The organism is Streptomyces yunnanensis, from assembly GCF_029011865.1.
In the GTDB taxonomy this organism is placed as follows: domain Bacteria; phylum Actinomycetota; class Actinomycetes; order Streptomycetales; family Streptomycetaceae; genus Streptomyces; species Streptomyces yunnanensis.
In genome coordinates this window covers 228,220-283,764 of the sequence record NZ_CP095749.1, presented here as the reverse complement: position 1 = coordinate 283,764, position 55,545 = coordinate 228,220, and the positions used below count along the sequence as shown (strand labels likewise).

The following is a 55,545-nucleotide window of genomic DNA, read 5'->3' as shown; positions in this document are numbered from 1 at the left end:
CCACCGCGGACGGACGCACGCTCACCACGCGCGGACGGGAGGCGCTGTCAGCGGTGACAGCGCTGTTCGGCGTCGAGGTCGTCACACCGTAGAAGACGATCTGCCGTACCGGCGCGGTGCATGCCGGGCAGGTCAGGAGCCCGCACCAAGACGTGACTTAGCGCGCCGTGGAGAGCGCCGGGCGTGCGACACGGCGAGAGCTACGACCGCCCTCCGAACTCCCAGTCGTGCACTTCGATGTCGGCGTACCGGTCCGGTGTCAGGACGGCGCGTGCCGTGTCCGGGTCCGGTGCCCGGAGCAGTGCCGCCGTGCCCAGCCAGGCGGTGCCGTCGTCGGACAGCAGCGGCCCGTAAGCGATCAGTTCGTCTCGGCCGGGCGGCACCGCCAGATCGACGGGCTGCCCCGAACCCAGGCCGAGCACCAGGTACCGGTTGCCGCCGGTCCGGCCGCCGGGGAAGTCCCACATGGTGCGCCCCAGGGTGTTGCGCCACCGTCGCAGCAGTACGTCCCGGTAGACGCCGGCCTGGTAGTTCGGCTCGTCGAAGGCGAACGCACGGGCAGCAGCGGGATCGGGCAGGTCGACGATGTGCACGCTTCCGGTGGGCGCGTCGCCGTCATCGGCGAACGTCGGGCCCCGGGCAATCATCTCCTTCGCGTACTGGTCCACGTAGGACCAGTGCGCTTCCAACAGTTCGTCGCGCAGCGGCAGGGAGTCGGGCCGATCGCGGTGGTAACAGAGAAATTCCATGCTCAATGATCCCTTGAAGGCGGTGGCGGCGTCGAGCGAACCGGCGGCGCACCGGCATCGGTTGGGGCGTACGATCGGAGCGTGGCGATCAGATACGAGTGGCGAGGCGACGTCGACAACGCTTCTCTCAACGCACTGCACGCCGATGGCTTCGGCTCCCCGGTCGCACAGACGGACTGGCGAACCCGACTTGAGCGCCACAGCCTCGGCTGGGTCTGCGCTCGGGAGGACGGCTCGCTGATCGGCTTCGTCAACGTCGCCTGGGACGGCGGGGTCCATGCCTTCCTCCTGGACACGGTGGTCGCCCGGGACCGCCGGTCACATGGCATCGGTGCCGGACTCGTTGCGATCGCGGCCGAAGAAGCCCGTGCCGCGCAGTGCGCGTGGCTGCACGTCGACTTCGAGGACCACCTGCGTGCGTTCTACTTCGATGCCTGCGGCTTCACGCGGACGACGGCTGGACTGATCGCCCTGTAGCGCAGGGCCCGAGGGCGTGCTGTTGGTGGAGTTCCGGATCCTCGCAGTGGCCGTCGCAGCGGCGGCAGCGGTGCCAGTTGCGACGGTAGCTGCGATGCCGGCCGTGGGGTTCACCTGATGCTCTCCTCGTGGCCGTGATCGGTTAGCGTCTGTCACTGGACCGACGGATCCCGACACGGGGGTGTGACAGGTGAGCGAAGAGAATTTTCTGGCCGACCGTTTCGAGGCGGAGCGGTCGGGACTGCGGGCGGTGGCCTACCGGATGCTGGGGTCGCTGGCCGAGGCGGAGGACGCCGTCCAGGAGACATGGCTCAAGCTCGGTCGCACCGATGTGGGCGAGGTGAAGAACCTGGGGGCATGGCTCACCACGGTCGTCGGCCGGGTGTGCCTGGACATGCTGCGCTCGCGCACCTCCCGGCGTGAGGATCCGCTGCCCGAGCAGGACGGGCCGGTCCGGCTGCCGGACCCCGTGGTCACCCAACTCGGCCGCGTCGACCCTGAGCGGGAGGTTCTGGTCGCGGACGCGGTGGGCATCGCCCTCATGGTCGTACTGGAGACCCTGTCCCCGGCCGAGCGGCTCGCCTTCGTCCTGCACGACATGTTCGACGTGCCCTTCGACGAGATCGCCGCCATCCTCGGTCGCACCACCGTCTCCACCCGGCAACTCGCCAGCCGCGCCCGTCGCCGGGTCCAGGGCGCCACCCCGGCGGCCGACATGGACAACGCCCGTAAACGCGACGTTGTGGACGCCTTTCTGACCGCCTCCCGCGGCGGCGACTTCGAGGCGCTCCTGGCCGTCCTCGATCCCGCCGTGGTCGCGCGCTCCGACGGCGGCACGCTCGTCCCGAGCATCGTGCGGCGCGGCGCCTCCGACGTGGCGTCCCAGGCGATCACCTTCGCCCGCTTCGCGGCGAACGCGCATCTGGCGCTGGTCAACGGCACGCCCGGCGTGGTCTCGTTCGCCGAAGGCCGAGCGCTGTCCGTCATGTCGTTCACCATCCGGGACGGTCGCATCATCGGCCTCGACATCCTCACCGATCCGGACCGCCTGGCCGCGCTCGGCCTGACCGTCTGAGCAGGGCCGGTCGATGAGGACCACGGCAGTGGGAAGCGAGCGTTGCCGTGCCTGTGCCACGTGGGACTCGACGAGGCGCGGGTGCCTCCGAGTCGTTGTTGCACGGGCCGGCTGCGCAACCTCGTGAACAGCGTCGATGGACAAGCCCCCGGCCGGGACGGGAGAGCCCGGCCGGGGTATCCGTACGCATGCCCTGAATCCCGATTCCCACACGGGTCACGTGCGATACGCCGTGCGTCGGCTACTCGTCCCTCACCCCACCCACCCGGTCAACACCACTGCCGCGGGAAGGGGTTGAGGCGGTACGAAGGCGGGCCGGGCCTGTCGCAGTGGGCCGGGAGGCGGAGGCCAACGGCGGTTCTGCGGCGACGCGGACTCGGGCCATCCGCCGATGCCGCTACTCAGGCACACCCTCGACAAGCAACAGCCGCCGCTCCAGGGCCGACTTCCGGATCTCAAGCGCTTCCGCTCCCGCGGCGGCTCGCCGGGATCCGGAACCTGGGTTTGCCTTAAGGGGGCCGTGAGACCTTTATCCGGCGGCGTCGTCAGGCCGATCGTGCGTGTCGGTCCGGAGCGCGGTCGAGGAAGTGCCCGATCCGGTCCGCAACGATCGCCGGCTGTTCGGCCTGGACGAAATGGCCCGAGTCGACCGCCTCGAACCGCCCGTCCGGCAGCGTCTCGACCCAACGTCGCTGATGTTCGGCGAGAGCGGCATGCTGCTGTTCCCGGCCCCTTGCGGGGCGGGACGCCGAGAGCAGGACCGTGGGGCACTCAGGGAGCCCGGGCGGCTCGGAGCGGAACTGTGGAATGGCCGCCGCCACGGCCTTGAGCTCCTTCCGCGTCTGCGCGATGCCGTCCGGGACGAAGTCCTCGGCGAGCATGGTCGCGTAGGTGTCCGCAGGGAAGACGCGGCGGACATGTCCGCTGGCCATACGAGCCAACGGGCGGAACCGAACCAGCGCCTGCGACACCCCCATTGCGCGGTCGACCCTTCCGACGGTCTGATCGAACGTGTCGTACGCGGGCGCGGTCTCCGGCGTCGGATCGAGCAGCACCAACCCCCGCAGCCGCGGCCCCAGCCTCTCCACCGCGCGCCGGGCGACCAGCCCGCCCATGCTGTGCGCGACGAGCACACACCGGTCGGGGACGACCGCCTCGACCAGCGCGACCAGGTCCGCGGCAAGGTCGTCGATACCCAGCTGTGCCGTCGTCCGCCCGCTGCGGCCGAATCCGGCGCGGTCGTACGCCACCAGTCGTGCCCGCCCCGCGAGCAGCGGCACCACCGAATCCCAGCAGGTGCGCCCCAGGCCCTGGCCCGCTTCGAAGACCACCCAGTCCGGCCCGCTGCCCGACTCCTCGACATGGACGGACCGGCCGTTCACCTGGACCGTCCGCCCCTCTGCCTGGCGCATACGCCCCTCCCCTCAACTGTTTCCAATTTCGGTAATGGTACCGATCATGAAACAGTACAGCCATGGACGCTACCGAACTACTCCTCCACCCCGTGCGCCTGCGCGTGCTGCACGCCCTCGCCGGAGAGCGTGTGCTGACCACCTCTCAGCTGCGAGAGCGCATGCCCGAGGTGCCGAAGGTGACCATGTATCGGCATGTCGCCCTGCTCGCCGAGGCGGGCTTCCTGGAACTGGTCGAGGAGCAGCGGGTACGCGGTGCCGTCGAGCGTCACTACCGGCTCCGCCGGGACCGCCCGGTCATCGACGCCGACGCGGCGTCCGCGATGTCGCTGGACGACCATCGCCGGGGCTTCGCCGCCGCCATGGCCGTGCTGATCGCAGAGTTCAACGCCTATCTCGACCGGCCCGGCGCGGCCCCGGTCGCCGATGCGGTCGCCTATCGCCAGGGCACGCTCTGGCTCAGCCAGGACGAACTCGCCGAGATGAACCACAAGATGCTGGAAATCCTGGGGCCCCTGCTCGCCAACCAGCCAGCGCCGGGCCGCGCTCCGTACCTCCTCAGCCGGATCTTCTTCCCGGCCGAGCGCCCACGCCCGGACGCGGAGGAGTCTTGAAGGGCGACCTCAGGCAGCGACCTCGGGCAGCGGTCTGAGGGGGCAGCGGTCTGAGGGGGCGGTCTGAGGAGCGGCCCTCACGAGACGAGCATGGGGGACTCGGTGATGTCCGCGCCCGTGTCCGCTCGGGTCGCATGGGCACGGGTTTCGCCAAACCGGCCTACCTACAGGGGGCTTGAACCTGCCCGGTCGCCTCAAGGGTGTTGACGGGCGTCTCGTTCACTGATGTAGTCACCGATCACCTCAGCGAAAGAGACGCCCGATGAGAATTCCGCGCTTCCCCGAGCCCGCCGCCACCGGGTCCGTCACGATCCACGCCACCGCGGCCCAGGCGTACGCGGTCATCAGCGACCCGACGGCCATGGCGCGCTTCGCCGAGGAGACGTACCGCGCCCGCTGGCTGGACGGTGGCACCCATGCCGTGGTCGGTGCGCGCTTCCAAGGCTGGAACCGCAACGGTCTGCGCCGTTGGGCCACCCGCTGCCGTGTCACCGACGCCGCCGCCACGCAGCGCTTCGCCTACGAGGTGACCGTGACACCGCTCGATGTGCCCATCTCGCGTTGGCAATATGACATAGCGCCCGCCGAACAGGGCTGCGCCATCACCGAGACCAACTGGATACGGGTGCCCCTGTGGTTCGTCCCCGTCGCCATCCTCGTCACCGGTGTGCGCAACCGCATGGGGGCCAACGGTGCCCACATCGGCACCACGCTCGAACGCCTCAAGGCCCACCTGGAGGCGGTGCCTTCCCCGCGCCCGTGAGCTGTGGGCGACATGAGGCGGCCGGGGTGGCTTGCGGCCGGGAGTCGCGGCGGGTGAGTCAGATCCCGTTGCCGAGCGAGCGAAGCTCGTGGGTCACGTCCGCGCCGGACGGTGCGTGTTCCGGGTCCACCAGCCACTGCAGCATCAGTCCGGTCAGCAACGCGAGCGGTACCGAGCCGCCCAGTCCCTCGCGTCCCTGACGCTGCCCCTCGGCGAGGTGCGCGCGCACCTCCGGTGACCGTTGGGCCTGCACTGCGGCCTCTAGTTGGGCCACCCACAGCGCCCGGTGCGTGGTGAAGCTGTCGATCAGTGCCTGCCAGCGCTCTTCCGGCTTGTCCGCCGGGGCGCGTGAGGCCAGTTCATCGCCGAGTTCGTCCACCGCCTGCACCAGTGCCTGGGTGAGCAGCGCGTCCTTGGAGCCGAAGTGGTAGCCGATGGCGGCATGACTGACTCCGGCGGCTGAGGCGATGTCCCGGACGGTGGTGCGTGCCCAGCCGCGTTCGATCAGGCACCGCTTGGCCCCGGCCAGTAGATCTTCTCGGTTTCCCATGCCGCACAGCATAACGGACGGTTGCCCATTTGGTTTATCCAAATGGTTTGACCAAATGGGCAAGCCCCGTCTATGGTGCTGCCCATGACGACGAACGCGAACACGAAGACGAAGGCGACGAAGGCGGAGAAGGGGAAGGTCCTGATCTCGGGTGCCAGCGTGGCCGGGCCGGCCCTGGCCTACTTCCTGCGCCGCGACGGTTACGAGGTGACTGTCGTCGAGCGTGCGCCTGATCTCCGGGACACCGGGTACGCGGTCGACTTCCGCGGCGCGGCGTTCGATGTACTCCAGGAGATGGGCGTCCTCGACGAGGTCCGCGGCCAGGACACGAAGATGCGCGGCACCGCACTGTTGGACGCGACGGGGGCCGAGATCGGACAGTTGCCGGCCGAAGTGTTCGCCGGCGAGCTCGAAGTGCCCAAGCGGGAACTGACCCGGATCCTGCACCGGCTCACCGCGGCCGACGTGGAGTACGTGTTCGACGACTCGATCAATGCTCTCGCCCAGGACGACAACGGAGTCGAGGTCGGGTTCGAGCGAGCCGTGTCCCGCCGCTTCGACCTCGTCATCGGCGCGGACGGCAACTACTCGAAGGTGCGCCGACTCGCCTTCGGCCCGCACTCCGACGTCATACGGCACCTGGGCATGTCCGGGGCCGGATTCACCGCGCCCAACCACCTCGGCCTCGACCGCAGCGGAGTGCTGCAGCAGGGCAAGGGCACGGCGATCTACGCGTTCAGCGCCGCCGACCCGAAGAGCCTGATGGTCAGCCTGTCCTTCGCCACCGACTCTCCCGCACTGGACCGGCGGAGTCGGGACGAGCAGGAGCAGGCGGTGCGGGAGGCGTTCGCCGGCAACGCATGGGAGACGCCCCGCCTCCTGGAGGCGATGACGGCAGCGGATGACTTCTACTTCTCCTCCGCCAGTCAGATCCACCTGGACCGGTGGTCGCACGGCCGGATCGCGTTGATCGGCGACGCGGGGTACTGCGCTGCACCCACCAGCGGCATGGGCACCTCACAGGCGCTCATCGGCGCGCGCACGCTGGCCCGTCAGCTGGCTGAGGCGAGCGGCGACCACGTGACGGCGTTCGCCGCATACGAGGCGGAGCTGCGGCCCTATGTCGCCGAGAACCAGGCAAAGGGCCGAGAGGGCGCGGCGATGTTCGGTGGCTGAGGCGCGTCGGCTCGTTCACCCGCTGACTGTGAGGAAGTCCAGTACCGCCGCGGTGAGTTCGGCCGGGGCATCCTCCTGGACCAGGTGACCGGCGCCGGGGATGAGCCGCAAGGTGGCTCCGGGAATGGAGGAGGCGAGCTCCCGGCTCCTGGCCACGGGGATCCAGGTGTCGTCCTCGCCCCAGCACACCAGCACGGGCAGGGCGATCTCCCCGTACCGATCCTGGATCTCGTCGGTGAAGCGCTGGTCGGCCTGGGCGATCTGCCGGTAGAAGGCGGGTTGGCCTTGTTCGCCCAGCCACGGCGCGACAAGCCTGTCACTCGTCGCCGGGTGCAGGCCCGGGTGGCTCGCGGAGGCGATGTACTCCTGCACCAGGGCCCTGTGCAGGGCCGGCGGCAACTGTGCGAACACCTCGCTGTGGTCGCCGACGAGTCGGAAGAACGGTGAACCCCATGGAGCCAGCGCGACAGGATCCACGAGGACCAGTCGACGGTACCGCGCGTCGTGCAGCAGGTGGGCGCGCAGCGCGACAGCTCCGCCGAAGTCATGCGCGACGACGAGAGGTTCCGCCAGATCCCAGTGGTCCAGCAGGTCCCGGAAGATCCGGCCCTGGGCGCCCAACGACACGTCCTGCCCTTCGTGCTTCTCCGACGATCCATAGCCGGGCATGTCCCACACGAACACGCGAAACCGCTGGGCCAGCGACCGCGCGACTGCACGCCAGACATACGAGGAGAAGGGCGTGCCGTGCAGGAGCACCACCGGTGGGGCCGACGGATCGCCGAGCGCCTCCCAGCTCACCTTGCCCGAACGACTTGCGAAGGTCCGGCTCAACTGCCAATCCCGCACGGGTTACCCCTCTCCTGTCATCACCGAATCGGCACTTTGCACCTTACTGGCGAGGGGGGGTGCCGGTCCAGGAGCGGATCGCCGACGAGACGTTCGTCTCGGGGCCGAGAGCCGTGGAATTCCGGAGGACTCGGCCCATGCCCGGGAACGGCCCGGCCTCCGTTCGGGCGAGGCGCGGGGGCCGTCGCGCTCCTCCAACTCCCGTGCCACGGAGACCATTTCACCGGATATGTCGATTCCGAGCACCTCCGTGGCGCCACGCCGCTTGAACTCCCGGCTGTAGAAGCCGGTGCCGGAGGCCAGGTCGAGGACCGACTTGCCGCGCACGTCCCCGACCATGGCCAGGAAGCCGGGCACCTCCGCGTAGTGCGCCAGCGGCAGGGACTTGAAGCCCTCGAACGCCTCACCGATCTCGTCGTACTGCTGCACGCCCATCGTGCGGTCCTCCCGTTTGCCTCGTCATGTCTCTGGCCCCGGCTTCCCGATCCCCGGGACCCGCCGCGGCCTCTGGCGGGCAGTCTTCCCGCACCCCGACAGAGCCTCGTACTGGCAGAAACAACAAAGATGCGGATGCCGTCCCGGCCTCGTGTACGAGGGGGTGTTCGGGCTCGACCGGATGAGGGACGACCGCCCATTGGGACATTCGTCGACCTGTTGGGCTCCTAGCGTCGAGGTGTCTGGCGGGGCCGCGTCCGCCGAGCGGAGCGGGGCGGCGCTGTCCGTCGCACAGCGCGATCGGTGGCGGGCGCGTGGCCCTGCGCGACGTCCGTTTCACCTCGACCCCGCCGGACAGCGGACCGTCTTCGCCAAGCTCGTCGAGGGATCGCCCCCTGCCTGGCCGTCAAGGACCCGCTCGCCATCGCGGCCTTCTACCAGAAGCTCGGTTTCGGCGTCCTGGACACCGGCCCGCTCAACCCCGAACACCCACTGCTGATCATCACCCACGACGGCAAGCCCGCCCTGATGATCCAGACCGACAGCAGCCTACGAGCGCTGCTGCCCGCCATGCAGCGAGCCAACGGCTGCTCGGGCATCCGCTACTTCACCGCCGCCGACTTCGACGCCACCGTCGAACGCATCCGCCCCCACGTCGACGTCGTCAAGGACACCGTCCCCAACTACGACCGCACCGGACGCGTTCTTCTTCCGCGACCCCGACGGCTACATCCTCGGCATCTTCGGCCCCGACGAGATCGACGCCTTCCGGCAACAGACCGGCACCGGCACCGGCACCGGCACCGAAATCGAAAGCGGCACCGGCAGCGAAACTGATGCTGCCTGAGAGGTGTTCTGTGGCGGTGGGGGCTGCAACCTCCCATTGGGAGGAGGCCGTGCGACCATTCATGACCTGCTGCACCGGTGCACAAGAGGCTGCCAGTACACGACCTCAGCGACCGGATGCCGGCAGCCTTCCCATCCTGTGCAGCAGACGCGTCTGGGGCGAGGCGTCGTGAGTGAGCGCACCCTCGGGGGCGGCGAAGAACCGATGGGTCGTTTCAGCAGCGGTGGGCGTTTCCGCCAGGCCGGCATAGATGCCCTCCAGATGCTCATCGATCCAGATGACGAGGCCGGCGTCGAGAGCGTCGTCCAGGCCGACGGCCCGTGCGAGATCCCAAGTGTGGACCGTGGTGTCGGTGGTCCTCACAGCAAGTGCCTGCTGCCCGGTCACCGGGCCCAATGGATAGTCCAGAACCTGCTGCAGGGCGCCTGCCTGGCCAAACGCCCGGGCCAACTCCTGGACGGACCGGATGTAGGCGTCCAGCGGATCCGAACCCAGCGCGTCAACGTCCCGTAGCCGCAGGAACTCCGCGCTGTCGCCACCGTGCAGCAGGCGCAGGTAATTGCGGTTCCCCCGCGCCACATGGTTGGTCAACTGCCGCACATTCCACTCCGTGCAGGGGGTCGGCCAGGTCCACTGTTCGGCTCGTACGGATCGGAGCTTCCGCTCGAACTCGCGGCTGGACAGGAGGAAGCGATCGACGAGCCCGTCAAAAGCATTGGTCATGCGATCCAGCATGCTGACCGTAGGCGGTCGAGGCTGGCGGGTAGCGGACGACGAGGTGAAGCGCTTGCCATGTCGGCACCGCCGTGTCGGCGCCGATCGGGCCGACTGGCTCATCGGGAGGGGCGATCGTAGGTGTGTTGATCGGTGGGTGGTGCTCCCGCCGCGCGTCCAGGGCTCGCCCTCACAGCCCGCCATCGGCGCAGTGCCCGACCGTCGGCCAACTCAAGCGTCGTGTCATCGCAGCCAGAGCGCCGTCTCGCAGCCAGGCGTGCCAGGATGCGATGGACACGACCGCCAGCACGTCGACGGGCAGGAGCCAGCCATGATCAGCGGTGCGCATGTCATCCTCCACAGCCAGGATGCCGAGGCAGACCGTGCCTTCATCCGTGACGTTCTCGGCTTTCGCGGCGTCGACGCAGGCGGTGGCTGGCTCATCTTCAAGCTGCCCCCGGCAGAGGTGGCCGTGCACCCGACCGAGGGACCGCCCCAGCACGAGTTCTACCTGATGTGCGATGACCTCGATTCCCAGCTCCGCGAGTTCCGCGAGCGGGGCGTTGAGATCGCCCGCCCGGTCAGCGAACAGCGCTGGGGCAGACTGACGGCGATCCGGCTCCCCAGCGGGGCCGAACTCCCACTGTACGAGCCGCTCCACCCCGTCGCTCATAGCCTGTGACCGCACCGCACCGCACCGCACGCACCGCACCGCACGCACCGCACCGCATCCGGGCTCCGGCAGCGGTGGTGGGTTTCGGTAATGGGTTTACCTCGGAGGTAATCGCCGCGAGTTGGAGCGCGCGGCTACCTTCGAGTCGGTCATCCCCCACGGGGTCGCAGACAACCGGCAAAGGAACCCGCCATGCCCGCATATGGCTTCGCGCATCTGCGCAGCCGTCGTCATCACCCCGACATCTTGGAATACTTGGAGCGTATCCAGGCCACGCTCGACCCCTTCCACGGGCGCTTCGTCATCCACGGTCCCCCGGCCGAGGTGGTGGAGGGTGCCTGGCCCGGCAGCATGGTGCTGATCGAGTTTCCGGACCTGGCCACGGCGCATGCCTGGTATGCGTCCCCCGCCTACCAGGAAATCCTGAGCCTTCGGACCGATCACATCGAGGGGGACGTGCTGCTGATCGAGGGCGTTGGGCCCGGGTACGACCCGCGCGAGCGCGCGGCGAAGCTTCGGGCGGGGGAGGCGCGGCCGGGCGGTGACGACACGGAGGCGTGAGGTGAACGGAACGCCGCCGGAGGTGCGCCGTGCACCTCAATTCCGCCCGGACGGAACCGCCGCCGCCTGTGCTGCGTGATCATGAAACATGGTCAAAAAAACCGAAGCGTGGCGAATCGCCGTCCATCTTGCCGCGGTGGGAGCCGTGGGCTGCGCCTTGACCGCTGCCCAGTTCCAGGTCGTCCTGGTCGCGTTCTTCGGCGACAGCATGCTCGTGGCGATCGCCGTCTTCATCGTCGTGGCAGCTCTCGTCGTCAGCCTCCTCGCGGGCTTCGCCGTTGCCGCCGCCCCGTTCGCACCGCTCGCCCGCCGGAAGCGCGGTCGCTGGGTCTGGGCAGCGGGCGTCTACGCCTTCGGGACCGTCGCCACCATGGGAGCCGCGGCGCTGGAACCGTCATCGGGTGGGCTCAGTCACAGTCTTCTGCTCTTCCCTTGGGGCGGAGCGTGCTACGCGCTCGCCGCGGCGTTCTTCCTCCCGAGCACCCGCACGCGGCTGGCAACCCTGGGCGTCACCGTCGCCCTGGCCGCCGGCATCGGCTACGACGCCTGGGCCGCCGCGCAACCCCCCACGCTCGACGCCTGGCTCACCGCCAACCGCGTGGACCGGGCACTCCTGCGCGTCGGCGAACCGCCCACCGGTTACACCCTGCGCATCAACGGAGCCGCTGAGCACACCTTCGGCGCCGGGTACGAACGACCAGGCGCCCCTGGCCTCCACCTGGCCGTGGAACACCCGGGTCAGGACACCCGTCGCACCGACGCCAACGGCTGCCCCGTACCGATCGGCGAAACGATCCAGTGCACCGACGACGGCAACGGCCGCCAACTCATCACTCACAAAGGCCCCTATGAACGGCAGGAACTCCGTCTGCGTCAGGCCGGCCTGATCCACACCGTCACCCTCGCAGGCCACCCCGCCGACCTGCCTGCTGCCCGCCAGATCCTCGCGACGCTCCGACCGGCAACCGACGCGGAACTCACCCCGCTTCTCACCCTGCCCATGAGACGGTGACCACTCCGTCCGACCGCCCGACCGCCCGACCGCCCGAGCCCCGTGCCCGCCAGCCGGCCGCCGGGCATCCATCAGGATGGGTGCGGCGGCCTGCCAAGGGCCCGGGCCAGGAGGGAGAGGAAGGGGAAGTCGATGGGCGCCTTCGAGGTGGGACAGACAGTGGTACGGCGCGACGTGCACCGCAGCGGGCTCGTGTGGAACGAGCACGCGGGTGGTCACGCACCCGGCGCCCGGCAACCGGGCTATGTCTCCCGTCTGATCCATTCGCCGCCGCCCGGCGGGTAGTCGTAGCCGGGGCGTCCGGCGTCGGCGCTGGTGCGGAACGGGGCGCCGTTGTCGTTGACGTGCACGGTGCCGTGGCGGTCGCCGCTGGACCAGTCCAGGGTGAGGTCCCAGCGGACGTCGTGCGCCTTGGTGTGGGCGCTGACGTAGAAGACCTCCGGATCGGACTCGCTGGTCTTGTAGGGGAAGCTGTCGGCGACCGACGGCAGCGGCGCCCACGGCAGGACGGAGAAGTCCCTGGCCGTCTACTTCCACGGCCCCTCCGGCAACGAGAGCGTCGGCGCGGCTGCCCACCCCGCACTGCCCGCCAAGGGGGTCTACATCGACGACTCCCTCAACGTCACCTACTGGCAGCAGTCGATGGATGACGCAGTCCGCTGGTGACACCACCGGCGACACGGCACACCCGCCCACCGCCACCCACCACCAGGCCAACACACCACCGGTTTCCCGTAGATGGCCGGTGCTCTCGGGTGGGCGACCCCGCCTCAGCTGCGGCAAGAGCGTCGGCGCAGCCGCTGCCGAGGCATCCGGCGCCCGGTTCACCCCGTGCGATGTTTGGCCAGTCCAGCCATGCGCGGGCTGGTTCTGCCCCTGCTCAGGACACTCTCCGTCCCGCCGCCCCTGGCCGGCGGTCTCAAATGGCCGGTTGACCTGGGAAGTTGCCCTTGCGGGGACATCGATGAGTTTGGCCGGATTGCGACCGGTGCGGAGGCTGATCCCTTTCCGGTCGGTGCGGTCGAGGGACTTTTTCAGGGTCCCGCGGGGGCGGTGAGCAGGCCGAAATCCTTCTGTCCGGAGTCCTTTGACTTTCAGATCGACAGGTTCAGGGGCTATAAACAGGGGCCGTAAAGCTGAAGGGCAAGGGTTATGCAGACGTGGGAACCGCCGGCTCACCCGAGTCGCCTTCCGTCACTGACCGGTATGCGGTTCATCGCGGCCTTCGCCGTGCTGGTCTCGCATCTGGCCGGTCAAATCGCCGGAACGACGCACCCTGACCTGTCGAATCTGCTCACGACCCTCGGTCCGGTCGGAGTGGCCTTCTTCTTCGTACTCAGCGGGTTCATTCTCACCTGGGTCGCCGATCCGAATGACACCGCCCGACTATTCTGGCGTCGGCGCCTGGTGAAGATTGTGCCGAACCATGTGACGACTTTCGCGGCCACCGTGGTGTTGATGGCCGCCGCCGGCGTACCGATCATGGTGATCAACACGACCCCGACGCTGCTGCTGATCGAGCCCTGGATTCCCCATTTTGATTCCCTGGGTGGGCTGACCGGCATCAACGTGCCGAGTTGGACCCTCGGCTGTGAGATGGTCTTCTATTTCGCCTTCCCCTGGCTGTTCCCTTTCATCAGGCGTATACGCCCCTCGCGGTTGTGGTCGTGGGCGATGGTCGTCGGCGCGGCGATCGTCGCTGTCCCGTTCATTGCCCTGCTGTTGCCGGAGCAGCCGGTCACCTCGTGGGACCCGACGATTCCGGAGCTGCAGTCCTGGTTCGCCTACAGCCTTCCCTTCACCAGGATGCTGGAATTCGTGCTCGGCATCCTGATCGCCCGCATCGTGATGACGGGAAAACGGATCCGCCTGGGCACGGCGCCGGCACTCATTCTCACGATCCTCTGTGTGGTGGTCCAATCCCTCCTTCCGGGCGTATTTCGCCTCTGTGCAGGGCCGACCGCGTTCGCACTCGCCCTGGTGATAGCGGCAGGCGCCGGCGCCGATATGCGCGCCGCGCGAACGCTTGTGAGCGGCCGCATGATGGTGTGGCTGGGAGAGATTTCGTTCGCCCTCTATCTGGTGCACTACCTCGTGATCCAGTACGGCCCGATCGATGGCGTGCACGCCACGGGCCAGGAAATGAGCGCATCCCTGTCGACGAGACTGATCCATATTCTGCTCACCGTCGTGATCAGCATCGCCCTCGCGGCGGTCCTCTACACGGTGGTCGAACGCCCCGCAGTCCGGCGTTTCAGCCGCCCAACCAGCAGGCGCGACGAGTCGATCGCAGCACCCGACCTGGTCGAGGGGCAGTGACGTTTCGCCACTCGACAGATTGCTGCGACCCCTTGATGTGATGCATGTCCCTCCCGCCGGCCTGGAGCTGTCCCACATGACGAACACCCGCGTTTCCCGCGGCACCGAAGTCCCCGAATTTCCGGTCACCCGGCCGGATTCCCGCCCCTTCGACCCCGACGAGACCTACACCCGGCTGCGTGCTGAGGCGCCCGTGACGCCGGTCAGCTGCCCGGCCGGGATGGACGCCTGGCTGGTCAGCCGGTACGACGACATCCGCAGCGTGCTCGCGGATCCGCGGATGAGCTCCCGCGGCGCCGGCTCGATGCACATGTTGCCGTCCTACGACATGCGCGACCCGTTACCCGGCTCGATGATCCAGCTGGACGGCGAGGAGCACACGCGGCTGCGGCGGTTGCTGATCGGCGAGTTCACCGTGCGGCGGATGGAGGCCCTGCGGCCGTACATCCAAAAGATCGCCGACCAGCAGGTCGACGCGATGCTCGCCGGATCGAGCGCCGACCTGGTGCGGGACTTCGCATTGCCGATCCCCTCGCTGGTGATCTGCGAGTTGCTCGGCGTGCCCTACGACGACCATGCGGCGTTCCAACGCGACAGCGAGGTCCTGATGGGCTTCGAGGCGGACGCCGCCACCCGTGACGCGGCCAGCCGGCGGCTGGAGCACCACCTCGGCGAGCTGATCGAGCAACGGCTCGTCGAGCCGCGGGACGACCTGCTGAGCCGTCTGATCGCCCGCGGCAACGCGACCGAACGGCCGCTGACCGTACAGGAGTTGACCGCACTCGGCGTGTTGCTGCTGGTCGCCGGGCATGAGACCACCGCCAACATGATGACGCTGAGCACAGTGGCGCTGTTGCAGAGTCCGGAGCGCAGGGCGGCACTGCTGGGCGCGCCGGACGCGGCCGGCACCGCGGTGGAGGAACTGCTGCGCTATGTGTCGGTCATTCAGTTCGGGCTGTTCCGATACGCCACCGAGGACGTCACCGTCGGCGGCACCACGGTGCAGGCGGGGGAGTGGGTGGTCGCCGCGATCCCCTCCGGCAACCGGGACGAGAGCGTGTTCGCGGCCCCGGACACCATCGATCTCGGCCGGCAGGCCCGCAGACATCTGGCGTTCGGCTTCGGCGCGCACCAGTGCATCGGTCAGCAGCTGGCCCGGATCCAGTTGCAGGTCGCGCTGACCACGCTGCTGCGGCGCGTGCCCGGGCTGCGGCTGGCGAGGCCGTTGGAGCCGTCGGAGTTCAAGCGCAACGACATCGTCTACGGCCTGCGGAGCATGCCGGTCGTCTGGTGAGCACCCGACCGGGCCGGCGCGCAGATGTGCCGGTGCGCCGGCGCGACGTGCGTGTGATGCACATGTGATGCGCGGCTCCCGCGCCCTGCCCTGTGGGTCGGGGCGCGGCGGGTCTCGGGCCCGGCCCGCTGATCGTGAATCCGGTGAGGCGCCACCCCGCGGTGATCGCCTCGTCGATCGCCACGGTCGCAGGCATGCCCCCCGGCCGCACCATGCTGACCTACGGCGCGGGGGCACGGCCGTCCGGCTGATGGGCCGAAGCCCCGCAACCGTGGCCCGCCTCGCCGACGCGGTCACCCTGACCGGAGAACTCCTGAGGGGGCGACCCAAGCGGGGCGGAATCCGGAGCAGGTCAAGATCGGGGCCATCTTCCATACCGTGCTGGACGACGACCTCGAACGCGCCGCCCTGATCAGCCGTTCCAAGGCCGCCGGATACTACGAGCGCGCTGTACGGGACGCCCACGATGATCACCGGGCAACTGGAGCAGGTGCTTGGGGACGGCCTGCCGATCTCCGTGGTCGTCACGCATCCGATGCGGCACCGCTGCCGGGCGGCCCGTCACCGTACCTCGACCGCTTCGCCGCCGAGGTGATCCCCCTCCTCCGCGACCGTCTCAGCAGCTGACGGCCCCGGAAGGAACCAGGCACGACGCTGGCCCACCGGCCGGCCGACACCACCTCGTGGCACCCGGCCCGGAAGGCCCGTTGGGCGTTGCTACAGGTTGACGCCGCCGGTGACGTCGAGCTTGGTACCGGTGATCCAGCGGGCGTCGTCGGAGGCCAGGAAGGCGACTGCGTCGGCGATGTCCGGGACCTGGCCGATCCGGCCGAGGGCGGTCAGGCCGATGTTGCGCTCCACGTTCGCCGGGTCGGCCAGCACTTCGGCGGTCATGTCGGTGTGAGTGAAGCCGACCGCGACGGAATTGACGGTGATGCCACGGGGGCCGAGATGCTTGGCCAGGGTGTGACTGAACACCTCCAGCGCGCCCTTGGTGAGCGGATACCCGATGCCATGGGCCGAGGCGATGCGCGTGGAGACGGAGGAGATGTTGATGATCCGGCCGCCGTCGCGCAGCCGTGGCAGCAGCCGCTGGGTGAGGAAGAACGGTGCCTTGACGTTGACCGCGACCATCTGGTCGAACTCCTCAGGGGTGAGGACCTCGATCGGTCGCCCCATGTGGTTGAGACCCGCGTTGTGAACCAGGACGTCGATCGACGATTCCCCGTGCGCGCGAAGTCCGGCCTCCAGGCCCGCGATGAGTGTGTCCACGTCGTCGGGAACGCCCAGTTCGGCGCCCACGATGAATGCCCGACCGCCGGCCGCGGCGATGGCCGCGGCGGTCTCCGCGGCAGCCGCCTCGTTACGGCCGTAGTGCACGGCGACCAGGGCGCCATCCCGGGCCAGGCGTTCGGCGATGCCGCGACCGATGCCTCGGCTGCTGCCGGTGACGAGTGCGATCTTGCCACTGAGGTTTCCCATGCTCACTCCTTGATGGTGTTCGCGGAGCCATTTGGTCAACCAAGCTTAGCCTTGCCTAAGTTGCGTGTTGTTGTCCAGGGTAGCCCGACGGACCCTGTGGGACGGGCACCGTGGGCGACGACTCGCCGCACGACGTACGAGGGCATCGCCCGATGCTCGATCACGGTCCCATGCCCCGTCTCAGGAGCTGTCTGGCGCGCGGTCGGGATCCGGAACCGATGAAGCGGTGACTGTGCCGGTCAGCTACCGAGCCCAGGAGGCACGGGCCGCCACTCGGCCACCTGCGCACCAGCAGTGATCTCTTGCGTGAACTCGAAGCCGATGGATGACAATTGGAACCCGCAACGCTACGAATTGGAGGCGAGGACAACGCATGCCTGACCACCTCACGCTTCGGCCTGCCCGAGCCGCCGAGGCGGACGCCATCGCCACGATGTGGGGCGAGGCGGCGGCCTGGCTCCGCTCCCGCGGAATCGACCAGTGGCAGTACCCGGCGAACCGCGGAACGATCGTGCGTGACATCGAGCGGGGCAACGCCCATGTGGTGCTCGGCGGTGCCGCCTACCTGGGGACGATCACCACCGACGAGTGCGCCGATCCCGAATTCTGGCTACCTGCCGATGCGCCGAACGAGGCGCTCTACGTGCACCGGCTGATCGCCCGCCCTCTCGCCCAAGGCGTTTCCCTGGGCAGCGCGATGCTCAACTGGGCGTCGCGGCAAGCGGCGAGGGCCGGCAAGCGCTGGCTCCGTGTCGATGTCTGGAAGACCAACGCCGACCTTGGCCGCTACTACGAGGCCCAGGCGTTCTTGAAGGTCCGCACCGTCGATCTGCCGCACCGCCGGTCAGGTGCGCTCTACCAACGGAGAGCGGGAGCGATCGCCGGCGACGGGCCCGTGTTGCTCTGAGCGCGTACCGCTCAACTCCAGCCGGGTGTTGGCGGGAGCGGCCAGGCCGGTGGGGAGGGAAGCTGCCGATCCGACCGGAGGAGTGCGTCGGAGCCGCGGCCACAGAACCAGGCGAGGAGTGCGTGGCCGGGACCGGTGACGGTGGGTCCGGTCGCGGCGAGGGTCCAGGCACGGTCGAGATCGGTGGCTTCGACGCGGGCGACAGGGAAGGCGCGTGCGGCCAGGGCGGCGACGGTTTCATCGAGTGCCCAAATGACGTAGTGCGCAGGCCAGTTGACGGCGGTGTAACCGAGGTCCAGATCGACATGGTGGGTTTCGAGTTCGCGCCAGGCACGGTGGAGGGTGAACCACGCGGGGTGCCGCCAGCCCGCGAGGGCCGAGACGAGGGTGGGCCAGCGACCGCCGGGCATGGCGCCCGCCTCGTCGAACAGGCAGTTCAGACTGCTACGCAGGTCGGCGACGAGTTCGGTGGCGCCGCGCTCGGCGCCCTCGCGCAGCGCCCGGTCCAGGGTGGCGGCATCCACACGCGGCCCGGGCTCGACGCCGGTGCGGGCCAGCGTCAGCAGCCAATGGTAGGCATCGGCACTGCGGGCGAGGTGGGTGAGGACATGGCCGCGGCTCCAGGCGGGAAGCGCGGAGGGTTCGCGGGCCTTGTGGTCGGTCAACGCATCGAGCGTGGTGGCCAGGCGCGCGGCGGACGCGCGGACGTCGTCGAGAAGAGCGGTGATGCCGGCGCGGTCGATGTCGGTGGTGTGGGTCACGGGCCGGCACTCTACAACCGGCCGGTGAGCGGGTGGACGGCTTCCCCCAGGATGCCGTTGACGACCCGGCGGCGATCTCGCACCGGACGGCCCATCCGCACCGGAGCCAGCAACGGCTCGACCATCGACCAGGATTCATCGGTCAGCTCATGCCGACGCACCACGACCGACCCAGCGAGTCGACGACTTTGCGTCGATGGTCAGGAAGCCGGCTGCGGCACCTTCCCCCGGCTGGGTCCTCAGGGCACATGCCCAACCCCGCCAACCGCTTCCACTCCTGGATCTACCGGAAGCGCGCGGACGTCAACTGCATCATCCACACGCACCCGCTGCACACGGCCGCGCTCGCCATGCTGGAAGTGCCGCTGATGGTCTCCCAGATGGACACGACGCCGCTGTACGACGACTGCGCCTTCCTCAAGGACTGGCCGGGCGTGCCGGTGGGCAACGAAGAGGGCGAGATCATTTCCGCCGCCCTCGGTGACAAGCGGGCCGTCCTGCTGGCCCACCACGGCCAGTTGGTGACGGGCTCCACGATCGAGGAAGCGTGCACCCTGGCGCTGCTCATCGAGCGCGCCGCCCGCCTGTAGCTGCTGGCGATGTCGGCGGGGACCATCCGGCCCCTGGACCCGGCTCTGGCCCGTGAGGCCCACGACTGGACCTCCACCGACCGGCGCAGCAAGGCGAACTTCGCGTACTACGCGCGCAAGGCGCTGCGCAGTCACCCCGACTGCGTGAGCGGACAGGTGGACCTCTGATGGCCAACCCGCCGCTGAAGGGCATCATCTCCTACCCGGTCACCCCCTTCGACGCCGTCACCGGCCAGGTCGATCTGTCCGCGCTGCGGAACCTCACCAGCGATCTCGTCGCCGCCGGCAGCCACGCCGTCGCCCCGCTGGGCAGCACCGGCGAGAGCGCCTACCTGACCGAGACGGAGTGGGACGCGGCCTGCGAGATCACCCTGCACACGGTGGCCGGGCCGGTGCCGACCCTCGTCGGCGCCTCCCACTGGAGCACCGAGGGCACGGTCCGCCGCGCCCGCGTGGCCGCCCGCCACGGCGCCACCGCGATCATGCTTCCGCGCCATCCGTGAACTGTCCGACGGAGAGCTGTCGGGCTACAACGGCAGCAACCCGGTCGCCCTGGAGCCTTCCGTGCCGGCGCCGCCGGCTGGTGCACAGCCTCCCTCTGCCTCGTACCGCGGCGGGTACTGGAGCTTTACGCCGCGGTTGTCTGCGGACACGACGACCGCGCGGACGCGCTGTTGCGGAAGCTGCTGCCGTTCTGGCAGTTCATCGTCCGCCATGGCCTTCCCCGTGCCATCAAGGCGGGCCTCGATTTCCAGCAGCGCCCGGCCGGGCCGCCGAGGCCGCCGCTGCTGCCCCTGCCCCAGTACGAGACGCGGCAGCTACGGGAGATGCTCACGGATCTCCTCGCCGGCCGGCTCCCGCCGTCCGCCGTCTGATGGCTCGAACGGTCGTCGCCGGCGGCCGCTCCCGGTGACCGGCTTCTGTACGTCAGCGCTTCGGCGGCGGCTTGATCAGGTAGAGCCGGCGGGCGAGGTCCAGCGCCGTCAGCATCACGTTGGCGCCGTTCCAGCGGTACGGGCGCTGCTGCCCCCACACGGAGCGGTTGCCGCCGCTCGGATCGGCGACATGCGCGTCCACGACGACCCCGGAACGATCGTTCCAGTCATGGATCTCCGCCTCGTGGTCGCCCACTGTCCAGGTCTGCCCACCCCGGATGTGCTGGGCGATCAGCCCGGGAATCAACTGGAACCGCGACCCTTCGGCCAGGGCCACGGCCAGCCTCTCGACACCGTCCTGCAGTCTGTGGTTGCTCGTGCCGGGGTCGTTGTCGAACAGTTGGCGTACGGCATCCCTCAGGAAACCCCGGCCGACTTGGATGGTGGGGAGGTCGCGATAGGTGACGGGGAAGGGGAAGCGCGACCTTTGGGCGCCCTCGTACACCTCACCCGGGACCATGTCTCTCCCGCCCTCGGTGAACGTGTAGACGATCTGGCGGTTGTCCCCGTGGCGCACGTAGAAGCCCAGCAGATAGTTGTCGGACCGGCGGAAGAGACCTCGGACCTGGCGGCCCCCGATGTCGTCGCGCTCGGCGAGCCGTCCGATGTTGATCGACTGGAAGGCCTCGGGGTTGGGGTTCCGGATCAGATTCGTCGCTTGCTGCCATCCGCGGCTGCGGCTGCGGCTGGGCCTGCGTCTGTGACCGGGACTGTGGCCGGGCCTCCGGGCTGTTCTGGGCGACCGCGCTTCCCGCACCGAGCGTGCCCGCCAGCACGGAAACCACGACCGTCGCACTGGCCAATCGCCGCCGCAGCGACCCGTGTTCAGTTCCTCGCGTCATCTCTTCTCGGCCTCCCATGTCAGGCCCAGAAGTCGAACTCGGCCCGCAGATGGCCCTTGGTGACCCGGCCTCCGTCGCTCCAGTAGTAGGCCTTGTACTCCTCGCCCTTGTTCAGGTGCATGCCGATCATGGTCGAGCCGTACGCGCCGCAGTGGGCGTTGCCGCAGGCCCAGTCCCACGTGATGCGGTTGCCTTTGCTGTCGGTGATCTCGATCCAGTCCCAGCCGTCGTACGGATCCCGCCCCGAGGGCGTCATCCATGTCACGTTGATGCCGGTGAGGTGGGACTGGTACCACCAGCCGCGGTACTGCGCCGGCGACACGTCGCTGATCAGGTAGTCGGCGTTGATCGTGGGGAACTCCGCCTTGGGGTCCCCGGGGCCCACTTTCTGGTGCGTCGGCGGCTGCCAGTGCTCACGCGCCGAGTTGGTCGCGGGGGCCGCCTGCGCAGCGGCCGTCGTCGACCTCTCCGAACCCTGCGACGCCGCGGAAGCCGTCCCCAGCGCCACCACGGACACACTCGCGAGCACCCCGGCCATGACCGCGGCCCGCCACTCGCCAGAAGGACACTCCATGGGCTCACCCACGACATCACCCACGGCCGCACCGGTGACCGGCGCGGCCAGTGGGATCGGCCGGCACTGCGCCGAAGCACTCGCCGCACGCGGCACCCGCGTCGCGGCACTCGACGATGGCGCGCCCGACGTCTGGCACCCACCGTGCTCGGCCCCCTGCTGGAGCGCGTCGTAAAACGAGGGGCGAGCAGCGTGAACGGATCGCCCTGACCGCGACGCACGACCTCGCCGCCACCGGCCTGCGACCGCTCCTAGATGAATGAGTCCAATGTTTTCAGTGGTCGAAGGCGATCAAGGATCGTTTGGCCTTCGCTCCGATGGTCCAGTTGTGCCAGACACCTGCTGCTAGGGCGAGGAGCCGTTGACCGGTGCGGGCGAACACTCCGGGCAAGGTTCTACCTCCGTGTTGTTCCAGGCTGAGCTGGCCTTTGAGGGTGTCGAATACCGCCTCAATCCACTGGCGGACGCGGGCCAGGCGTCCATGCCGGACAGGCTCGTTCTTCAGGTCCGGCCACACCAGGTGGACGCCCAGGCACTCTTCGAGAAACGCCTCGAACTCCCGCCCGGCGAAGCCCCTGTCCGCCAGGATCACTTGACCGCAGCGCACGAGGTGGTGGTCGCGTTCCAGCAGCGCGGTCATCACCTCCCGTTCGCCGAGTTTGGGGTTCGCCAGGCACCAGGACACAGGCATGCCTTCGGCGGTGGTCAGCAGGTAGAGCCGGAATCCCCAGAAGAAGCGGGAATGGCTCGCGCAGTAGCCATATCCGGCGTGCCCGGCCAGGTCAGAGCGTTTGACTGTCTCGCGGGAGGCTGCGCAGGGCAAAGGCGTGGAATCGATCAGCCGTAGGTCGTCGTGCCACGACGGGACCTGCCTGGCCAGGGCCTCGAGCACACGGCTGATCAACGGGCCGGCTGCGTTCAGACGCTTGTTGTAGGCGGACTGTTGAGGCAGGTAGCGAAAGAGGTGTCCCAGTCGGGCGTGTGCGAAGCGGATCCAGTGCCGGGCCTAGGGGAAGCCCAGCAGTACTTGGGCGACGGCGAGGCACAGCAGTTCGGCGTCTGTCAGTTTCGGGGGTCGCCCGATCCGGCGACGCGGGGCCACATGGTCGTCGATGAACACGTACAGTGCCGCCAGAAGGGCGTCCAGGTTTGTCGTCACACACGAGCCAACGGGCGCCCTTCGCCACGGTCGCGGCCAGCACAAACATCGGACTCATTCATCTAGCCGCCGACGATCCCCGCGTCGTGGGCGAGGAGGCCGGCCTGGGTGCGGTTGACGCAGCCCAGCTTGTCCAGCATCCGCGAGACATAGCCCTTGATCGTGGCCTCGGTGAGGTACAGCCGCGCCGCGATCTGCGCGTTCGACAGGCCCTCGCCGAGACCGGCCAGCACCTGGACCTCCCGCTCGGTCAGCGAGCCGACCAGTTCGCGGGCGCGGTCGCGGGCCGAGAGGTTGTCCGTCGACGCGGCGATGAGCCGGCGGGCGGCGGAGGGCGACAGGACGGTATGCCCCCCGGGCGGCGGTCCGCACCAGACCGATCAGCTCCTCCGGCGGCGTGGACTTCACCAGGAACCCGGTCGCTCCGGCCCGCAGCGCCCGGAGCACGTACTGGTCGGCGTCGAAGGTGGTCAGCACCACGATGTTCGGCGGGTCGGCGAGTTCATGGATGCGCTCGATCGCGGTGAGCCCGTCCATGCCCGGCATCCGCAGATCCATCAGGACGACGTCCGGGCGGCTGCGCAGGACCGCCTCGATGCCGGCCGCGCCGTCGTGCGCCTCGTCGACGACCTCGACGTCCGGGGCCGAGCCGAGAATGGTGCGCAGGAACACGCACACCATGGGCTCGTCGTCCACCACCACTACCCGGGCCACGCTCACACCGCCGATTCGGAGGTCGGGACGAACGCGGGCAGCATCGCCTCGACGCTGAACCCGCCGTCGGAACAGGGTTCGGCACGTAATGTGCCGTGCACCACCTCGATGCGCCGCCGCAGATGCGCGATCCCCAGACCGGAGCCGGTCTCGGCGAGGGCGCTGCGGGGACTGCCGGTCGGCGGCGTGTTGTGGACCATCAAACGCACCTGTGTGTTGTCGTACTTCACTCGTACCTGCACCCTGGCGCCCGGAGCGTGCTTGCGCACATTGGTCAGGGCCTCGCGCAGCACGTGGTAGGCGGTGCGCCCGACCACCGGTGAGGCCAGCGACGGGTCGCCCTCCTCGATCAGCTCGGTCGAGATCCCCACCGCCACGGACTCGGCGACCAGGTCGGCGAAGTCCGCCACCGCGGGTGTCCGGTCGCCCTCCGGTGCGGTGCGCAAGATGCCGACGAGGTCCCGCAGTTCCTCCAGTGCCTGGCAGCCCGCGGTGCGCAACTCCTCCGCCGCCTGCCCGGTCGCCTCGTCAGGTGCGGTCACCTTCAAGGCGCCGGCCTGGAGCACCATCAGGCTCACCCGATGGGTGACCACGTCGTGCATCTCGCCGGCGAGCCGGGCACGTTCTTCGGTGCGGGCCTGCTCGGCCACCAGATGACGTTCCCGTTCGGCGCGTTCGGCACGTTCGACCAGTGCCTGCATCAGCCGGCGGCGGGTGTCGAAGTACAGCGCGAGCAGCGGCCCGACCGCCGTACGCAGCAGCCCGATCGTCATGTTCGTGGTGGACGGGTCCCAGGGGCGCATGACGACGAGGGTGAAGGCGGCGAGCGCGAAGTACGCCGTGCGGCGGTTCTGTTGGTAGAAGAGCGGGCCGTAGGCGGCCAGCAGGGTGGACACGGGGGCCCATACGTTCCCCTGGTGGGCCGACGTCAGCAGGCCCATCGGCGAGTTGAGCAGGGAGATCGCGAGCGTGAACGCGCCGAGCACGCCGACGACCGTCAGCGGGGCGATGCGGCGGACGGCGAGCGAGGCGCAGGCGAGTGCCTGGACGCCCAGCATGACCCAGGCGAGGGTGCCGGGGTGGTCGGGCCACCAGGTGGCGTCGGCCAGTGTCATACCGGTGTCGAGCAGCACGAGGCCGACCGCGATCGTCACGTCCACGGCGAGCCGGTGCCGGCGGTGCCATGGTCGGGCACCCGCCGCCCGGTCGTCCGTCATGACACTCACCGTAGGCCATGCGTCGTGCGGACCTCTGCCGGTCGGCAGCACTGCCTACTTCCGCCTCGGACGGACCCTACGAAAGTTGTATGCCAGGCACGGTGAGCCAGCCTTCGTCGGGTGCGGAACAGGCCGTCCCCGAAGCCGGTCCGTGCTGAGCGGGTCGGGGCGCTCGGCCGGGCTTCTCACCAGCCGACGGTCCGCCCCCGGCGACGCCGGGGAGGGGGAGAGGAGGCGTGAGGCGGCAGCGTCGCCGACGTCCGCCGTGGCCGCGCCCCGGCCCGGCCCCTCGTCACACTCCGGGCGCGGGGCGCACGGTGATCCCGTTCCGCTCGAACAGTGCCGCCGTCACCCCGTCCCCGGGCACCAGCTCGCCGGCGAACGACCCGTCGTACACCGCCCCACGCCCGCACGAGGGACTGCGCGGCATGAGCAGCGCCTCGGTGCAGCCGCCGTTACGCGCCGCCGCGAGTGCGCGGTGTGCCCCGTCCACGAACTGTGCCGTCACGTCACGACCCGTGTCCTCGACGATCCGTGCCCTGCCGTCGAGCACGTCGTGCCCGTCGCCGCCCACCAGCTCCGCAGGCCGTCGAGGTGTTGCGAGTCCGCCCGCGACCTCCGGGCAGAACGAGACGACATCGCGACCGGCCACCGCCTCCTCGATCTCGGACGACGCCTTGTGGCGTCCGTCGAACCGGCAGGGCACCCCGCGCAGGCACGCGCTGACCAGGATTGCTTCCATGCCGCCAGGCTAGTCGCCGCGGCACGCCGGTGGCCGATCCGTAGGCGCGCCGGTGGCGGTGTGCTGGTCTCGGGGGGTGTCCGATGAAGCGCCATGGGCGATGGAGGTCAGGCGTCCTGCGGGTACCAGCGCAGTTCGACGGTGTTGCCGTCCGGGTCCTGTACGTAGAGGGAGAGCGCGGTGCCGCGGGCGCCGAAGCGTTCACCGGGGCCGTCCAGCACGGTGAAGACGCCGGAATCGATGACCTGCTGCCAGTCCAGCGGTTCGACCACCAGGCAGATGTGGTCGACGTTGGAGCTGTGCGGTCGTTCGTCGGACGCCCTGATGAGGTCGATGAGGGTGGTGGGGCTCACCCGTACGGACGGGAAGGGGGCCTTGCCGGCGCGCCACTCGTCCACTCGCACCGGTTCCAGCCCCAGCGGACCGGTGTAGAAGGCCAGCGAACGCTCGATGTCGGCGACGTTCAGGACGAGGTGGTCGAAAGCGATCACGCGCATGGGTCTCTCCGTGGGTTGGGGCGCCGGGACGCCGGTGGTGGTACGACGGGTCGACGGTCCCGAACCGCACCAGTCCGGTCCAGGCCGCCGGTGACTGGGCGCTGGTTGCTGGTTGCCGACCGCCCGGTCCGCCGTGGACATCAGCATCGCGCGGCAGGCATCCATCGGTCCAACACATGCTCGTCATCAATATCCATCGTGTTTCATCATGGATCCATGGATCTGCAGCAGATGCGCTACGTCATCGCGGTGGCGGAGACCGCGAGCTTCACCCGTGCCGCCGAGCGATGCCACGTCGTCCAGTCCGCACTCAGCCACCAAGTGGCTCGACTGGAGAAGGAGTTGGGTGCCAGGTTGTTCGAGCGGAGCAGTCGCCGGGTGCGGACGACCACCGCGGGGGAGGCGTTTCTGCCCGCTGCCCGCCAGGCGCTGGAAGCGGCCGAACGGGCTCGTGCGGAAGTGGCGGCGGCCACCGGCGAGATACGGGGCAAGCTGACCGTGGGATCGATACCCACGGTGGCGGCGGTGGACCTCCCGGCGGTGCTACGGGACTACCGCCTGCGCCACCCCCGGGTACGGATCAGCCTGCGGGCCGGTTCCAGCGAGCAGCTCGTCGAGCGGGTGCGCGAGGGCCGGCTGGACGCGGCGTTTCTCGGTGTACAGCCCGGATTCCGGCCGCAGGGCGTCCACGATCGGGAGCTCGCCCAGGGGCAGCACGTCGCCGTGCTCGCCCCGGACCACCCACTGGCCACGCGACACGAGGTGGACCTCAGCCTCCTCGCCGAGGAGGCGTTCGTGGACTTCGCCGACGGCAGTGCCGCCCGCGCCCAGTCGGACCTGGCGTTCGCGGCGGCCGGGCTGCGGCGCGAGGTCGCCTTCGAGGTGTCCGGGGTCGAACTCATGGCCCGTATGGTCCGCCACGGACTGGGCATCGCCCTGCTGCCCGCGGCGTTCGCCGCCGAGCTCCACGGCCTGCGGACCGTGCCGATCATCAACGGGCCGGTCCGCGTGGAGCACCTTGTCTGGAGCCGCTTCCCGCTGTCACCGGCCGCCTCCGCGTTCCTTGCACTGCTGGACGTCGACCCCCAGCCCTTGGCGGATCTGTGATCGACCACCTGCGGTGCCCCGCGCCCCCGACGAACATCCGATTCCGGCGAACATCCGATTCCGGCGATGTATGAGCAGGTCAGCGGGCAGGTCGTGAGTCAGGTCGGTGGGAAAGGTCAGTGGGGGTGCTGCTCCGGGGAGGGCGGCAGGTGGAGTTCGGCGACGGCCCCGCCGTCGGGGGCGTTGGAGAAGCGGAGGTCGGCTCCGAGGACGTGGGCCTGGCCGGCGGCGATGGTCAGACCGAGGCCGTGGCCGGTCCGCCTGCCCCCCTCGGACCCGCCCGACTGGCTCCGGAACCGCTGGGGCCCCTGGTCGAGGAGATAGGCGGGGTAGCCGTCACCGTGGTCGCGCACGGTGATGACCGGGGCGTCGACGGTGACCACGACGGGCGAGCGACCGTGTTTGTGGGCGTTGGCGACGAGGTTTCCCAGGACGCGTTCGAGCCTGCGCCGGTCGGTCTCGACCGGGCCGTCCCGCACGACGCGGACCTCGGTAGTCGTCCCGGTGGCCCGTACCGCGCGCTCGGCCAGCGGGCCCAAGAGGTGGATGTCGAGGTCGGCGCTCTCGACCTGGGCGTCGAGCCGGGAGATCTCCAGCAGATCCTCGGTCAGTCCGCGCAGGGCCTGGACACGGTCGCGCACCATGTCCGTCGGGCGACCGGGCGGCAGCAGCTCGGCCGCGGAGTGGAGCCCGGCGAGCGGGGTGCGCAGCTCGTGGGAGACGTCGGCGGTGAAGCGCTGTTCGCTGTGCAGCCGGGCCTGGAGGCTGGCGGCCATCGCGTCCAGGGCGGTCGCCACGGCGGCGGCCTCGTCCTGGGCCCGGTCGGGGCGCAGGGCACGGGGGTCGTTCACACGGGCGTCGAGATCGCCGGTGCTGATGCGCCGGGCGACGCGGGCGGTGTGGTGCAGTCGGCGGGTGATGCGGGAGACGGAGATCAGGCCGGCGGCCAGGGTGAGCGCGATGGCGGCGGCGGAGGAGCCGATGATGGCCCCGTCCAGGCCGCGCAGGGACGCCGCCTGTTCGCTGTAGTCCAGCCGGAGCGCGAGCACCTTTCCGCCGGTGACGGGGGTGGCGGCCCACATCACGGGGTGGCCCTGGTGCGTGGCGAGCTCGGTTCCGCGCTCGTGCCGCTGTACGACCATCGCGCGGAGCGAGGCGGGGAGGTCCGGCGGATTCACCGATACGTCGCGGTCGAGGGGGTGCCCGGCGACGTACGCGGACATGCTGCGGTCCAGTTCAGCCAGCGCCGTGTGGCGCGCACGGTCCTGCGTCTGCCGGTCGACCAGGACGTGTACCAGGGTGCCGAGCACCGCGGCGAGCAGGCAGCACATGACGGTGATGAAGACGCTGGCCTTCCAGTAGAGCGTCGCCGTCCAGGCATGCAGCCACCGCGGCGGACGCGGCTGGGGAGTGCGCACGGCTCACCTGCCCGAAGGGGTTGCGGAGGCCGGGGCCCGTCGGCCGTAGCCCACGTCCTGGATGGTCATGACCTGGTGTCGAGGATCCCAGGCGTAGACCGTGCGGCTCTCGTAGCCGGGCGCGTCACCGGGCTCGTGGATCACCAGCTTGCGGTCGGCGACCTCCACCGACTGCGGGGAACTGGTGGAACCCAGGATCGAGGTCACCACCCCGTCCTTGACCGTGTAGGCGTAGATGATCAGGAGGTTGCTTCCGCTCTGGACGCCGAGGATCAGCTCGTCCTTCCCGTCACCGGTCAGATCGTGGTACTCGGGGGCCCGCACCGGGCAGGAGGCCGATCCCGGCTTGTCGGCACAGGAGCGGATCTTGCGCTCCTCGTCCTTGTCGAAGGCCGACTGGTCGTGGCGCTTGTCCCAGTCGATCTGTGCCAGGAGGACGGAGCCCGCGGACACCTTGCGGAGGTCCCCGGACGGCACTCGCGGCAGCGCGGTCAGCGGCTGCGGCTTCTCGTCGCCTCCCGTGGCCGGCGAAGCCTCCGGCGCGGGCTTACTGCCGGGCCACAACGCTGTCGGACCGGTGATGGGCGCGACGTGCCCCGCGCTCTTGGGCACACCGGCCCCCGCGCACCCGCCCAGCAGCGCCGCCGAGCCCGCCACCACGACCGCCAGCGCCACCGTCCGTACGGCGGCACGGGGCGTGGGCAGGCCACGGGCAGGGGGCACGGTGCTGCTCCCCGAAGGATCGGAAGGTGCAGGGGCTGAGACGTGAGGAGTCAAACGTTCTCTCCGCGTGGGCTCTGCGACGGTCCGACAAGTCCGAAAACGGTAACCCACGGTTCGGGCGACGGTTCGTGGGGCCCGTCACAGGCGGTTCCCGGCCCGGGCCGGAAGCGGGCCCGGCGCCTCCGCGCGCCCGGCAGGCGGCACGTTGCGGTGGCCGGCACCCGGCCCGTCGGAACCGCCGGCCATCGCGTCGTTCCGCTGCCGGACGGATGCCCGATGGAAGCCTGAGGGAAGCCTGAGGGAAGTCTGAGGGAAGTCTGAGAGAAGCCCGAAAAGAATTCGGCCGGCGATGTCGAGAACCCGCGACCGGCTCCGTCCCAGGGGTGAACGCGGCCACAATGGGTCGCACCAGCACCGAGGAGAAACATCATGGCCAAGTACTTGCTGCTCAAGCACTACCGTGGCGCTCCGGCTCCGGCCAACGACGTGCCCATGGACCAGTGGACGCCGCAGGAGATCTCGGCGCACGTGCAGTACATGCAGGACTTCGCGGCCCGGCTTGAGAAGACCGGCGAGTTCGTCGACGGCCAGGCGCTCGCCCCGGAGGGTGCGTGGGTCCGGTACGACGGCGAGGGGCGCCCGCCGGTCACCGACGGACCGTTCGCCGAGACCAAGGACCTCATCGCCGGCTGGATGGTGATCGACGTCGACTCCTACGAGCGCGCCGTGGAACTGGCCGGGGAGCTGTCGGCCGCGCCGGGGGCGGGCGGCAAGCCGATCCACGAGTGGCTGGAGGTGCGTCCCTTCCTGACCGCGCCGCCCACCATCACGGAGTGACCTCCCCGATGAACGAGGCCCTGCTCCGGAGCCTCACGCCGAGCGTGCTCGGCATCCTCGTCCGCCGCGGAGCCGACTTCGCGGCGGCCGAGGACGCCGTGCAGGACGCGCTGGTCGAGGCCGTCCGCGTCTGGCCCGACGCCCCTTCCCCAAGCTCTCGGCTTCGCTCCAGCAGGGGAGACCCCATTCGCGACCCGAAGGGGTGGCTGACCACCGTGGCCTGGCGCAAGTACCTCGACGCGACCCGGGCGGACGTCGCCCGCCGCCGGCGCGAGGATCACGTCGACCAGGAGCCGGCCCCCGGACCCACGCCCTCGGTGGACGACACGCTCCAGCTCTACTTCTTGTGCGCCCACCCGGCACTGACACCCGCGTCGGCGGTCGCGCTCACGCTGCGCGCCGTCGGCGGCCTGACCACCCGTCAGATCGCCCAGGCGTACCTGGTGCCCGAGGCGACCATGGCGCAGCGCATCAGCCGGGCCAAGCGGACCGTCTCCGGCGTGAGGTTCGACCGGCCCGGCGACGTCGCCACCGTGCTGCGCGTGCTCTACCTGGTCTTCAACGAGGGCTACTCCGGCGACGTGGACCTCGCCGCCGAGGCCATCCGGCTCACCCGGCAGCTCGCCGCCGCGATCGACCACCCGGAGGTGGCCGGGCTGCTCGCGCTGATGCTGCTCCACCACGCCCGACGCGCCGCCCGGACCGCGCCCGACGGCAGCCTGGTACCGCTCGCCGAGCAGGACCGCGGCCGGTGGGACACCCGGGCGATCGCCGAAGGCGTCGAGATCCTGCAGGCGGCCCTCGCCCGCGACCGGCTCGGCGAGTTCCAGGCGCAGGCCGCCATCGCCGCCCTGCACGCCGACGCGCCCACCGCCGCGGAGACCGACTGGGTACAGATCGTCGAGTGGTACGACGAGCTCGTGCGCCTGACCGACAGTCCGGTCGTCCGGCTCAACCGCGCGGTCGCCGTCGGCGAGGCCGATGGTCCGCGCGCCGGCCTGGCGGCGCTCGCGACACTGGACGCCGCACTGCCCCGGCATGCCGCGGTGGCGGCCTACCTCCACGAACGCGACGGCGACCTGACAACGGCGGCACGGCTGTACGCCGAGGCGGCCCACCAGGCACCCAACCTCGCCGAGCGCGACTACCTGACACGCCAGGCCGCCCGGCTCAATTCCCACCGGGGTCGCTGACGCTGACGGGTGGGCTCGCCTGCCGCCTGCCGCCTGCCGCCTGCCGCCTGCCGTCTGCCGTCTGCCGCCACGGCACTTGGTGCGGTCGTGGCCAGAGTGGTCGCCCTCCAACGGGCAGGGCCAGGGAGGGCGGAGGCGGTGCCTTGAGAAAAACGGATTGCTTCGCGCGGAGAACTCACGTTGGCTGGGCGGCATGACCGAGTTGCTCACCGATCGCCTCATCCTCCGTCGATGGCGTGCCGCCGACCTTGAACCATGGGCGGCCATGAACGCCGACCCCGAGGTTCGTGAGCACTTGGGCGACGTGCTCACCCGTGAGCAGAGCGATGCCTCTGTGGCGCGGTTCCAGGCCGAGTTCGACCAGCGAGGCTATGGATGGTGGGCCGTTGAGGTGCGGGCCACGGGCGAGTTCATCGGCTTCGCGGGTCTGGACCAGGTGGACGACGGGTTGCCGTTCACCGGAGTGGAGATCGGCTGGAGGCTCGCCCGATCGGCCTGGGGCCAGGGCTACGCCACCGAGGCCGCGACGGCGGTTCTGGCCTACGGCTTCGACACGCTCGGGCTTCCCGAGATCCTCGCGGTGACCACGGCGACCAACCTCCGTTCCCAGGCGGTGATGCGCCGGATCGGGATGACCCGGGACCCGGCCGACGACTTCGACGACCCCGCCGCGCCCGAAGGGCCACTGCGCCCGAACGTACTGTTCCGCATCGCCCGCGGCGCGGGAGTCTGACGTTCTCGGCCGGGTCGCCCGATGAGGCCGGGTCGGCGAGGGAACCTCCGCGCCAGTGCACGAGGTTGCCGATCACGACGTTGCCGATCCGGGCCGGCCGATGGCCTCGCCCACTGCCTCGGCCACCGGCCAGGTCGGAGCCGCAGGTGTACCGGGGCCGGGACCAGGACCGGGGTCGGCCGGTCAGCCATGGCCCTCAGAATGATCGGGTCGAACTACTACAGGGGCAGCCTTCCTCGACCGTCCCTTCGAGCTCGCGGCACGTGGGCAGCCTGATATGGATGGGGCAGCGGACTGCCCCCGTCTGCACGTACGCGCTGGTACCCGTGTCGTGCGCGGGCGGGGTCGGGGGCGGGGTCGGACCGGCACAGGCCGTGGCAGGGACAACGCAAAGCCCCAAGGCCGCCGCGATCCCCGCTACGAGAAGACGAGAAATCTGCATGTTCGTGTGAACGAAGCCGACTGATCCAGGTCACCGGCGGAGCCACACACCGCACACCCGAACCGCCCCTTGCCGCACTGGTGGCAGGCCCCCTGAGGGCACTCGTTCTGGTCGATCGGCCTGGCAGGCGGGGGCGAAGGCAGCTCTGTTTGCGGTCACCCGCTCGCCGTACCGCACTGCTCCGCTGCGCGGGTCAGCCACCGATGATCGCGAGCACGCCGCGCAAACCGATGAACCCCGCGCAAACGGCAAAGATGACGCCGACCACGAGCAGCACACAGAGCACGGAGACCACCACGAGGGTCCACGTACAGCCGACCGCTGACGCGTAATCGGCGTCGTCATCCCAGTCGTGTCCTGTCAATGTCGTGTCCTGTCATTTCCGCCCTTCGGACCGCATCGTACCGAGCAGATGGTGCGGAGGGAGTCGGAGCGTCAGCCGATCTGCACGGTGATGCCCGCGCCCGTCATGTCGGCGGATCCAGGAGCGGGCAGTCGCCGCCCCCGGGGCGCATGGTCGTGGTCTGTTGCCAGCGTTCGGTCGCCCTCGGAGAGGGGCGCGCGGCGCCGGTCCGGCGCCGGTGCGTCGTGAAGCTCCACGGCGCGTACGGTGCGCTTCCGCTACGGCGCCAGACCTCGGCACAACGCCACGATGTCCGGACGCACTCGGCCCTCAGCCGCCTGGCACAGCGGTCGCATGTGCTGTCCCGTCCACCGCGGCGGAGTTGACGGCAGCCACGGCGGCTTCGGCGCCGGACGATGGTGAACACCCGTCGGAGTGCGCGGAGTCGCCTGCGGTCGCGGCATCGGTCTGCGCGGATGCGTCACCGACTCGTCCGTCGCCCGGGCAGCCGGGAGGCTGCCGGTGGCCCGCACCGGGCGCTCAACTGCCGTCCCCCTGGCGGCTTGTTCGTCCTCGGGTTTCGGGGAGCCGGCCCGGTCCGACTCCGGTGCCCTGGCCACCAACTCGTGTCCCGGCCCCGGTGTGAACGGTGCCGACCAAGAGGGGGAGGGCACCGGTTCCGGTCCTGGTCCCGGTGCCGTCGTCGGCCGCGCCATGGCAGGCGGCCGTAGTTCCACCGTCATACACCCACACACCCCGGTGGCCAACACTCCGACCAGGGTCAACCATCCCACCGTACGCCCAGCAGCGATCATGTACTGACCAACGCCGTCTGGCGCCGGACGTCACTGTCAGGCGCACCGGAAGGCCGACTCCGCGTCGCCGTTGGCGGCGGGAAGGCTTGCCGTCCGGCAGCGGTCGATCCCGTCCGGGTGGGTGTGGCAGGACCACCCTCTTCGCCGTGCCTGCCCGTACGTTGGTCGGCATGGACACGAAACGGCTGGGTGAGTTCCTTCGGGCCCGGCGGGCGCTGGTGCGCCCCGAGGAACACGGGATGCCTGCGGGGGCGCGCCGCACTCCCGGTCTGCGACGCGAGGAGATCGCGGTGCTGGCCGGGGTGAGCACCGACTACTACGTGCGGTTGGAGCAGGGACGTGAACGCAACCCTTCGCCCCAGGTGTTGCGCGCACTGGCGGCGGCCCTGCTCCTGAAGGACGAGGAGGCCGTCTACCTGCGCGCGCTGGTCGACCCGCCACGAGCCGGGCGGCCCCGGCCCGCCCGGGAGTACGCCAGCCCCCAACTCGTGTCCCTGTTGGACGCCTGGGCAGACACACCCGCCTTGGTCTACGGCCGGTACCTCGACCTGCTGGCCGTCAACTCCCTGGGCGAGGCGCTGTTCTCCTGGCTCGGCGGCCAGACCGGTTTGCTCACGGCGATGTTCCTCGCCCCCGCTGCCCGGGACTTCTACCGTGACTGGGACGTCGTGGCACAGGGGTGCGTGGCGGCGCTGCGGGCCGCCAACCCCGACCCGGACGATCAGCTCCTGCAGAAGCTGGTGGGCGAACTGTCGGTGCGCAGCCCCGACTTCGCCCGCATGTGGGCGCGTCACGAGGTACGGGCCAAGTCGGCGTCGGCCAAGCGTTTCCACCACCGGCTGGTCGGCGACCTCACGCTGGGCTTCGAGACCTTCTCCGTCAACAGTGCCCCCGGCCAGCACCTCGTCGTCTACCGGGCCGAACCCGGCAGCACCGCCGAGCAGTCGCTGGCCCTGCTGGGCAGCTTCGCCCTCACTGATTTCCATGACATTCACGACGAAGGGCATATCACTCATGAACTCCCCTGACGCTCCTGTGTGGTTCATCACCGGTTGCTCCTCCGGCCTGGGTCGGGCACTGGCCCGAGCCGTCCTGGAGCGCGGCTGGCGGGCCGTGGTCACCGCCCGGGATACCGGGAAGGTCGCCGACGTGGTCCTCGGCCATGAGGAACGCGCCCTCGCCTTGGCGCTGGACGTCACCGACGGCGAGCAGATCGCAACGGCGGTCGCCCAGGCACAGGCTGCCTTCGGGCGGATCGACGTACTGGTCAACAACGCCGGCTACGGCTACCTCGCCGCCATCGAGGAAGGCGAGGACGACGAGGTGCGCGCCTTGTTCGACACCAACGTCTTCGGGCTGGTCAACGTCACCACGGCCGTCCTGCCGGCCATGCGCGCCCGCCGCGCCGGCCACATCGTGAACATGTCCTCGCTGGGCGGCCTGGTCGGCTTCGGTGCCACCGGCTATTACCACGCCACCAAGTTCGCCGTGGAGGGACTGTCCGAGTCGCTCGCCGCCGAGGTCGCCCCGCTGGGCATCAACGTGACGATCGTCGAACCCGCCGCATTCCGCACCAACTGGTCCGGGCCCTCCATGCGCCAGTCCGCCACCGCCATCGACGACTACGCCCCCACCGCAGGCACACGGCGCGCCGGCACCCTGGCCACCTACGGACACCAGCCCGGCGATCCGGCACGCGCCGCCCGGGCCGTCATCGACGCCGTCACCACCCCGGAGCCCCCGTTGCGCCTGCTGCTGGGCAAGGCCGCATACGACCTCGCCACCACCAAGCTCGACTCCCTCAGAACCACCTTCGACGGCTGGCGGACGGTGACGCTCGGCGCCGACTTCCCCCCGGAGCGGACCGCAGGCTGACGGCGGGCATCGCCGACCTCAGGTGCCGGCCCCGCGTCCCCACCCGCCCCGCGCTGACGGACGCGCAACGACTTGAGGACGGAGAACAACCATGGTCGCTTTCACAGCTCCGCCCGGCGTTCCGTGACAATCCTGATCCCGGTGCAATGCCTGGATGATGCCGAGCACCGGGAATTGGTGCGGGGCTCGGAGTGTGGACGGGGACAGCCGGACCGGCCTCCGAGAAGGCGCCCGGAAAACCAGTCGATGCCGATCACTCCGTACCGCAGGCGTAGATACGGATGGGCCTGCGGCAATCCGCCCGGAAGCCCTGAGGCAATCCGTCCGGAAGCCTTGCGGCAAGATCTCGCAGTGGATACACCCGACAGTGCGCGCATGTAAAGAGTGAGGCACGCACCTAACAGGATGCGGGTGCAGGGACCATCGTCCTATAGCGGAACGACTCTGCGGTCGGCCAAAGTAATGACCACGTCGAGGAAATATGCAGAGGCCATGACGGGAGTGATCGTGTCCGCACAGATAACAATTGATCCTGGCCGTTTCAGCCAGTTCGGTGAACCCACCGGAAGCAGCTTCTGCCTGATCACGAATTCCGAGTTGGTCGACCAGATCGAAGTCGTCGAGACGGCTCCCTACCGGGAGTTCCTCACCATCACGATGGACCGGGGAGACGACTTCGCGGAAATCCTCGACAAGAAGATCCCGGAACCCGCGCACGTGCTGGTGGTGTCTCCCCACAGGTTCTTCGAATCACCGGATCCCGATCTGGTGGGACAGCGCAAGATCATGGGCATGGCGTGCAACTCGACGCCCACCGGCCTCGACGAGATCCGGCACTTCCTCGGTGTGATGGAGCGGACATCGGCGGCCGACCAGGCGGCGTTCTGCGACACGTTCTTCGAACTGGCCGAGGACTCGGAGCACTTGGTGTACGCGGACCCGGTGCACGGCACCCGCGCCACTCTCGACCACCTGCGCGAGGGCCTGGTGTGGAACCAGCAGGCCGGACCGCTGGACTGGGGCGACCAGCAGATCGTCCCGTCCGGTGAGATCAGCGTGCTGCCGGTCGAGATCAGGGAGTTCGACGAGGCCCTGAAGCTGCCTCTGGAGGGCGAGATCACGCTGCGCGGGTACCCGATCCTGCACAACGGCACGCCCTCCTTCTCCCGGACCGACCAGGCCCGCATCCACGCCCAGCTCTGGGCGATGCGCGAGGGTGCCATCAAGGCCACCGTCGAGGACGGCAGGATCACGCACCTGGAGGCGCTGGACGCCGCGGCGGCGCCGGCGGTGGCGATGCTGGAGCAGATGTTCGCCGTGGACTCCCGCTATCGAATCGTGTGGGAGATCGGCCACGCCCTCAACGTCACGCACGACATCCTGCCCGGGAACCACGCCATGAACGAGGTGTACGGCGGTACGGAAGGCTGCCTGCACTTCGGCCTCGGACTCACTCCGTACACCCAATACCACCTGGACATCATCGTGCCCGACACCCGCGTGCTGACCAGTAATGGAGCCCCGGTGATCGGCAACCCGGACCACCCCACCGTCGAGCGGGTCGTTCCCGCGACCTAGCGGGTAACGGCCGCCCGAACCGTCGGGGTGAACGCAAGAAAACAAAACAAACAGGAGGTGACTGCCATGAAGAAGATCAAGGTGCAGAAGAACCGCAACTACCTGGGCACGCTCCTGGGCTGAGTACCGACCCACGGCGGGGCATGAACCATGCCCCGCCGTGGGGTTCTCATTGTCTTTTCTAGGGAGTGCGCCCGTGTCACCGCTGGAATTCACGACAAGCGACTTCGGTCAGTTCGGCGAGCCGGCCGAGACATTCTGCCTGATCACGAGCGAACAGTACCGCGAGCCGCTTTCCCTGGTTCCCGGAGACGGGTGCTCCCGCGTGCTCCACCTGACGCTCCCGCCCGGCGCGCGCCTGGGCGAGCTGATCGCGCGGAGCGTTCCCCCGGACGCGCACGTGCTGGCGGTCTGCCCTGGGCGGTTCCTCGACTCGCCGACCGAGCAGGAGCTGGGCGGGCGCAAGCTGGCCGTGCTGCCGGCCGGATCCACGCCGCTGACCGATGAGCACATCCGCTACTTCCTGCGCACCGCCGCCCGCTCCGACGCCCGCCAACACGCGCGGACGGCCGAGGAGTTCTTCGACCTGGTGGGGGACAGTGCCCGGCTCACGATCGTCGACGACACCTCCGGCACCGAGGCCGAGTTCGATCACGGACTCGGCGAGTGTGTCTGGAACCAGCAGGCGGGCCTCCTGGAAGCGGGCGACCAGCAGATCTTCCCGCCGGGGAAACTGAGCGTCACCGCCGCGGAGATCACCACCTTCGCACCGGACGCCAGGCTGCTCGGCCTCAACGGGGACCTGACCCTGCGCGGATGGCCCATCGTCCACCGCCACGAGGACCCGGCCGACGGCCCCGACCAGCAGCGGCTGTTCGAAGCGCTCTCGCCGCTCGTCGCCAACCCCGTGACGCTGCACATCACCGCCGGCAGCATCGAGGGCGTCACCCCGCAGACGGCGGCGGCGACACCGGCCGCCGCGGAGCTGGAAAAGCTCCTCACCGACGACCCGCGCTACCGCGTCATCTGGGAACTCGGGTTCGGGATCAACACCACCACGGAGGTCATTCCGGCGAACTGCGGCCCCAACGAGGTGTACGGCGCGACCGGCGGCGTCGTGAACCTCGGACTGGGCGTCACTCCGGCGACGCGCTTCGCCCTGGCCTTCCTCTGCCCCCGCAGCTCGCTGCTGACATCGGACGGGACCGCCGTGCTCGGCGCCCGCAAGGCGATGCGCCGCGGCCGGATGCAGCGCGTCTCCAGCGCCGGCTGCGGCTGCCACTGACCCCAAGGAGGAATGCACGCCATGACGACCAACCCCGAACTGCGCAAGAAGGTCGACGCGGTCCTCGACACCTTCATCAAGGACTTCTACGAGACGGTCCCGTTCGCCCAGCACCAGAAGAACTCCGCCGAGCTGAACCTCGACTACTACAAGCGCCACAACATCGAGACGATCCTGCGGTTGCGCCGCAAGCGGACCGTGGACGCGCTGGCCATCAAGTACTTCACCAAGGTGGACCCGGTGCAGGCCAAGGCGTGGGCGCACTACACCGACGACGAGATGCTGCACGACCGGCTGTTCGCCGCCGACCTCGCCAAGGTCGGGGTCACCAAGGACCAGATCTACTCCACCGAACCGCTGCTCTCCACCAAGCTGCTCACCGGATACCTCCAGTTCGGCATGGAGTTCGAGGACAGCCCGCTGGCGCTGATCACCAGCGTGTACTTCGTGGAGTACGTCACCACCCGCACCCAGCCCGAGTGGCTGGACAACCTGGGCACGGTGCTCGGCGAGGAGAACGTCAAGGGCGCCCGCGCCCACGTCAACACCGACCTCGACGACGACCACGACGACTTCGTGTGGCGGGTGCTGTCCACACTCATCAAGTCGGAGGCCGACGAGCAGAAGGTCATCGAGCACCTCAACCACATCTACTGGCTGTGGAAGCTGTACTTCGTGGAGCTGCACCAGCTCACCGTGGTCGGCAAGAGCGACGCACAGATCCCGCTGCCCACCGCGGCCGACGTCTGAGCGGGGACGGCGGTGGCTGACGACGACCGTGCCAGGCGGCCGGACGGGCGGCGGGGAGTGGAGATACTGACCCTGCCGCCCGGCCGGGACCTGCCGACCGAGACCGAGAAGCGGATCGTGGACGGCCTGGTCCTCGCCATGCCGGGGCTGCGCACCCGCCAGCTCTTCACGCTCCGCCGCGACATGCTGACCCAGGCCGACCACGTCGTCGTCGGGGTGGACCGGGAGCGCGACCGGGTCGTCGCGCTGCTCACCTCGCGGTGGGCGGAGCTGCCGTCGGGGCGGACCTGTCTGCACATCATGATCCAGTTCGTGGGCGACGCGTACCGCAACGGCGCGGTCTTCAAGGAGAGCTGGGCGGCGCACTTCGCCCGGCTGCTCGCCGACGGCCGGCCGTTCCCCGAGGTGATCGCGCTCAAGACCTACAACCCCGTGGTGCACTGCGCGATGTCGGCGTTCAGCGGTCATCCGGACATCAGCATGTACCCGGACCTCGCGGGCAAGGACGACAGCCAGGCGGCCCTGGCGACCGAGGTGGCCGAGGCGCTCGCGCCCGGAGCGGCCTTCGACCCGGCTCGCGGAGTCGTTCCCGGCATCGGCCGCCCGCTCGACCTGTACCGGGAGCGGCCACTGAGCCATGTGCCCGATGCCAACCGGTACTTCGCCGAGCACACCGAGCCGGGTGACCGGGTGCTGTGCCTGCTGCATGTGCCCACACAGGCGGGGGCGCACGCGATCCTCACGGCCCTCGGGGTGCCGCTGCCCTCCGCGCAGCACTGAGCCCCACTCGGCCGACCGGGCCCGGCGCCCCCTACGGGGCTCCGGGCCCGTCGGCCGTCCCCACCCACCAGGAACTCCATCCACCAGGAACTCCAGGAACGCGAGGCAGCATGTCAGACGAGACCCCCCTCGACTTCCCCCTCGACTACTCCCGGGCCCGCGCGGACTTCCTGGGATCGGCGCACGAGGCGGGCGCACGCCTGAGGACCTTCGTCCTGCCCGGCCACCGCGGGCCCGACGACGGCGAACTCGGCGTCGACACCGCCTATCTGGGTCCGGCCGACCCGGTGAAGCTGCTGGTGACGGTGTCCGGGACACACGGCATCGAGGGCTTTTGCGGGTCGGCCTGCCAGACCCGCATCCTGCTGCGGGAAGGCGTCGCGAAGGCCGCCGCGGGGCCCACGACCGGCGTGCTGCTGGTGCACGGCCTCAACCCGTACGGCTTCGCCTATCTGCGGCGCGTCAACGAGGACAACATCGACCTCAACCGCAACTTCGTCGACCACGACGCCCCACCGCACAACGACGCCTACGACGCCGTGCACGACACGCTGGTGCCGCCCGGGGGCGGCGGGTTCGCCCCCGACGAGCTGGTCGCCGACCTCGCCGCGCTGCGCGATCGGCTCGGCCCGCAGCGTCTTCAGGAGGCCGTGACCCGGGGCCAGTACCGCCACCCCGACGGCCTGTTCTACGGCGGGCAGGCGCCGACCTGGTCCCGGCGGGTGTTCGAGACGGTGGTGGCCGAGCAGATGGCCGGCGCGGCCCAGGTCGGCTACATCGACCTGCACACCGGGCTCGGCACACGCGGTGTCGGCGAACCCATCTTCCGCGGCGGTCGCGACGCGGACGCCCACCAGCGGGCCCGGCGCTGGTACGGCGAGGCACTCACCGCCTCGGAACAGGGCACTTCCTCCTCCACCCCGATCGTCGGCAACACGGCGACCGCCGTGGCGGCCGGCCTCGGCGCGGACAGCCGACTGACCGCGATCACCCTGGAGTTCGGAACCCAGCCGGGGCCCCAGGTGCTGCTGGCGCTGTGCGCCGACGCCTGGCTGCACCGGCACCATGCACCCGCCGACGCCGTGCGCTCGGACCTCAAGCGGCTGATCCGCGACGCGTTCCGCCCCGACGACGCCGACTGGCGCGGGCGGGTGCTCCGGCGGGCGCGGGAGGTCTTCGACCAGGCCCTCGTCGGGCTCGCGGACGAGAAGTAGAGCGCCGACCGGACGGCCCGGTCAGGTCGGGGGGACTGCCCTGACCTGACCGGGCCGTCGGCCGTTTCACCGTCCGGCCCGACCGAGCGGATCGATCACCACCTTGGCCTCGATCTCCCGCACCCGCTTGGTGTCCTGGTCGAGGACGTCCTGGTCGGGGGTGGAGAGCAGCACCCAGCCGAGCGTGGTGAAGAGGTCTTCGGTCTTGGGCACCCGGGAGCCGTTGGGGTAGCGGCAGGACAACTTCTGGAACGAGGACAGCTCACGCGCCGCGTCGAGCACCTCCGCATTGCTCATGGCGCCGCTGTTCGCGGCGGAGAGCCACACCACCCGGGTGGGCTGCACGATCTCGAAGCCGGGGGTGAAGGCGGAGTCCAGGTGGTGCCGCACGGCGCGGTCGATCTGAGAGTCTCCGGTCGCGAGCCGCGCGGCCTGCTGCGCACAGCCACCGTCCAGGCGCGCCGCGATCTCGATCAGCCGGGGACCGTCGTCGGTCAGCATGATCTCGGTGTGGGTGCATCCCGTACGGATGCCGACCGCATCGGCGACCTGGCGCGTGTAGGACTCCAGAACGCCGACCAGCGGATCGTTGGGCAGGAGGTAGTCCTCCGCGTCGTACACCCCGATGCGGTTCCCCCTGGCCGACTTGCTGTACTGGACCACCGCCACCAACCCCATCCGGCCGTCGACGGAGTAGGTGTCCACGACGAACTCGGTTCCCGAGGCGAACTCCTGTATCAGAATGCTGTCGTTGGTCAGGTCGAACATGTTGATGGAGCCCAGCAGTCGCCGGAAGGAGGGCCGCCAGTCCTCGCCGGCCTCCACCTTGTGCACCCCGTCGGTCCCACCGCTGCACCGGGGCTTGAGCACCAGTGCCCGTCCCTCCAGGCCGTTCCGGCGCAACCAGTCGGCGGCCTCCTCCTCGCTCGCGGTGGCGAACGTGCGAAGGTGCGGAACGCCCGCGCTCGCCACGGCCTGAGCCATCGGCCACTTGTCACGGCGTGCCGCGGAAAGCTCGGGTACGTTCCCCGTTCCGGGTGCCAGTTCTTCGATCAGCGCGTCCACGAGCCTGACCGCGCACTCATTGCCGGGGACGACGGCGACCGGATCGTAGCCGCGCACGATGCCGGCGAGCTTCGCGAAGTCGCCGTCGTAGAAGTGCGTCGAGTGGAACGCCTCCGGCTTCCAGCCGTGCAGATACGATTTCAGAGGTGCCGGTGTGCTGAGCACGGCCACCGGTTCGATCCCCCGCGCCCGAAAGGCGTTGGCGTACTCGGCGGCCTCGGAATAGGGGTCGACCAGGACTACGTGGCGTGGCATCTAATTGCTTCCCCTTCTGCGATTGTTCCCGCTGCTTGCGCGGTCTTCCGTTGGTGCGGATACGGCGCCCGCCTTAAGTTCCCGTACGGATCTCCGCATCGGCTGTTTCGGTATCACCGGTCTCGCCCCCCTTGTCCTCGCCCCCCTTGTCCCTGTCCTTGTCCTTGTCCGCCGCGTCGGCCGGCGGACGCACCCCGCCCCATGCGGCGGCAGCGGCGATCGTCCCCACGATTCCGCAGCCGATCCAGAGCCCTTCCTGGAAGCGGTTCCAGATCATCACTCCGAAGAACGGGCCGATCGCACTGCCGAGTCCGTACAGCGCGTTCGAGGCCCCCAGATAGCGTCCGCGCAGGCCGGGCGGGCCCGCCTGCGCGGGGTAGGCGAAGAACAGGGACGGATAGCCGATGATTTCGCCGAGCGACCAGACGAGGGTGGCGATCACGAGTGCGGCCACGCCCCAGGGCAGCGCGTACATGCTCATGCCGACGCCGGTCAGCAGCACACCGATGATCACGGCGGTGCGGATCTTCCAGCGCTGCACCACCTTGGCGACGAGGAGTTCACAGGCGATGACGAGAAGGCCGTTCAGCGCGATCATCGCGGCGTAGACCTCGACGCCCATGTTCAGGTGCTGCACGGTCAGCGGCAGAGCCGAGATGTGCTGGATGTAGATGACGGAGCTGACGAACATCGCCAGCAGGAACAGCAGATAGCGGCGGTCGGCCAGGACCGACAGATACGAGGCTTTGGGCGCGTCCCCGCCGTCCCCCGCGCCGTCGTCCGCCGACCCGGTCGTGTCCGGTGCGGCACGGTGCGGCAGGGTGGTCGCGGCGACCGCGGAGAAGATCACCACGGCCAGTGCCTCGCCCCAGAACAGGAAGTCCCAGGAGACCTTGACCAGCGCGGCGCCCAGCAGGGGCGCGGCCGTCGTGCCGAGGTTGATCGCCAGTCGGCCCATGGCGAAGATCATGACGTGCCGCTCGGTCGGCGTGAGGTCGCTGATCACGCTGGTGGAGGCGGGCTGATAGGCCATGCTGGCCGCACCGCTGACGCCGATGACCGCGAGGATGGCCCAGTAGTTGTCCAGATAGAGGACGCAGGGGAGCAGCACGGCCGACCCCAGCAGGGTGGACACGATCGTCAGCCGCGGTCCGAGCTTGTCGGACATCCAGCCCCCGACCAGCGTCCCGAGCACAGCTCCTGCGCCGTACACACCGAGCGCCGCACCTGCCTGGGTGTCGGAGAAGCCACGATGGGTCAGGTACAGCACCATGAAGACCTGCACGAAGCCGCCCAGCCGGTTGATCATGGTGCCGGCGAGCAGGGACTTCACCGCTGTGGGGGACTCGCGCCAGACCTGCCGCACTCCCGCGTGCCGCTTCCCGGCCCCGTCCGACGCTTTCGTCGCGTTGTTCTGTGCCATGCGACTCACTGTGCGGAAGGAGCGGCGAGCGCAACAGTGTCCGCACTGACGAGGAACCCCGAATTCCTGCCACTGCCGTACGGCGCGCCTGGTAGGCGTGCGGGAGCGGGAGCAGGGCGGGCCGCGATTCGTTGTCACGAGCCCCCTCCCCGTGGCGCAGTTCGTCAAGCAGTGGACGGTCGCGATGTCGATGCCGTGCTGTTGCCGCCGTGATGCGAACGGATGGCCGGGATCCACCCTTGCCGACATCGGCAGGGGGGAGAATCTTGGCGCCGCAATCGTGATCCGGGCCGCGCTCCCGGACCATGCAACTGCCGCCGCGGAGTGGACAGATGAAGGGCTTTCACGGCCCCCGGTGCACCGTCGGCCGGCCGCGCCGATCTTTGTTCCGCAAGATTGTCGACCGTGACACCAGGATGATCCAGCCATAGGACCAGAGTCCTATGGCGTGACCGAAATCGACTGTCTACCATGTCCTTCATCCGGTCGAATTCAGCAGGATCGGCAATAATTTAGCCGAAGTCAGCTGGGTCATTCCATTATGCGTCGTTGTACGCAATATTGTCGATCGACCGGAAATCCAAGTTCTAGTGAACGAAGGCGGGGGCGAACCGTGGAGTCGTTCGGGTGGGGCGGAAATGCGCCAGAGCAGGAACGTATCATCAGCTGGCAGGCCCCACCGCTGAAATTCGGTGTCGGCGCCAGCGGGGAGATCGGCCACGAACTGCGCAAGGCCGGCATCACCTCGGTGCTGTTGGTGACCGACCCCGTCCTGGCCGGCCTCGGTCTGCCCGCCCGCATCGCCAAGCAGATCGAGCAGGAGGGGATCTCGGTCGCGCTGTTCGACCGGGCCCAGGTGGAACCCACCGACGAGAGCTGCGCCGAGGCGGCCCGTGAACTGGCGGCCCTCCAGGTCGACGGCTACGTCGGACTCGGCGGCGGCAGCTCGATCGACACCGCCAAGATGCTGAACCTGCTGCTGAGTTACCCCGGTCGCCCGGTACGCGACTACCTGAACGCCCCGATCGGCGCCGGGTCCCCGATTCCCGGCCCGCTCAAGCCGCTGATCGCGGTGCCCACCACGGCCGGCAGCGGAAGCGAGTGCACCGCCATGGTCGCCCTCGGCGTCACGGATCTCAACGTCAAGACCGGGATCAGCGACCCGCGGCTGCTGCCCTCCCTGGCACTGGTCGACCCGGCGAACACCCTGACGCTGCCCCCGGCGGTCACCGCCTCGTCCGGGTACGACGTCCTGACGCACGCCTGCGAGTCGTACACCGCACGCGCCTACGACCGTCGCCCGCCCTATCCCACACCGGCGGACCGCCCCCTGTACATCGGCGCCAACCCGATCAGCGACATATGGGCGGAACAGGCACTGGAACTGGTGGGCCGCTACCTCAGGCGGGCCGTGCTCAACCCCGCCGATCTGGAAGCCCGTACGGGCATGAGCCGGGCCGCGAGCTTCGCGGGCATGGGATTCGGCAACGCCGGAACCCACATTCCGCATGCCTGTGCCTATCCCATCGCCGGACTGGTCCGCGACTACCGGCCGGACGGCTACCAAGTCGACCACGCCATGGTCCCGCACGGAGCCGCAGTCGTCTCCACCGCGGCGGCGGCGTTCGAGTTCACCTATCCGACCTCTCCGGAACGCCACCTGCGTGCCGCGGAGTTGCTCGGTGCGAACCTCAACGGAGTGACCACGGCCAACGGTTCGGACGTGCTGCCGGCGACGCTGCTGAGCATCGTGGCGGACACCGGAGGACCCGCAGGTCTGGGGGACTTCGGCTACAGCGTCAAGGACGTGCCCGAACTCGTCGAGGGCGCTCTCAAGCAGCAGCGGCTGCTGGTGTGCTGCCCGCGTGACGTCGCATCGCGCGATCTCGAAAGGGTCATCGTCGGCTCGATGGCGGGCTGACGGCGAAGCAACGCCACCACCCCCCCACGTCAAGGAGCTGGATATATCCGTGAGTGAAGCAGGATTACCGGAGCACGCGGCTGTCATCGCGGGGAAGAGAGTGCCCACCCAACGGTGGATCGACGTCCTCGATCCGTCGAACGCCCGCCCCTTCGCACGTGTCGCCCGGTGCGGTCCAGCCGAGGTCCAGTCGGCTGTGGACGCTGCCAGGCACGCATACGAGTCGGTGTGGCGGTTCACGACACCGGTGGAACGCTCCCAGGTCTGCCGGCGCATCGCCGACGCCCTGCGCGGCGAGCGCGAGGAACTGGCCCGGTTGGAGACCCTCGACACCGGCAAGCCGATCAGCCAGTCGCTGACGGACGTCGACGTCGCCGCGCGATACTTCGACTTCTACGCCAACGCGATCGAGTCCCTCGGTGGCGAAACGATCCAGCAGCGGCCGGACAGGCTGGCCTTCACGCTGCGCGAACCCTACGGCGTGTGCGGGCACATCATCCCGTGGAACTACCCGCTGCAGATCGCCGCCAGGACCCTGGCCCCGGCCCTCGCCGCGGGCAACTGCTGTGTCCTCAAGCCCGCCGAGGACGCGCCGTTGACCTCGCTCCGCCTGGCCGACCTCGTCGAAGGGGCGGGACTCCCGGCGGGCGTCCTCAACGTCGTACCGGGCTACGGGGCGGAAGCGGGAGCCGCGCTCGCCGCGCACCCCGACGTGGACCGCATCGCGTTCACCGGCTCGCGGGAGGTCGGCGAGGCCGTCATGGCCGCGGCCGCGCGGAACATCGTGCCCGTCACCCTCGAACTGGGCGGCAAATCACCACAGTTGGTGCTGCCCGACTACGACGCCGCGCGGGCGGTGCCGCAGATCGTGGAGGCGATCACGGAGCACGCCGGGCAGAACTGCAGCGCCGGAAGCCGCCTGCTCGTCCACCGGTCCGTGCACGACGAACTGGTGGCCGCCCTGGCGGAGAGGTTCCGCGCCCTGCGTATCGGCCCGGGCATCGACGATTCCGACATGGGACCGCTCATCTCCGCGAAACAGCGCGAGCGGGTCCTCGGCCACCTGGCCGAGGGCCGCCGGGACGCCGAGGTCGTCGTCGGCGGCGGAGTACCCGAAGGGGAGGCGTACGCCGAGGGCTTCTACGTGGAGCCCACCCTCCTCGACCGGGTGACGCCCCGGCACCGCGTCTTCAACGAGGAGATCTTCGGCCCGGTCCTGTGCGTGTCGGCCTTCGACACGCTGGACGAGGCGGTCGCACTGGCGGAACACACCACCTACGGGCTGGCCGCCGGAATCTGGACGTCCGACGTGACCACGGCCCACTGGCTCGCCGGGCGGCTGAGGGTGGGCCAGGTGTTCGTGAACGACTACAGCGCGGCCGGGGGAGTCGAGTTGCCGTTCGGCGGCTACCGGCGCTCTGGAATCGGCGTGGAGAAGGGGCTGGAGGCGCTGCGCGAATACACGCGGTGCAAGACGGTGGCGATCCACACGCGGATTCCCGTCTGACCCGTTCCCCCGACCGACCCACCCGCACCGTCCCCCGAGCCCCGCGGAGAGGCCCGAGCTTTGCGGAGGAACCCGAGCATTACGGAGAAGCGCGATTCGATCCATCCATATCGGCGGAGGGAGTTCTTCGAATGTCACGTGTTGCGCGAGGGCCCGTTGCGGAATTGAGAGATCAGCGGTGCTGCGAGTTCTGCGGTGCGCCGTCGCGGCCCGTGGCGGCCCTGACCGAAGCGGTCGCCGACATGTACAAGGCGCTCGGCGAGGCACAGGACGCGCTCGAAGCCCAGGAGCAGCTGATAGAGAACTTACGGGCGGCCGCGGGGTCGTCCCCCTCCGAGGGGGTCCTCGCGGCCCGGGCGGCGCTCGACCTCCTGACGGCCCGTGAGCGCCAGATTCTGGTGCTCATCTCCCAGGGGAATTCCAATCGCCGCGTCGCCAGGGCTCTCGGAATTTCCGAGAAGACGGTGAAGAACCACTTGTCCGCCGTCTTCACGAAGGCCGGCGTATCCGACCGCACGCAGGCTGTCGTATTGGGAATCCGGGGCGGGATCGTCTCCCTCGACGGTGCCTTCAACGATGCCTCACCACCCACGAGACCCACGAGTTCGAGTGCGGGAACCCCCACCCATTCAGGTCCATGCTGAGATTATGAGGGCCGATCCGGCCATGGAACAGCGTGAGGACTGTCAGAACCCCACGCATTACTGCCACATTGGGTCCCATGCTGAAGAACGTAGCCGCCGTCCTGCTCGACAACGTCCATCCATTCGAGCTGGGTGTCATATGCGAAGTGTTCGGGATCGATCGACGGGAGGAGGGGCTGCCCGCGTACGACTTCGCGCTCGTCGCCGCGGAGTCCTCGTCGGTGCGGGCGGTGCCCGGATTCACCATCAGCACGCCCTACGGTCTCGACCGGCTGGAGGACGCCGACCTCATCGCCATCCCGGTCGGGGACGACTTCCACACCAGGGACTTCCCGCCCGCCCTGCTGGAGGCCCTGCGCCAGGCGGTGGCCCGCGGGGTCCGGGTGGTGAGCGTCTGCGTCGGCGCCTTCGTCCTGGGCGCCGCCGGGCTGCTCGACGGACGACGCTGCACCACGCACTGGCGGTACGCCGAGGCACTCGCCGAGCGCTACCCCAAGGCCCAGGTCGAACCGGGAGTGCTCTACGTGGACGAGGACCCGATCCTCACCTCGGCCGGCACGTCGGCGGGCATCGACGCCTGCCTCCATCTGGTGCGCAAGCTCCAGGGCAGCGACGTCGCCAACGCCATCGCCCGGCGGATGGTGGTGCCCCCGCACCGGGAAGGCGGCCAGGCCCAGTACATCGAGCGACCGGTCGCCCACTACGGGGAGGACGGCGTACGCGAGGTGATGGTCTGGGCCGAGAAACACCTGGACCAGGAGATCAGCGTCGAACAGCTCTCGGCACGGGCCTGCATGTCGCCGCGCACCTTCGCCCGCCGCTTCCGGACGGAGACGGGTACCACCCCCTACCGCTGGCTGCTGGCACAGCGGTTGCTCAACGCCCAGCGTCTGCTGGAGAACACCGACGAGACGATGGAGGTGATCGCGGCCCGTACGGGATTCGCCAACGCGGCGGCCCTGCGGTACCAGTTCGTGCGGTCCCTCAACACCACCCCCAACGCCTACCGGCGTGCCTTCCGGGGGCGGTTGACCGACGCCACCAGACAATGAGCCCCGCGTGGGGCCCGACAGGAGGACGTGCATGCTGCGCATCGCGGTAGTGGGTGCCACCGGAGCGGTGGGCCGGGAGTGCCTGGCCCTGCTCGACGGTGGGATCGTGCCGGTGGAACAGGTGGTGCCCGTCGGCTCGGCGCGCAGCCTCGGCCGGGACCTGGGTAACGAACTGGGGCTGTCGCTGCCCATGGCGGAGCTGGTGACGCTCGACGACCTGGACCCCGCCGGCCTGGACGTCGCCGTCTTCTCCGCGGGCGCGGAGATCAGCGCCCGCGAGGCGGAGCGGCTGGCTTCGGCCGGGGTACTGGTCGTCGACAACAGCTCCGCCTTCCGGATGCGCCCCGACGTGCCCCTCGTCGTACCGCAGGTCAACCCCGGTGCGCTCGACGACCGGCCGGGACCGAACCTCGTGGCCAACCCCAACTGCTCGACCATCCAGCTGGTGCGCGCCCTGAAGCCGCTGCACGAACTGGCCGGCCTGGAGGACGTCGTGGTGGCCACCTACCAGGCGGCGTCCGGCGGCGGAGTGCGCGGCCTGCGGGAACTCGCCGAGGGGTCCAGGGCCATCCTGGACGACCCCCGTGCCCAAGGCACCCCCGGTGGACGCTTCGGACAGCCGCTGTCCTTCAACCTCGTGCCCGAGATAGGACTTCAGGACGACACCGGGCTCACGCACGAGGAGCGCAAACTCGTCCGCGAACCGCGCAAGATCCTCGGTCTGCCGGACCTGCGGGTGAGCGCCACCGCGGTGCGGGTCCCGGTCTTCGACTGCCACTCCGAGGCCGTGCACGTCAGACTGCGGGAACCGGTCACGACCGAGTCCGTCGAGGCGGCCCTGGCCGCGACACCCGGGTTACGGGCCTATGGCCGGTCGCAGAGCCCCTCGTACCCCATGCCCCGCACCGTCTTCGCCCGACCCGAGGACCGCGCCCTGGTCCACGTCGGGCGCATCCGCGTCGAGCCGGAGGACGACCGGGCGGCGGCGCTCTGGGTGGTCGCCGACAACCTGTGGGTGGGGGCGGCGCTCAACGCGCTGCAGATCGTCGAACTCGGCCTGAAGAACGGGTGGCTCGGATGACCACCCGCCGCACCTCCGACGGGCGTCCGCTGGTGCTGAAGTTCGGCGGTTCGGCCTTCGCCGACCTCGACGGCTACCACCGGGTGGCCCGGTACGCGGTCCGCCGCGTCACCGAGGAGAAGCGCCCGCTGGTCGTGGTGGCGAGCGCCATGTCCGGGACGACGGGCAGGCTCCAGCAGACCCTGGACGCCCTGGTCGAGGACCCGCCCGCGGACGCCGCCGCGATGCTGCTGACCACCGGCGAGACGGTGAGCGTCGCCCTGCTGGCCGCCGCGCTCGACGCCGAGGGCGTGACGGCCCGCCCCCTCCCGGCGGCGGGCACCGGGCTCCTCGCCGAGGGACCGGGCGACCGGGCGAGACTCGTCTCGGCCGCCCCCGGGACGCTGGCCGAGGCCCTGGCCGGCTGTCCGGTCGTGGTCGTCCCCGGTGGCCAGGCGGTCGACGCGGACGGCCGGACGGTGATGCTGGGCCGCAACAGCTCGGACCTCTCGGCGGTGGCGGCGGCCGCCGCGCTGGGCGCCGACACCTGCGAACTCTTCTCCGACGTGCCCGGCGTGTGCACCGCCGACCCCTACCTGGTCCCGGAGGCCCGCACCCTGTCCCGGATCAGCTACGAGGGAGTGCGCCGGATGTCCCGGCACGGCGCCAAGGTCGTCCACGAGGGCGCCGTGGACTGGGCGGAGCGCGGCGGAGTGCGGCTGCTGTGCCGCCCCTTTCCCTGGTACGACGAGGGCCCGGACGGCGGAACCGCCGTGGGTACGGGCCCGGAGGCGGCCGCCGTCGTCGTACACAAGAACAGCGACGTGTGGTGCTTCAGGTCCGCGCGGGAACGCCGGGCGGCGGGGGAACGCCTGTGGGCCGACGGCCTGACCGTCGTGGAGTTCGACACCGCGGGCGAGGCATGTCTGACGGTGCCGACCGCAGTGCGGGGCGTGGCCCGGCACCTGCGGGCCGCGCGCCGTCTCGACGACCTGTGCCTGGTCACCACGCTGTGGCCGGACGGCAGCACGGAGCACACCGTGGTCCCGCGCCCCGAGGCCGCGGCCGAAGCCCGCCGGCGCCACACCCTGCTCTACCCGGACCCCGGGAACCTCCCGGGACCGGCCGTCCCCCCACCGGTCAAGGCCCGCTCCCCGCACAGCGACGTCCTGGTCGGCCCGACCCGGCCACGGCCCACCGAGAACAGCCCACTGACCTGACCTGGCCTGACCTGTCCCGGGCCGGGAGACCACCGCGACCCGCGCGTCCGCCGCCCGGCCCGGTCAGCCTGGTGACACGAATCCGCACTCGTAGGCGGCTATGACCGCCTGGGTGCGGTCCCGGACGCCCAGCTTGGCCAGCACCCCAGCCACATGCGTCTTGACCGTGGCTGCCCCCACCGCCATCCGCTGGGCGATTTCGGTGTTCGACAGGCCCTGCGCCATCAGGTGCAGCACCTCCACCTCGCGCTCGGAGAGGCGCTCGCGCAGCCGCTCCGCCTCTGCGTGCGAGCCCTGCCGATCGGTGTGCGTATGAGCCAGGGCGCGGATGGCTGTGGGGAACAGGAGCGTGTCGGTGCGGGCCACCAGACGTACGGCCTGGACGAGTTCGTCGGCATGCGCGCGTTTGAGGAGGAAGCCGGAGGCGCCCGCGCGGAGTGCGTCGTATACGTAGCTGTCGTTCTCGAAGGTGGTGAGGACGATGATGCGTGGCGGGTTGTCGGTGCCTGCCAGGATGCACTCGGTGGCGCGGATGCCGTCGATCTGGGGCATGCGCACGTCCATCAGCACGATGTCCGGGCGCAGTTCGCGGACGAGGGGGACTGCCTGGGCGCCGGTGGCGGCCTCGCCGACGACCTCGATGTCCGGTTCGGTGCCGAGAATGGCGCGCAGGGCGGTGCGGACCATCTGCTCGTCGTCGGCCAGGACGATCCGGATCGGCGGCGTGTCCGGCCGGGTCGGGGCGGTCACTGGGCGCTGCCGCTCAGGGGGAGGCGTACGGCCAGTCGCCACACACCGCCGTGCTCGCCGAAGACGGCTTCGCCGCGCAGCAGTCGGGCCCGTTCGGCGATGCCGGGCAGCCCCCGGCCCCCGCCGCGACGGCGGGGCGCGGGCCCGGTGGTGGGTTCGATCGGGTTTTCCACGTCGATCTCCAATGCGTCGTCGTGCACTGCGATACGCAGTCGGATGGGTGCCTGGTCCGCGTGGCGCAGGGCGTTGCCCAGTCCTTCTTGGACGATGCGGTACGCCTCGCGGGAGACGACCGGTGGTATCCGGTCCAGGGCCGTGGGCGCGTCGAGGGTGAGGGCGGCGCCTGCCGCGCGGGTGCGTGCGAGCAGCGCGTCCAGGCCGGTGAGGGTCGGTGCCGGTGCGGTGTCGGTCGGGCCTTCCTCGCGCAGGAGCCCCAGTACGGTGTCGAGTTCGCCGACCGCCTCGCGGGTCGTGGTCTCGATCGCGGCCAGTGCCTGCCGGACGAACTCCAGGTCGGCGTCGAGGACTCTGCGCGCTGCGGCTGCCTGTAGCGTCACCGCGCTGAGCGCATGTCCGACGGAGTCGTGCAGTTCCCGCGCCAGTCGGTTGCGCAGCGCCAACTGCATCGCGTGCTGCTCGGCCGCCGCCAGTCGGTCGGCGGCCGTCGGCCCCAGCAGGACGGGCGCGCAGCGCGCCAGCAGCGCACCCGCCGCCCAGGACAGGGCCACGACCCCGGCCAGCAGCCCGACGCCGGCCAGCGGCGCCAGCAGCCACCACGACGCTCCCGAGCGCCCCAGGCCCCACGGCATCCGCACGCCGCCCAGCATCCCGGTGACCGGCACCGCGATCAGCGTCAGGACCAGGGGCGGCACGGCCAGCGACACTCCGCTGACGAGGCCGCCGGTCAGCAGGTGCAGTGTGTACCACAGGGCCGTCCGCCCCCTGGCCGCCCAGGATCTGCTCGGCCCCGTCTCCAGCCCGGCTCCCGGCACCCCGCACAGTGCCCGCGCCGCCCCGCTCACCAGGGGCCGCACCAGCGGGTGGAGTGCGGTGGCGGCGCCGGGTATCAGCGCGAGCGCGAAGCTGGTGAACTGCCAGCCCAGGGAGGTGGAGAGGAAGCCGCCCGACTCCGGCCAGACGACCGCCACCAGGACGTTCGTCACGAGGTAGTACGGCATCAACAGTGCCCCGCCCAGGAGCAGATGCACCCAGCGCAGCCGTGCGCGGCGGCCCAGGGCGGCGGCCATCAAGCCCCGCACGGGTCGTGTCATGAGGTACGCCGGGCGCCGGCCCGCCCGTTGAGGAAGCGGGCACCGGCCGTGAGTACGAGCAGTCCGACGAACATCTGCACAGCGTAAGTGAGGAGCATGAGTGGAGTGGCGGCCCGATCGCCGTGCGAGGGCCCGGTCACCGCCGCAAGCAGCAGCCAACCGCCCCAGCAGCCGGTCGCCGCCGAACCCACCCCCGCAAGCAGCAGCGGTACACGCAGGGCCAGCGCCGCCCCGGCCCGCCGGGCGAGCAGCAGCACCAGGCCCGCCACGGTGGCACCCGTGTACAGCACATAGGCCGCGTCCTGCACCGCGGAATCGGCGTCGTACTGCGCGGCCAAGGTATTTGACAACCCGGTGTGCACACCGCACGCCCACAGCAGGTGCACCGCCATCGGCAGCACCGCCAGACCAGCCGCCACCAGCGCCGCCAGCCGCTGCCCCCGGCCGACCGGCCGGGCACCCACGTCGCCGAGCCGCCCCTGCCACATGTGTCCCCAACGCTCGCAGGCATACAGCACGAACAGGGCGCCCAGGGCCAACCCCTGGAGGATGAACCCGCCGTACACGAGGTCGAAGACCCAACCCTCCAGGAACGCACCGTTGTCCCCGGACGATCCCGAACCGGTTCCACCGAGCGCCCCGACCAGCAACTGGGCAGGGAATCCCACCATGATGGGCGTCAGCAGCCCGACCGCGCCCCACATCGGCAGGGCCAACAGCCACGACGGGACGTGCCTGCCCCAGGGCTTGGTGAGGACCAGGGCCAGGACGACGACGGACACGTCCATCAGCACCGTGGCCGCATTGATCAGCTTGAGCGACGTGCCATCGCTGAGCAGCGCACTGCCCTCGGGGATGCCGACGGTACTGCCCGCGATCCAGGCGACCTTGAGCGAGAGATAGGGCACGCAGGCGGTGATGGCCACCCAGCGCAGGATCCGGCGGACGGCGGCCCGGCCGGTACGGGGAACGGTCTGTGTCATGCGGCTCATGCGCCCAGCCTTCCGCGCCGCCGCACCGTGCGCCTCGACGCGCAGGACCAACCCGCTCCGCCGCACGGCGGAAGACCCCTCATCCCCACGGCCGACGAATCTCGTACCCGCAGAGGGAAGTTGACCCGGAAAGCGAAGCCCGCCTCGAACAGCTCGCCACGTCCGCGATGCCTTCGCTCCGGCGACGAAGAACTCCTGGCCGCCGGGCGGCTCACGCCCGCCCGACGCGACCAGGAGATCTCTTCAAGACACGCGCCCCGCCTCACGCTCCGACGACGTCCCGGACACCCCGCCTACCAACGCGTGCCCGGCCTCCGAACCGGGGCCGCACCGTTCTCTGATCCACGGCGTGCCCGTCACCCGACGTTCGACGCGACCGCTCAGGCTTCGCTGCGAGCGGCCGTCTCGGCGGCGCGCTCCGGAGCGCCGCGTCCCGTGAACGCCCACAGCACGAGCCCCAGGCAGCTGAAGGCGGCCCCCAGCGCGCAGACGGCGCCCCAGCCGGCCGCCGTGTAGAGGGAGGTTGCGGCGATGGCGCCGGTGGCGCTGCCGATCGAGTAGAAGACCATGTATCCGCCGATCAGTCGGCTGCCCGCCTCCGGGTGCAGCGCGTAGATCAGGGTCTGGTTGGTGACATGGACCGCCTGCACGGCGAGGTCGAGGAGGATCACCCCGACGACCAGGGCCCACAGCGAGCTGCGGGTGAAGGCCAGCGGCAACCACGAGGCGGCGAGCAGCGCCAGGGCGATGCCGGTGGTCCGCCGGGAGAGTCCGCGGTCGTTCAGGCGGCCCGCCACGGTCGCGGCCAGGGCGCCGGCGACACCGATCAGCCCCAACGCCCCGATCGCACTGTGCGGCAGGAAATACGGGGCCTCGCTGAGCGGCAGCGCGATGCTGCTCCACAGGGTGCTGAAGGCGGCGAAGACCAGCAGACCGAACAGGGCCCGGAGCCGCAGCAGCCGTTCCCGCGCGAACAGGGTGAGGGTGGAACGCAGGAGCTGCCCGTAGCGCAGGGTCGTCGGCGGAGCGTCACTGTGGCGCGGCAGCACCCGGTACAGGACCAGGGCGAGCACGACGGTGAACGAAGCCGAGGCGAGGTAGACGGAGCGCCAGCCCGCGAGATCGGCCATCAGGCCGGATACGGTGCGGGCGAGCAGGATTCCGATGACCACGCCGCTGGTGACCAGACCGACGACCCGTCCGCGCCCGGCGGGCGGGGCCAGTGACGCCGCGAAGGCCACCAACGTCTGTGTGACGACCGCGAGAAGCCCCGTCGCGGCCATGCCCGCGAGCAGGATCGCCGCAGTGTGGGCGGCGGCCACCACGGCCAACGCCACCACCAGGAGCAGTAA

Annotated in this window: 57 protein-coding genes and 6 pseudogenes (2 of these 63 cut by a window edge); 35 read left to right on the top strand and 28 right to left on the bottom strand. The window is 70.0% G+C overall.

The window, feature by feature from the left end:
• Positions 1-92 carry the end of an ATP-grasp domain-containing protein gene (locus MOV08_RS01240; RefSeq protein WP_275305809.1) on the top strand. 1,273 nt of this gene lie to the left of the window's left edge, so only the last 92 of its 1,365 coding nucleotides appear in the window; the start codon falls outside the window, past its left edge; its stop codon occupies positions 90-92.
• 108 nt (positions 93-200) lie between these two features.
• Here MOV08_RS01240 and MOV08_RS01235 read toward each other — a convergent pair whose 3' ends face one another.
• Positions 201-749: a YciI family protein gene (locus tag MOV08_RS01235; protein WP_275305808.1), complete on the bottom strand. Its 549-nt coding sequence runs from the start codon at positions 747-749 to the stop codon at positions 201-203.
• 81 nt (positions 750-830) lie between these two features.
• Here MOV08_RS01235 and MOV08_RS01230 point away from each other — a divergent pair, with 81 nt between their 5' ends.
• Both MOV08_RS01230 and MOV08_RS01225 read left to right on the top strand, forming a co-directional pair.
• A complete protein-coding gene (locus MOV08_RS01230) occupies positions 831-1,226 on the top strand; it encodes a GNAT family N-acetyltransferase (protein WP_039628782.1) in 396 nt (131 codons plus the stop codon).
• Between the two features lie 190 nt (positions 1,227-1,416).
• Positions 1,417-2,301 (top strand): sigma-70 family RNA polymerase sigma factor, encoded by an 885-nt coding sequence (locus tag MOV08_RS01225; RefSeq protein ID WP_275305807.1) that lies wholly within the window; start codon positions 1,417-1,419, stop codon positions 2,299-2,301.
• Positions 2,302-2,846: 545 nt separating this feature from the next.
• Here the strand turns inward: MOV08_RS01225 and MOV08_RS01220 are convergent.
• A complete protein-coding gene (locus tag MOV08_RS01220; RefSeq protein WP_275305806.1) occupies positions 2,847-3,713 on the bottom strand; it encodes an alpha/beta fold hydrolase in 867 nt (288 codons plus the stop codon).
• A gap of 62 nt (positions 3,714-3,775) precedes the next feature.
• Here MOV08_RS01220 and MOV08_RS01215 point away from each other — a divergent pair, with 62 nt between their 5' ends.
• Entirely contained in the window at positions 3,776-4,327 is a 552-nt protein-coding gene (locus tag MOV08_RS01215; protein WP_039628778.1) for a helix-turn-helix domain-containing protein, read from the top strand.
• Between the two features lie 262 nt (positions 4,328-4,589).
• Positions 4,590-5,090: an SRPBCC family protein gene (locus MOV08_RS01210; protein ID WP_275305805.1), complete on the top strand. Its 501-nt coding sequence runs from the start codon at positions 4,590-4,592 to the stop codon at positions 5,088-5,090.
• Between the two features lie 58 nt (positions 5,091-5,148).
• Here the strand turns inward: MOV08_RS01210 and MOV08_RS01205 are convergent, their stop codons facing one another.
• Positions 5,149-5,640, bottom strand: coding sequence for a TetR/AcrR family transcriptional regulator (locus MOV08_RS01205; RefSeq protein ID WP_039639882.1), 492 nt, complete (start codon positions 5,638-5,640; stop codon positions 5,149-5,151).
• A gap of 84 nt (positions 5,641-5,724) precedes the next feature.
• Between MOV08_RS01205 and MOV08_RS01200 the strand changes: the two genes are divergently transcribed.
• Positions 5,725-6,816: an FAD-dependent monooxygenase gene (locus MOV08_RS01200; RefSeq protein WP_275305804.1), complete on the top strand. Its 1,092-nt coding sequence runs from the start codon at positions 5,725-5,727 to the stop codon at positions 6,814-6,816.
• Between the two features lie 15 nt (positions 6,817-6,831).
• On the opposite strand, the gene MOV08_RS01195 is transcribed toward MOV08_RS01200, so the two are convergent.
• Both MOV08_RS01195 and MOV08_RS43995 read right to left on the bottom strand, forming a co-directional pair.
• On the bottom strand, positions 6,832-7,665 hold the full coding sequence (locus MOV08_RS01195; protein ID WP_275305803.1) for an alpha/beta fold hydrolase: 834 nt from the start codon (positions 7,663-7,665) through the stop codon (positions 6,832-6,834).
• Between the two features lie 183 nt (positions 7,666-7,848).
• Positions 7,849-8,100, bottom strand: a pseudogene (locus tag MOV08_RS43995) (class I SAM-dependent methyltransferase); the annotation flags it as partial.
• A 303-nt stretch (positions 8,101-8,403) separates the two neighbouring features.
• Between MOV08_RS43995 and MOV08_RS01185 the strand changes: the two are divergent.
• Positions 8,404-8,937 carry a VOC family protein gene (locus tag MOV08_RS01185; RefSeq protein ID WP_275305801.1) on the top strand — a complete coding sequence of 178 codons (534 nt, stop codon included), beginning with the start codon at positions 8,404-8,406 and terminating at the stop codon, positions 8,935-8,937.
• A 115-nt stretch (positions 8,938-9,052) separates the two neighbouring features.
• Here the strand turns inward: MOV08_RS01185 and MOV08_RS01180 are convergent, their stop codons facing one another.
• Together MOV08_RS01180 and MOV08_RS01175 are read right to left on the bottom strand one after the other, a co-directional pair.
• Positions 9,053-9,682 carry a TIGR03086 family metal-binding protein gene (locus MOV08_RS01180; RefSeq protein ID WP_275305800.1) on the bottom strand — a complete coding sequence of 210 codons (630 nt, stop codon included), beginning with the start codon at positions 9,680-9,682 and terminating at the stop codon, positions 9,053-9,055.
• Between the two features lie 169 nt (positions 9,683-9,851).
• On the bottom strand, positions 9,852-10,334 hold the full coding sequence (locus tag MOV08_RS01175; RefSeq protein ID WP_275305799.1) for a hypothetical protein: 483 nt from the start codon (positions 10,332-10,334) through the stop codon (positions 9,852-9,854).
• A gap of 192 nt (positions 10,335-10,526) precedes the next feature.
• Between MOV08_RS01175 and MOV08_RS01170 the strand changes: the two genes are divergently transcribed.
• The gene (locus MOV08_RS01170) at positions 10,527-10,895 is read left to right on the top strand and encodes a DUF1330 domain-containing protein (protein ID WP_275305798.1); all 369 of its coding nucleotides are present in this window, start codon (positions 10,527-10,529) and stop codon (positions 10,893-10,895) included.
• Between the two features lie 157 nt (positions 10,896-11,052).
• Positions 11,053-11,907: a hypothetical protein gene (locus MOV08_RS01165; protein ID WP_275305797.1), complete on the top strand. Its 855-nt coding sequence runs from the start codon at positions 11,053-11,055 to the stop codon at positions 11,905-11,907.
• Positions 11,908-12,149: 242 nt separating this feature from the next.
• On the opposite strand, the pseudogene MOV08_RS01160 reads toward MOV08_RS01165, so the two are convergent.
• Positions 12,150-12,377: pseudogene (locus MOV08_RS01160) on the bottom strand (transcriptional regulator); the annotation flags it as partial.
• Between the two features lies 1 nt (position 12,378).
• Between MOV08_RS01160 and MOV08_RS01155 the strand changes: the two are divergent.
• From MOV08_RS01155 to MOV08_RS01140, 4 genes and pseudogenes are all read left to right on the top strand, one after another.
• Positions 12,379-12,573: pseudogene (locus tag MOV08_RS01155) on the top strand (DUF4232 domain-containing protein); the annotation flags it as partial.
• A gap of 540 nt (positions 12,574-13,113) precedes the next feature.
• Positions 13,114-14,226 (top strand): acyltransferase family protein, encoded by a 1,113-nt coding sequence (locus MOV08_RS01150; RefSeq protein ID WP_338057122.1) that lies wholly within the window; start codon positions 13,114-13,116, stop codon positions 14,224-14,226.
• Between the two features lie 76 nt (positions 14,227-14,302).
• Positions 14,303-15,520, top strand: coding sequence for a cytochrome P450 (locus tag MOV08_RS01145; RefSeq protein ID WP_275305795.1), 1,218 nt, complete (start codon positions 14,303-14,305; stop codon positions 15,518-15,520).
• A 378-nt stretch (positions 15,521-15,898) separates the two neighbouring features.
• On the top strand, positions 15,899-16,147 hold the full coding sequence (locus MOV08_RS01140; RefSeq protein WP_275305794.1) for a hypothetical protein: 249 nt from the start codon (positions 15,899-15,901) through the stop codon (positions 16,145-16,147).
• A gap of 90 nt (positions 16,148-16,237) precedes the next feature.
• Here MOV08_RS01140 and MOV08_RS01135 read toward each other — a convergent pair whose 3' ends face one another.
• Positions 16,238-17,002 (bottom strand): SDR family NAD(P)-dependent oxidoreductase, encoded by a 765-nt coding sequence (locus MOV08_RS01135; RefSeq protein WP_275305793.1) that lies wholly within the window; start codon positions 17,000-17,002, stop codon positions 16,238-16,240.
• A 373-nt stretch (positions 17,003-17,375) separates the two neighbouring features.
• Here MOV08_RS01135 and MOV08_RS01130 point away from each other — a divergent pair, with 373 nt between their 5' ends.
• Positions 17,376-17,909 carry an N-acetyltransferase gene (locus MOV08_RS01130; RefSeq protein ID WP_039628753.1) on the top strand — a complete coding sequence of 178 codons (534 nt, stop codon included), beginning with the start codon at positions 17,376-17,378 and terminating at the stop codon, positions 17,907-17,909.
• A gap of 11 nt (positions 17,910-17,920) precedes the next feature.
• Here the strand turns inward: MOV08_RS01130 and MOV08_RS01125 are convergent, their stop codons facing one another.
• Positions 17,921-18,670, bottom strand: coding sequence for a maleylpyruvate isomerase family mycothiol-dependent enzyme (locus tag MOV08_RS01125; RefSeq protein ID WP_275305792.1), 750 nt, complete (start codon positions 18,668-18,670; stop codon positions 17,921-17,923).
• Positions 18,671-18,681: 11 nt separating this feature from the next.
• Entirely contained in the window at positions 18,682-18,834 is a 153-nt protein-coding gene (locus MOV08_RS01120) for a hypothetical protein (protein ID WP_275312057.1), read from the bottom strand.
• Here MOV08_RS01120 and MOV08_RS01115 point away from each other — a divergent pair.
• From MOV08_RS01115 to MOV08_RS01100, 4 genes and pseudogenes are all read left to right on the top strand, one after another.
• A complete protein-coding gene (locus MOV08_RS01115; RefSeq protein WP_338057121.1) occupies positions 18,820-19,260 on the top strand; it encodes a class II aldolase/adducin family protein in 441 nt (146 codons plus the stop codon). The genes MOV08_RS01120 and MOV08_RS01115 overlap by 15 nt on opposite strands.
• Before the next feature lie 9 nt (positions 19,261-19,269).
• The gene (locus MOV08_RS01110) at positions 19,270-19,428 is read left to right on the top strand and encodes a hypothetical protein (RefSeq protein ID WP_275305790.1); all 159 of its coding nucleotides are present in this window, start codon (positions 19,270-19,272) and stop codon (positions 19,426-19,428) included.
• Positions 19,428-19,763 (top strand): dihydrodipicolinate synthase family protein, encoded by a 336-nt coding sequence (locus tag MOV08_RS01105; protein WP_275305789.1) that lies wholly within the window; start codon positions 19,428-19,430, stop codon positions 19,761-19,763. Before MOV08_RS01110 ends, MOV08_RS01105 begins: the two co-directional genes overlap by 1 nt.
• 69 nt (positions 19,764-19,832) lie before the next feature.
• Positions 19,833-20,135: pseudogene (locus MOV08_RS01100) on the top strand (dihydrodipicolinate synthase family protein); the annotation flags it as partial.
• A 52-nt stretch (positions 20,136-20,187) separates the two neighbouring features.
• Here MOV08_RS01100 and MOV08_RS01095 read toward each other — a convergent pair.
• The 7 genes and pseudogenes from MOV08_RS01095 to MOV08_RS01065 all read right to left on the bottom strand — a co-directional run bounded on the left by MOV08_RS01095 (position 20,188) and on the right by MOV08_RS01065 (position 25,940).
• Complete coding sequence (locus tag MOV08_RS01095) at positions 20,188-20,952, bottom strand: ribosome-inactivating family protein (RefSeq protein WP_275305788.1); 765 nt, start codon at positions 20,950-20,952, stop codon at positions 20,188-20,190.
• 104 nt (positions 20,953-21,056) lie between these two features.
• Positions 21,057-21,611, bottom strand: coding sequence for a hypothetical protein (locus MOV08_RS01090; protein WP_275305787.1), 555 nt, complete (start codon positions 21,609-21,611; stop codon positions 21,057-21,059).
• A gap of 274 nt (positions 21,612-21,885) precedes the next feature.
• Positions 21,886-22,770 (bottom strand): annotated as a pseudogene (locus tag MOV08_RS01085) (IS982 family transposase).
• 62 nt (positions 22,771-22,832) lie between these two features.
• Positions 22,833-23,451: pseudogene (locus MOV08_RS01080) on the bottom strand (response regulator).
• Between the two features lie 35 nt (positions 23,452-23,486).
• Positions 23,487-24,701, bottom strand: coding sequence for a sensor histidine kinase (locus MOV08_RS01075; RefSeq protein ID WP_039628738.1), 1,215 nt, complete (start codon positions 24,699-24,701; stop codon positions 23,487-23,489).
• Positions 24,702-24,993: 292 nt separating this feature from the next.
• Positions 24,994-25,443: a 2-thiouracil desulfurase family protein gene (locus tag MOV08_RS01070; protein WP_039628735.1), complete on the bottom strand. Its 450-nt coding sequence runs from the start codon at positions 25,441-25,443 to the stop codon at positions 24,994-24,996.
• A 107-nt stretch (positions 25,444-25,550) separates the two neighbouring features.
• Entirely contained in the window at positions 25,551-25,940 is a 390-nt protein-coding gene (locus tag MOV08_RS01065) for a VOC family protein (protein WP_275305786.1), read from the bottom strand.
• A 216-nt stretch (positions 25,941-26,156) separates the two neighbouring features.
• Here MOV08_RS01065 and MOV08_RS01060 point away from each other — a divergent pair, with 216 nt between their 5' ends.
• Positions 26,157-27,047 (top strand): LysR family transcriptional regulator, encoded by an 891-nt coding sequence (locus MOV08_RS01060; RefSeq protein ID WP_275305785.1) that lies wholly within the window; start codon positions 26,157-26,159, stop codon positions 27,045-27,047.
• A gap of 116 nt (positions 27,048-27,163) precedes the next feature.
• Here MOV08_RS01060 and MOV08_RS01055 read toward each other — a convergent pair whose 3' ends face one another.
• The gene (locus MOV08_RS01055) at positions 27,164-28,465 is read right to left on the bottom strand and encodes a sensor histidine kinase (protein ID WP_039628730.1); all 1,302 of its coding nucleotides are present in this window, start codon (positions 28,463-28,465) and stop codon (positions 27,164-27,166) included.
• A gap of 3 nt (positions 28,466-28,468) precedes the next feature.
• Positions 28,469-29,188 carry a hypothetical protein gene (locus MOV08_RS01050; protein WP_275305784.1) on the bottom strand — a complete coding sequence of 240 codons (720 nt, stop codon included), beginning with the start codon at positions 29,186-29,188 and terminating at the stop codon, positions 28,469-28,471.
• A gap of 429 nt (positions 29,189-29,617) precedes the next feature.
• Here MOV08_RS01050 and MOV08_RS01045 point away from each other — a divergent pair, with 429 nt between their 5' ends.
• The 3 genes from MOV08_RS01045 to MOV08_RS01035 all read left to right on the top strand — a co-directional run bounded on the left by MOV08_RS01045 (position 29,618) and on the right by MOV08_RS01035 (position 31,951).
• On the top strand, positions 29,618-30,025 hold the full coding sequence (locus MOV08_RS01045; protein WP_039628725.1) for a YciI family protein: 408 nt from the start codon (positions 29,618-29,620) through the stop codon (positions 30,023-30,025).
• An 8-nt stretch (positions 30,026-30,033) separates the two neighbouring features.
• Positions 30,034-31,218, top strand: coding sequence for an RNA polymerase sigma factor (locus tag MOV08_RS01040; RefSeq protein ID WP_275311674.1), 1,185 nt, complete (start codon positions 30,034-30,036; stop codon positions 31,216-31,218).
• A 193-nt stretch (positions 31,219-31,411) separates the two neighbouring features.
• On the top strand, positions 31,412-31,951 hold the full coding sequence (locus MOV08_RS01035; protein ID WP_275305783.1) for a GNAT family N-acetyltransferase: 540 nt from the start codon (positions 31,412-31,414) through the stop codon (positions 31,949-31,951).
• 635 nt (positions 31,952-32,586) lie between these two features.
• On the opposite strand, the gene MOV08_RS01030 is transcribed toward MOV08_RS01035, so the two are convergent.
• Both MOV08_RS01030 and MOV08_RS01025 read right to left on the bottom strand, forming a co-directional pair.
• Entirely contained in the window at positions 32,587-32,757 is a 171-nt protein-coding gene (locus MOV08_RS01030) for a hypothetical protein (protein ID WP_275305782.1), read from the bottom strand.
• 71 nt (positions 32,758-32,828) lie between these two features.
• Positions 32,829-32,993, bottom strand: a complete 165-nt coding sequence (locus tag MOV08_RS01025; protein ID WP_275305781.1) for a hypothetical protein — start codon at positions 32,991-32,993, stop codon at positions 32,829-32,831.
• 728 nt (positions 32,994-33,721) lie between these two features.
• Here MOV08_RS01025 and MOV08_RS01020 point away from each other — a divergent pair.
• The 7 genes from MOV08_RS01020 (at position 33,722) to MOV08_RS00990 (ending at position 41,033) form a co-directional block, all read left to right on the top strand.
• Positions 33,722-34,579, top strand: coding sequence for a helix-turn-helix domain-containing protein (locus MOV08_RS01020; RefSeq protein WP_275305780.1), 858 nt, complete (start codon positions 33,722-33,724; stop codon positions 34,577-34,579).
• A complete protein-coding gene (locus tag MOV08_RS01015) occupies positions 34,566-35,426 on the top strand; it encodes an oxidoreductase (protein ID WP_275305779.1) in 861 nt (286 codons plus the stop codon). Before MOV08_RS01020 ends, MOV08_RS01015 begins: the two co-directional genes overlap by 14 nt.
• Before the next feature lie 492 nt (positions 35,427-35,918).
• A complete protein-coding gene (locus MOV08_RS01010; RefSeq protein WP_039628720.1) occupies positions 35,919-37,004 on the top strand; it encodes a hypothetical protein in 1,086 nt (361 codons plus the stop codon).
• A 325-nt stretch (positions 37,005-37,329) separates the two neighbouring features.
• Complete coding sequence (locus tag MOV08_RS01005; protein WP_159030730.1) at positions 37,330-38,289, top strand: hypothetical protein; 960 nt, start codon at positions 37,330-37,332, stop codon at positions 38,287-38,289.
• A gap of 21 nt (positions 38,290-38,310) precedes the next feature.
• A complete protein-coding gene (locus MOV08_RS01000) occupies positions 38,311-39,039 on the top strand; it encodes a hypothetical protein (RefSeq protein WP_239009866.1) in 729 nt (242 codons plus the stop codon).
• 12 nt (positions 39,040-39,051) lie between these two features.
• On the top strand, positions 39,052-39,819 hold the full coding sequence (locus MOV08_RS00995; RefSeq protein WP_275305778.1) for a hypothetical protein: 768 nt from the start codon (positions 39,052-39,054) through the stop codon (positions 39,817-39,819).
• A gap of 110 nt (positions 39,820-39,929) precedes the next feature.
• The gene (locus MOV08_RS00990) at positions 39,930-41,033 is read left to right on the top strand and encodes a M14 family metallopeptidase (RefSeq protein ID WP_275305777.1); all 1,104 of its coding nucleotides are present in this window, start codon (positions 39,930-39,932) and stop codon (positions 41,031-41,033) included.
• A 66-nt stretch (positions 41,034-41,099) separates the two neighbouring features.
• On the opposite strand, the gene MOV08_RS00985 is transcribed toward MOV08_RS00990, so the two are convergent.
• Together MOV08_RS00985 and MOV08_RS00980 are read right to left on the bottom strand one after the other, a co-directional pair.
• Positions 41,100-42,353 (bottom strand): ATP-grasp domain-containing protein, encoded by a 1,254-nt coding sequence (locus MOV08_RS00985; RefSeq protein WP_039628713.1) that lies wholly within the window; start codon positions 42,351-42,353, stop codon positions 41,100-41,102.
• Between the two features lie 73 nt (positions 42,354-42,426).
• On the bottom strand, positions 42,427-43,776 hold the full coding sequence (locus tag MOV08_RS00980; protein ID WP_275305776.1) for an MDR family MFS transporter: 1,350 nt from the start codon (positions 43,774-43,776) through the stop codon (positions 42,427-42,429).
• A 613-nt stretch (positions 43,777-44,389) separates the two neighbouring features.
• Between MOV08_RS00980 and MOV08_RS00975 the strand changes: the two genes are divergently transcribed.
• The 6 genes from MOV08_RS00975 (at position 44,390) to MOV08_RS00950 (ending at position 51,180) form a co-directional block, all read left to right on the top strand.
• Positions 44,390-45,697, top strand: a complete 1,308-nt coding sequence (locus MOV08_RS00975; protein ID WP_275305775.1) for a hydroxyacid-oxoacid transhydrogenase — start codon at positions 44,390-44,392, stop codon at positions 45,695-45,697.
• Between the two features lie 49 nt (positions 45,698-45,746).
• Entirely contained in the window at positions 45,747-47,204 is a 1,458-nt protein-coding gene (locus tag MOV08_RS00970) for an aldehyde dehydrogenase family protein (RefSeq protein ID WP_275305774.1), read from the top strand.
• Positions 47,205-47,416: 212 nt separating this feature from the next.
• Positions 47,417-47,848 carry a LuxR C-terminal-related transcriptional regulator gene (locus MOV08_RS00965; protein WP_052286396.1) on the top strand — a complete coding sequence of 144 codons (432 nt, stop codon included), beginning with the start codon at positions 47,417-47,419 and terminating at the stop codon, positions 47,846-47,848.
• A gap of 77 nt (positions 47,849-47,925) precedes the next feature.
• A complete protein-coding gene (locus MOV08_RS00960) occupies positions 47,926-48,900 on the top strand; it encodes a GlxA family transcriptional regulator (protein WP_039639866.1) in 975 nt (324 codons plus the stop codon).
• A gap of 31 nt (positions 48,901-48,931) precedes the next feature.
• Complete coding sequence (locus tag MOV08_RS00955; RefSeq protein WP_067343222.1) at positions 48,932-49,981, top strand: aspartate-semialdehyde dehydrogenase; 1,050 nt, start codon at positions 48,932-48,934, stop codon at positions 49,979-49,981.
• On the top strand, positions 49,978-51,180 hold the full coding sequence (locus MOV08_RS00950; RefSeq protein WP_275305773.1) for an amino acid kinase family protein: 1,203 nt from the start codon (positions 49,978-49,980) through the stop codon (positions 51,178-51,180). Before MOV08_RS00955 ends, MOV08_RS00950 begins: the two co-directional genes overlap by 4 nt.
• 63 nt (positions 51,181-51,243) lie before the next feature.
• On the opposite strand, the gene MOV08_RS00945 is transcribed toward MOV08_RS00950, so the two are convergent.
• From MOV08_RS00945 to MOV08_RS00930, 4 genes are all read right to left on the bottom strand, one after another.
• Positions 51,244-51,930, bottom strand: coding sequence for a response regulator transcription factor (locus tag MOV08_RS00945; protein WP_275305772.1), 687 nt, complete (start codon positions 51,928-51,930; stop codon positions 51,244-51,246).
• Positions 51,927-53,189, bottom strand: coding sequence for a sensor histidine kinase (locus tag MOV08_RS00940; RefSeq protein ID WP_338057120.1), 1,263 nt, complete (start codon positions 53,187-53,189; stop codon positions 51,927-51,929). Before MOV08_RS00940 ends, MOV08_RS00945 begins: the two co-directional genes overlap by 4 nt.
• Positions 53,190-53,197: 8 nt before the next feature.
• Positions 53,198-54,193, bottom strand: coding sequence for a hypothetical protein (locus tag MOV08_RS00935; protein ID WP_275305771.1), 996 nt, complete (start codon positions 54,191-54,193; stop codon positions 53,198-53,200).
• A 380-nt stretch (positions 54,194-54,573) separates the two neighbouring features.
• On the bottom strand, positions 54,574-55,545 hold the 3' portion of the coding sequence (locus tag MOV08_RS00930) for an MFS transporter (RefSeq protein WP_275305770.1). Its footprint extends 294 nt past the window's final position; only the last 972 of its 1,266 coding nucleotides appear in the window; its start codon lies off the right edge, out of view — the gene reads right to left on this strand; its stop codon occupies positions 54,574-54,576.

Excerpts from the sequence above, each read along its gene's own strand:
- MOV08_RS01235 (WP_275305808.1), bottom strand. The coding sequence starts at position 749 with ATGGAATTTCTCTGTTACCACCGCGATCGGCCCGACTCCCTGCCGCTG.
- MOV08_RS01220 (WP_275305806.1), bottom strand. The coding sequence starts at position 3,713 with ATGCGCCAGGCAGAGGGGCGGACGGTCCAGGTGAACGGCCGGTCCGTC.
- MOV08_RS01215 (WP_039628778.1), top strand. The coding sequence starts at position 3,776 with ATGGACGCTACCGAACTACTCCTCCACCCCGTGCGCCTGCGCGTGCTG.
- MOV08_RS01210 (WP_275305805.1), top strand. The coding sequence starts at position 4,590 with ATGAGAATTCCGCGCTTCCCCGAGCCCGCCGCCACCGGGTCCGTCACG.
- MOV08_RS01205 (WP_039639882.1), bottom strand. The coding sequence starts at position 5,640 with ATGGGAAACCGAGAAGATCTACTGGCCGGGGCCAAGCGGTGCCTGATC.
- MOV08_RS01200 (WP_275305804.1), top strand. The coding sequence starts at position 5,725 with ATGACGACGAACGCGAACACGAAGACGAAGGCGACGAAGGCGGAGAAG.
- MOV08_RS01180 (WP_275305800.1), bottom strand. The coding sequence starts at position 9,682 with ATGCTGGATCGCATGACCAATGCTTTTGACGGGCTCGTCGATCGCTTC.
- MOV08_RS01175 (WP_275305799.1), bottom strand. The coding sequence starts at position 10,334 with ATGAGCGACGGGGTGGAGCGGCTCGTACAGTGGGAGTTCGGCCCCGCT.
- MOV08_RS01170 (WP_275305798.1), top strand. The coding sequence starts at position 10,527 with ATGCCCGCATATGGCTTCGCGCATCTGCGCAGCCGTCGTCATCACCCC.
- MOV08_RS01150 (WP_338057122.1), top strand. The coding sequence starts at position 13,114 with ATGCGGTTCATCGCGGCCTTCGCCGTGCTGGTCTCGCATCTGGCCGGT.
- MOV08_RS01145 (WP_275305795.1), top strand. The coding sequence starts at position 14,303 with ATGACGAACACCCGCGTTTCCCGCGGCACCGAAGTCCCCGAATTTCCG.
- MOV08_RS01135 (WP_275305793.1), bottom strand. The coding sequence starts at position 17,002 with ATGGGAAACCTCAGTGGCAAGATCGCACTCGTCACCGGCAGCAGCCGA.
- MOV08_RS01130 (WP_039628753.1), top strand. The coding sequence starts at position 17,376 with ATGCCTGACCACCTCACGCTTCGGCCTGCCCGAGCCGCCGAGGCGGAC.
- MOV08_RS01115 (WP_338057121.1), top strand. The coding sequence starts at position 18,820 with ATGCCGACGCACCACGACCGACCCAGCGAGTCGACGACTTTGCGTCGA.
- MOV08_RS01110 (WP_275305790.1), top strand. The coding sequence starts at position 19,270 with ATGTCGGCGGGGACCATCCGGCCCCTGGACCCGGCTCTGGCCCGTGAG.
- MOV08_RS01105 (WP_275305789.1), top strand. The coding sequence starts at position 19,428 with ATGGCCAACCCGCCGCTGAAGGGCATCATCTCCTACCCGGTCACCCCC.
- MOV08_RS01090 (WP_275305787.1), bottom strand. The coding sequence starts at position 21,611 with ATGGAGTGTCCTTCTGGCGAGTGGCGGGCCGCGGTCATGGCCGGGGTG.
- MOV08_RS01075 (WP_039628738.1), bottom strand. The coding sequence starts at position 24,701 with ATGACGGACGACCGGGCGGCGGGTGCCCGACCATGGCACCGCCGGCAC.
- MOV08_RS01070 (WP_039628735.1), bottom strand. The coding sequence starts at position 25,443 with ATGGAAGCAATCCTGGTCAGCGCGTGCCTGCGCGGGGTGCCCTGCCGG.
- MOV08_RS01065 (WP_275305786.1), bottom strand. The coding sequence starts at position 25,940 with ATGCGCGTGATCGCTTTCGACCACCTCGTCCTGAACGTCGCCGACATC.
- MOV08_RS01060 (WP_275305785.1), top strand. The coding sequence starts at position 26,157 with ATGGATCTGCAGCAGATGCGCTACGTCATCGCGGTGGCGGAGACCGCG.
- MOV08_RS01045 (WP_039628725.1), top strand. The coding sequence starts at position 29,618 with ATGGCCAAGTACTTGCTGCTCAAGCACTACCGTGGCGCTCCGGCTCCG.
- MOV08_RS01040 (WP_275311674.1), top strand. The coding sequence starts at position 30,034 with ATGAACGAGGCCCTGCTCCGGAGCCTCACGCCGAGCGTGCTCGGCATC.
- MOV08_RS01035 (WP_275305783.1), top strand. The coding sequence starts at position 31,412 with ATGACCGAGTTGCTCACCGATCGCCTCATCCTCCGTCGATGGCGTGCC.
- MOV08_RS01020 (WP_275305780.1), top strand. The coding sequence starts at position 33,722 with ATGGACACGAAACGGCTGGGTGAGTTCCTTCGGGCCCGGCGGGCGCTG.
- MOV08_RS01015 (WP_275305779.1), top strand. The coding sequence starts at position 34,566 with ATGAACTCCCCTGACGCTCCTGTGTGGTTCATCACCGGTTGCTCCTCC.
- MOV08_RS01010 (WP_039628720.1), top strand. The coding sequence starts at position 35,919 with ATGACGGGAGTGATCGTGTCCGCACAGATAACAATTGATCCTGGCCGT.
- MOV08_RS01000 (WP_239009866.1), top strand. The coding sequence starts at position 38,311 with ATGACGACCAACCCCGAACTGCGCAAGAAGGTCGACGCGGTCCTCGAC.
- MOV08_RS00990 (WP_275305777.1), top strand. The coding sequence starts at position 39,930 with ATGTCAGACGAGACCCCCCTCGACTTCCCCCTCGACTACTCCCGGGCC.
- MOV08_RS00985 (WP_039628713.1), bottom strand. The coding sequence starts at position 42,353 with ATGCCACGCCACGTAGTCCTGGTCGACCCCTATTCCGAGGCCGCCGAG.
- MOV08_RS00980 (WP_275305776.1), bottom strand. The coding sequence starts at position 43,776 with ATGGCACAGAACAACGCGACGAAAGCGTCGGACGGGGCCGGGAAGCGG.
- MOV08_RS00960 (WP_039639866.1), top strand. The coding sequence starts at position 47,926 with ATGCTGAAGAACGTAGCCGCCGTCCTGCTCGACAACGTCCATCCATTC.
- MOV08_RS00955 (WP_067343222.1), top strand. The coding sequence starts at position 48,932 with ATGCTGCGCATCGCGGTAGTGGGTGCCACCGGAGCGGTGGGCCGGGAG.
- MOV08_RS00950 (WP_275305773.1), top strand. The coding sequence starts at position 49,978 with ATGACCACCCGCCGCACCTCCGACGGGCGTCCGCTGGTGCTGAAGTTC.
- MOV08_RS00935 (WP_275305771.1), bottom strand. The coding sequence starts at position 54,193 with ATGAGCCGCATGACACAGACCGTTCCCCGTACCGGCCGGGCCGCCGTC.